Here is a 57671-nt window from a genome sequence, read left to right as displayed (position 1 = left end):
GATGCTTCGGTAGACTCCTTTTTCGAGAATATCGAGAAATTTGCCTTTTATGAGGATCTAAAGACCGCATTAGAGTCGGATGGCTTAGACATTGCAACGGCTACCAAGACGCAGATCGCGTCGTATTTTCTGACCGACAAGGGGCTGGGATATGGCGAACTTCCCAAAGGGCTCCTAAAATTCCATAATTATAATACCCGCTCACGTACTCCGCTGGAGGAACATCTGGTAGAGGGTGCCAAATATGCCAATGCCGGAGGCAATGTCCAGATTCATTTTACGGTATCGCCCGAACACCAGGATAAATTCGAAAAGCTGGTGGTTGAGGCACTCCCCAGCTACCAAACGACCTACGGAGTAAAGTACTTCGTATCTTTTTCGGAACAGAAAAGCGCAACGGATACTATTGCGGTGAACCCCGATAATAGCCCCTTCCGCGAAAAAGATGGGAACCTGCTCTTCCGCCCGGCTGGCCATGGAGCCCTGCTGGACAATCTGGCCCAACTTGATGCCGACATTATTTTTATAAAAAATATCGATAACGTAGTCCCTGATCACCTGAAAGAGGAAACTATTCGTTATAAAAAGGCCTTAGCAGGAATTGTTCTGGAGTATCAGAAAAAGATTTGGAGCTATATGGATAAGCTTCAAAACAATTTTAATGAGGAATTGCTGGAAGAACTGGATTCTTTCTTCAAGGATGAATTGAGTGTAAGCGCACCCGAAAACTTTGCGAGCATGACCTCCGAAGAGAAGAAAGCCTACTTCCTAGCTAAGTTGGACAGACCCCTGAGAGCCTGTGGCATGGTAAAGAATGAAGGAGAACCTGGAGGCGGCCCTTTCTGGGCGAAGAACGCAGATGGCTCTTCGTCATTGCAAATAGTAGAGTCGGCACAGGTGAATGTTGATGATGAGGAGCAAAATGAAATCTTTAAAAATGCTACCCATTTCAATCCGGTTGATCTGGTATGTGCCATTAAAAATCGACAGGGTGTCACCTATGAGCTTAAGAAGTTCAGAGATCCGTTGACAGGCTTCATTACCGCAAAGTCCAAAAATGGCCGTGAACTAAAGGCTCAGGAGCTACCGGGCCTATGGAACGGTGCGATGGCCGACTGGAACACCATATTCGTGGAGGTTCCGCTCATTACTTTTAATCCCGTCAAAACCGTGAATGATTTGCTCCGCGAGCAGCATCAATAGAGGTTATATAATAGAAAAAGGTCGATACCTCCTTCGGTACCGACCTTTTTTTTGACCTTAAATATGATGTCAGGGAATAGGTAAAACCTTGCTTTCCTTGAAAGTTGAAAGGATAACCATCGTTTGAGTACTGGCTACCTCTTCTATCTCATTTATCTTCTCCAGCATCAGGGTTTGATAGGTACTGATGTCTTTCGATATTACCCGTAACAGAAAGTCCCCGGTACCGGTGATATGGTGGCATTCAACTACTTCGGGAATGGCTTGAATCTTGTCCACAAAAGATTCGGTCACCGCTTTGCGATGGCCAACCAGGGATATTTGCACGAAAGTACTAACCCCTAGCCCTACGCGTTCGGGTTCCAGTTGCGCATGGTAACTCTTAATAATTCCAGACTGCTCCAGCTTCTTTACCCGCTCCAGAGTGGGTGCAGGTGACAAGCCTATTTCTTTAGAAAGCTGTGCATTGGTTATTTTTGCGTTCGTTTGAAGAATTTCCAGAACTTTCCTGTCGATCTGGTCAAGCTTTATAATATTGGACATTTTTCTATGACTAAGTTATTGTATAACCTTTTTTGATAAAGGCACTGCAAAGCTATTAGATTTTACCGAACATCCTTACAATTATATACTGGAAATTTTATAATATAACAAATTATCATAGGTGAAATCCAAATTTAGACCGCAAATGTTGGGCATCAGACCATGTAACTGGTGAATATCAAAATTAAACTGTATAAACTTCAATTTTCGAAAGGAAATCGGCATAGGTCTTTTCAATACCCTCCTTTAGTCCTATTTCGTGCTTCCATCCCAGGGAATGAAGCTTTTGAACATCCATCAGTTTCCGGGGCGTACCATCAGGCTTGTCTGTGTTCCAATGAATTGTGCCCGTATAGCCAATAATGTTGCTGATGAGCTCCGCTAATTCTTTAATGGAGACATCGGCACCTACACCTACATTCAGGAACCCCGGTTGACTATAATTTTGCATTAGGAAGTAACAGGCGGCGGCCAAGTCATCGGCATGCAAAAACTCCCGCAGCGGGGATCCTGTCCCCCAAAGCTCGACGGTAGGTTTTCCTTCCTGTTTGGCTTCATGAAACTTTCTGATCATAGCAGGCAGGACATGTGAATTTTCAAGATCATAATTGTCATTAGGTCCATACAAATTTGTAGGCATAACGGAAATAAAATCACATCCATATTGACTTCTATAAGCTTCACACATCTTTATTCCAGAGATTTTGGCAATGGCATATGGCTCATTGGTAGGCTCCAAAGTACCTGTAAGTAGTGCATCCTCATTCAATGGCTGCGGAGCTAACTTAGGATAGATGCAGGAAGAACCTAAAAATAACAACTTTTTGACACCATGAACGTAAGCGTGATGGATAACGTTGTTCTGTATCTGAAGATTCTCATAGAGAAAATCGGCCCTGTAAATGTTGTTGGCCATAATTCCACCGACCTTTGCTGCCGCCAGAAAGATATATTCCGGTTTTTCAACATCGAAAAATTCGCTAACCTGAGCTTGATTTCTAAGATCCAGCTCTGAAGAAGTTCTTAGCACGAAGTTGGTGAAACCTTCTTCCTGCAATTTCCTATGAATGGCAGACCCTACCATCCCACGATGGCCAGCAATGTATATTTTAGCGTTTTTTTCCAATGTTGTTTAAATTTGTACTGAAAATCAATAAATAAAGATTTAAGCCGTTACAAAGTTAGTAATCTTCGTAAGAAGAAAAACTCAATGCACATGCAAACCAAATATTGGATTCATTGTCTTTTACTATTTATTTCTGTAGTAGCTGTAAAGGCGCAAACAACTACAGCAAATGGCTCTAGTCCGTCTTGGTTGCCCAAAGAGCGTGTGAAAAGCGACAGCAGTCAGGCGAGACCCAAAACGGGCCTAGGAGCCCTTATGTCTAATTTTGACCCCACAGTAAGTGGCAGTGTTCCTGGTAAAGGTGCCCAATCTACTTCCCTATCGAGTCTCTTTGGCGAAACCTTGCCCGACCTAGGGCTCCGGGCCAAAGTATATAAAAGCCAGAAAGCCGAAAGGAAACGAAAAAAAGCACTTGCCAAGCTGGCTAAGGTAGAGTATGAAGGAATACCCATGGAGGCGGTCTCCATCAAATATGGAAGTGGCGATCGCGCAACGGTGGAAATGTTCCATGTCTTGAAAGAGTACAAGCCCTTGGACCCGTATGTCCGCATGGCCAATACCCGCTGGTACGACACCAAATCCAAACGCCTGAGCTCCTCCCTTATCAAGAATAAGGAGCGCTCCAGGCTATTGCACGGACCTTACAAAAAATTTTCCGGAGAAAATTTACTCGAAGAAGGTTACTATTTTATGGGTGTTCGGGACGGACGATGGGTAAAGTACGACTCTAAATATAATCTGATAGACAAATCGATTTGGGATAAAGGATTCCCAGCGGAGGCCCAGATCAGCTATTACGATTCTGCACATACACAGGTGAAGGAGGTTGTTCCGGTGATGTTTGGCCAAACGGAAGGTGAGTATCTAAAATTTTATAAAGAAGGCCAACTGATGGCCATCGGAAAGTATGAAAACGGCCAGAAAGTAGGTAGATGGATCGAATATTATCAGTTTCGCCGTCAGCGCAAACAAGAGATCCAGTATCCTAAAACCGCTTGGGATGAAGACTTTGAGCCTTTTGTTTTGCGGGAATGGGACGATAAAGGCAAGCTTACTTTCGATTCCTCAAAAGATCCCCGAGCTTCCGCAGAAATAGAAGAAGAAGAAGAATAAGCGCTCAAATTCAGTCATTATATTAATTTATCATACCCCTCATCATGCTTCAGTCTAAAACGACCAGGATAATTACCTCTTGGCCGCTTGCCATTATGGTTGCCGCAGTGCCCATTTTAATTTATATTCTGTTTTTTCGAGCACTGGCACTGAATGTCAATTATGTAGCGTTCGATGATATTCTTATTTTAGGTATTATTCCCAGCTTCGATGGGGCAAGTTGGGCGCAACGATGGGAGGCCCTGACTACGCTTTTTCCAGAACATCGTCTGGTATTTTCTAGAACTATTGTTCTTACCTTATACCATATATTCGGGAGGCTCGATCTTACCTGGCTGATGATCGTAGCCAATATCTGCTGGGCAGCTTGTGCAGTCTACTTTTATCAGGCTATTAGGAGCTTAAAGCTGTCCTTCTGGTATTTTGTTCCGGTTGCCTGGCTCTGGTTCAATATCCAATCTTTTGAAAATATTCTCTGGGGTGTAAGCTCACTCTGCAATTTTGGCGTTCTTTTCTTTGCATTAGGAAGTATTTATACGGCCGCATTCAAGCCCAAATGGTTGGTAATTACCCTTCTGCTGGCCATCTGTGCCACTTACAGCTATGGTAACGGCCTGATGGTGTTCCTGGTGATTGCGGTGTTGCAGATTCTTCGACGGGCCTATGTTCAGCTGGGCATTACCATCCTTAGTCTGGTGATTGTTTCGGCATTGTATTTTTCTGATTTTACCCCCATTACGCAGAATTTAGACGTCACCGACCCTCGGCAGATAGAGGAGGGCATTCTGGGACTCTTCGGATTTCTAGGGTCTATAGCCAGCATACAGGCCTACGGGCTCCCCCTCTCGTCTATGTACCTGGCCTCCATTACGGGACTGTTTATGGTCGTACTGATATTCCTGTTACTGTGGAGGCAGTTCCCAAAGTTTTGGCAGACCATTACGGAATATAAGGCATATGAGCGCCCGATTGTATTATTTGCTATTGGAATTCTCATTTTTGTGGCTATTACGGCCCTTGCACTTACCTACAAACGCATACCCACAGATACCTATTATGGTATGTTTAAGGGGCGGTATCGTATGTACAGCACCTTACTACTATTAGCGATCTATTTTCTTTTCCTAGGCGTACGCCCGCGGGGTCGAAACGTTACTATCAAATTCCTGATTCCCCTTTCTATCGTACTGAATCTGGCTATTCTGCACGGTAACTTCGCCTATGCCGTAGATAATCGCCGCGAAGCCATTACACAGGAGTTCAACGCCAGATATAATGCCGACTGGCATGGCCTGCGTATGTTTGAAATGCCCCAAAGTCATTACGAGAAGATCCGAGCCCTTTATCATTCCCAAGATCCACTGGCTGGAAGCTGGAACCCCAATCCCGCCATGGAAACGAAATTTCTAGGAGCCAACCCCTTTCCCATCCAGAGTATTTCCACCGAAGGAGAGTACCTCCGACTCTTTCTTAACCTTCATGGGTTCAGAGCAACCAAAGACTATAGTGATGGTGTCTATGCGATCATGTATTCAGCTGACCATGTATATGCTTCACCAGCAAGGCAGCCACCGGTACCTTTACGCACAACCATTCGCCGCGGCCTGTATTTTTCTGACGTCGCCAATATTGCATTTCACAAAGGAACTATTGCCCCCGGCTCTTACCAACTCTTACTCCTGGTGCGTCAGGGTGCACAAAATCATATATATCAAACCGGTCATGAATATATTCAACCCTGAGAGGTACTAGAATTTATTGTGAAGTTTGGTAAGAATGCGCTCCACTTCCTTACGGACTGTGGCCGTAGATGTAGGGTAATTATTATTCATGAAGCTAAAAACCAACCTTTTCCCCTTTTTGCTAATCAAATACCCACTTAAACAGTAATTATTACTCAAGGTTCCTGTTTTGGCAAATACAAAGGGTGGTTCTTCCTTATACTGCGCGCTTATGGTTCCGGTTTTTCCACCTGCAGGTAGTAGCTTGAAGAGACGCTCTTCGGGCATCTTAGCATATATTTTCTGCAAGAGCGCTACGATACTCCTCGGGGTAAATAAGTTGTACCGACTCAGTCCAGAACCATCGCGCCAGATCGGACGGTCGGGCAGGTCGGATAAATAGTGCTCAATAGCATGATCGATCCCGCCCTGGGTATTCAAAGGAAGGCCCTTTTGGGAGGCATAGAGCAACATGAGCTGTTCGGCAAGCATATTATCGCTTACCTGTAACATACGGTAGTAGAGGCTATCCGAGGGGATGCTATAGACGGTTTGTAGCTCAATGTTAATGGGCACATGGATTAGCTTAACCTCTTTCCCCAAAGTATCACTCAACATTCTAACCGTAAGGGAGTCACTGGTACGGACTGGAACATCTTGTATCAGTCCGGAAGGCACCCCTAGGTCACTATGATGGAAAATGTTGGCAAACTCGTCCCGCTCAATACCCGAGGCAGTGGTATCGGCCACCAGAAACGGCCTCCAGTAGGAGGGAAGTACCTGAGGTTTCCCTCCAGTGGAATGAGAAAACCTGGCAATATTTCCATATAGGGGCAGGGCCGAGCGCTCGGCTTGGTAGTAGTCACCGTAATCGCTCCAAGCCCAGCCTGGACCAAAGCGTTTTTCCTGAAAATTAACGGGTGTGAAGAATATAGGTTCTTTTCGGTTCTTCAAAAAATCGAAAACTGCGCTATGTGGCAGATCGGGGTGAAGCAAAGATGGGTCGCCAGTACCACGAATTATCAAAAGCTCGCCCCATTCCAGATATTCAAGACCTGGAATAGAATCGCCCAGGGCATTAAGGCCTGCATAGAAGCTAAAAAGCTTGGTATTGGAAGCAGGATTGAAATACCGATTACTCTGATAGCCTGCCAGTTCTTTGGCACCAGTGAGGTTGGCGATAGATAAACCGGTATGCTGTTGGCTAAAAACGGTAGATCGTTTAATTTCTTTATTGACAAAATGCGAAATCGAGCATCCTGAAATGGATACTGCTAGGCAAAATAATAAGAGCGTGCGCATGTAAGACAGTTAAGTATTCAAAATCAAAGATACTAGAAAACCTGAAAGAGGCCGGACGACCCATTATAAAAAAATGAACCCTACAAGTGATCAAAGGCATATGGGCTAAGCGAATACGGCAAAATAGTATTTATTTTGTTACTTTACCCGATTTGGACCCCTAGAGTACGCATGAAAAGCCCGGAGGAGATTTTAAAACAGTATTGGAATTACGACAGCTTTCGCCCTATCCAGAAAGATGCGGTGCTCTCTGCCGTGAACGGACAGGACACCTTGCTGCTACTCCCTACTGGTGGGGGCAAATCGATCTGCTTTCAGGTGCCGGTATTGATGATGGAGGGTGTGTGTATTGTTGTCACTCCCTTGATCGCCTTAATGAGAGATCAGGTAGAACAACTAAAAAGACGTGGTATACCTGCAGCCGCCATTCATTCGGGCATGAACAAACATGAAATTGACATCGCCCTCGACAACTGCGTACATGGCAGTACCCGCTTTCTATATGTTTCGCCCGAACGTTTGCGCACGGACATTATGATCGCGAGGGCAAAAAAAATGAAAATTAGTTTACTGGCTGTAGATGAGGCACATTGTATTTCAGCATGGGGGTACGACTTTCGTCCTTCTTACCTGAAAATTGCCGAGTTCCGTGAGCTCATCCCTGACACCCCGGTTATGGCCCTTACCGCTACCGCTACCGAAGAAGTAAGAGCCGATATTATTGATAAATTAAAAATGAAAACGGTTCGGGTTTATAAGCAATCCTTCGCAAGGGAAAACCTTTCCTATTCCGTTTTTAATGAAGACAGTAAGGAGCAAAAGTTGCTCCAAATTCTGCAAAGAGTGCCTGGCACAGCCATTATATATGTAAAAACCCGCAAACGAACCAAGGAGCTGGCGGACTGGCTCAACCGCAAGGGGGTAGGAGCGAGCTACTACCATGCCGGCCTCAGCCACAAAGACCGAAGCGAAAGACAATCGGCGTGGATTGGCAATAAAGTGCGGGTGGTGGTAGCTACCAATGCCTTTGGTATGGGCATTGACAAGCCGGATGTACGGAGTGTAATTCATTTTGATTTGCCCGAGAACCTGGAGGCCTACTACCAAGAGGCCGGTAGGGCAGGGCGGGATGGTCTGCGCGCGTATGCCGTAGCCCTGTATAACCCCATCGATCTGGAAGACCTGCTGGATACAGTGGAGCGGCAATACCCTCCCATAGACCTCCTCAGGCGGGTATACCAGGCTTTGGCCAACTATTATAAAATTCCTGTTGGGAGTGGGGAGCTCAGCATTCACGATTTCGACCTACAACATTTCTGCGGCATTTTCGGACTACCCGTCAGTGACACGCATTACAGCCTCAAATTACTCCAGGAAGAGGGATTTATACAGCTCAGCGAATCTTTTAACGAGCCTTCCAAGCTTATGTTTTTGGTAGATAATCGTCAATTATATGATTTTCAGATACGCTACCCTGAACTAGATTCGTTTATCAAAGTGATCCTTCGTTTATATGGCGGAGAGCTGTTTACAGAATATATGCGCATTAATGAAACGGAAATAGGCCAGCACTTTTATGCTCCCGTTCAAGAGGTGGCTAGTAAGCTACGGTTTTTGCAGGAGCGAGAGATCATCGATTTTCAGCCGCGCCGTGATAAGCCACAACTTACCTTTCTCACACAGCGCTTTGACGCCGAGACCATGCCACTACAAGTGGCGGAGATCAAAAAAAAGAGAGCACGTGACCGGTCGAAAGCCAGAGCCGTTTTAGCCTATGCCTCCAGCGACAACCGCTGTAGGACTTTGATGCTACTGGAATATTTCAATGAATTTGATGCCAGCGAATGTGGCGTTTGTGACAACTGTTTGAAGAAAAAAAAGGAGAAAGAACAGACATTCAGAGCATTGGGCCTGGAGATAGCTTCCGACTTGCGGCATAATGGCCCTCTTTCACCCAAGCAACTCAGCGAACGTTTCGGACATGTTGCTGAAAAGTATTTTCTGAGGGCTATAAAAATGATGCTTGAAGAAGAAAAAATAGCCTATAATAACCAGGGGAAATTGATTGTAAATAAATAATAGAAATTTTGAAATTCACACACCTCAGCGGCTGGCTGGCCAGCATTTTGATTAGCTTTCCACTACTAGGACAGGATATCCCTGGCCTTCAACAAAGTAATTATGGAGGATTGTATAGGGCTAGCTATAACCCGGCGGCCCTGGGAGGCTCACCCCAGAAATTCCAGATCAATATCCTGAGTCTGGGAGGGAGTATTACACGTCGATATTTTGACTTTATTGGCAAAAACTCCCTGTTAACCCCACTTTTAGTGCCCCATTCTACTAAAGAAATCTATGGTCGATCCCGCACCATGGGTTCTATAACATCAGGGGATCAGTTGTTCTTGGCTAGCGATATCCGCTGGCCATCGGTATTGTTAGCCCTGGATCGCTACCAGAGTATCGCAGTACAATTTCGCTCTCGGGGCTTCATTCAAGGTAGCCAGGTTCCGGCCGACATTCAAAATTTGTATAAGCGCCGGCTGGACACGGGCCTCGCACCTGCTTCATCGGGGAGCTGGGGGCCCATGGGTCTGGCTCAGCTTAGTTTTTCGGAAATCGACTTTTCATATGGTGTTCAGGTACTCGACCTGGATGCTCATAAGCTCCGCTTGGGGGCAACCGTCAAGCGTATCATTGGCGCACGCACTTCCTATGTAAGGGGCTCCATCGACCAATATGAGGTCCGGGAGCAGGCCGCAGCATCTGAGATCAGTACGCTGATCCTAAAGGATATCAATTATGAAAGCGGCTACAGCCAGGCCAGCAAAGGACTTCGCATCGGAGACCTTTTCGATAAGCAGCAATATGGTGCGGGTTGGGCCATGGATTTGGGCGTTACCTATGAGCTGGGTAACTACTGGATCAATGAGAAAGAATCATTCGACGACAGCCCTACCTATCTCATTCGCCTTTCGGCATCTGTTACTGACCTAGGGTCTGTTCGCTATAAAACGGCTAACAGCAGCGTAGTACGGGGAAATTTATCTGAAAAAAGCATCGGACAAAGTGAAATGGAGACCATCAGTGACCGGGGAGCCGAAGGCTTTATGGAGCTTTTCCCTTCCGACGACACCACGCCTTTTCAAGGAAGCATGCAGCTACCTCAGGCACTCCACCTGGAAGCAGATGTACAATTGGTTCAGGGATTTTTCTTGAATATGTCCAAAACAAGTCGCTTTAAACCCGCTGACGACGAGCTGTTAGATGTCTATCTGCCCAATAGCTTTACGATAGGTCCACGCTGGGAAAACGAAGATTCAAATGTGGCCTTCCCGGTGACCTTTATCGAAGGTAATAAAAAAGTGTCCATAGGAGCGGTAGCCCATTTCGGACCCATTTTTGTAGGCGTAAATAACATGGGCACGCTATTCAAAAAATCGCCCAATAGCGCAGGGATGGCCTATATTGGCTTATCGGTGTGGAAAATGAAGCGAAGAATGAAAAGTCGGCAAGATAAATAACGCTATTTCCGTCTAAACCAGCCCGCTATACGTCCAAACATACGTTTTTCGAAGGCCAGAAAAAAGGCATATTTGCCCCATATCCACCCCCAGGCAAGGAGGATAACCTGATAAAGGGGTAGAATGATTACAATATTGACCAACCAGCGGAGCCAGGTAGGCGTGGCTTCATGAAAGCCCAGAAGATCAAATAATGCCCTTTTTACATATAAAACCGAAAAACCCGTACAGGCGAATACCAGTAAAATGACCAGGACATCCCAGCCATTTTTCACTTCCCATCGCTCCTTGAGTTTTTCGATCATTATTTTATAAAATTATTCGTACAAGAACCCCATATTTTCAAGCTTAATTTCCTCATCATCAAGGGGCAGGAACTCCTCCCAGAAAGGATTGTCGGGAACACCGGCACGGCAAATCATAGGTTCCTTTTTGACAGGATGCTCGAAAAATAGCCTTCGGGCGTGCAGGTTGATACTGCCATCCGGATTGCCTTTATCGAAACCATATTTTACATCACCGCGAATAGGACACTTCATCGAGGCCAGTTGCACCCGTATCTGGTGTGGTCGTCCCGTAATGGGACTTACCTCCAGAAGATGATGCTTATTCACCTCTCCCAGCCAACGGTAGGATAGCTCTGCACGCTGCGACCCCGGTACTTCGTAATCGTATGCTGTAGTTACGTTTCTCTTTTCATCCTTAACGAGCCAATGAACCAACCGGCCCTTCTTGCTTGCAGGACGATTTTTCACTACTGCCCAATACGTTTTTTGAACATCTCTTTTGCGGAATATTTCATTCATACGTTCCAGGGCCTTGGATGTCCGGGCAAATACAACCAGCCCACTCACTGGGCGGTCGAGCCGATGCACGGTTCCCAGAAAAACGGCTCCAGGTTTATTATATTCTTCTTTGATATAATCTTTTACAAGGTCCAATAGACATTTATCCCCTGTCTTGTCCCCCTGAACCAGAATCCCCGGCTCCTTGTTGACGATAATCAGGTGGTTATCTTCGTAAACGATTCTAAATGGTCTCTTCGCCATATGCTTAATTTTTTAAGTTTTCGGTATAGTAAAACCGAAAACAGAGGTGATCAGTAAGATTCTTTCTCGTTGGGGAAGGACTTACTTTTAACGTCAGTGATATAATTGGAAATGGCGTCCGTCATGATGCTGTTCAGATCGGCATATTGACGGAGGAAACGGGGCTTAAAAGTCTTATTAATCCCTAGAAGGTCGTGAAGCACCAATATTTGCCCATCGCAGTGCTGCCCAGCGCCAATGCCTATGGTGGGAATCTGAATACTCTCGGTAACCTTCTGACTCAATTTGGAAGGAATTTTCTCTAGTACTACCGAGAAACATCCAATTTCCTGCAGCAAGGCGGCATCGTCGAGCAATTTTTGAGCCTCAGCATCTTCTTTGGCACGCACGGTATAGGTGCCAAATTTATAAATAGACTGGGGAGTAAGTCCCAAATGCCCCATAACAGGAACACCTGCGCTCAGGATACGCATAATAGATTCCTTTACTTCCAGCCCACCCTCTAACTTTACAGCATGGGCCCCCGACTCTTTCATAATACGAATGGCAGTGCTTAGCGCCTCCCGGGAATTACCCTGATATGATCCGAAGGGAAGGTCTACTACGACTAAGGCTCTTTTGACGGCCCTAACCACCGACTGGGCGTGGTAGATCATCTGATCTACAGTAATGGGAAGGGTAGTTTCGTGCCCGGCCATCACGTTGGAAGCCGAGTCGCCTACCAAAATGAGCTCTACACCGGCCGCATCCACAATCCCTGCCATGGAATAGTCGTAAGCGGTAAGGCAGGTGATTTTCTCACCTCGGGTCTTCATCTCCTGAATAATATGGGTGGTTACCCGCTTGATATCTGAGCTATGTACAGACATAATCGTATTTAATTTGCATGGATCGAAACGCCGGCAGCTAATACCGGCCATTCTTAACTGATATAAAGCCGGTCCCTTACCGAGGGGCCAGCCAACCCTCCGGATTCAGCCGGGAAGTATTTTTCCAAATTTGAAACTGCAGCTCCGAGGTTCCATCGCTGTCGGTAGCCACCCGGCCAATGGTATCCCGGGCCTTCACTTTTTGCCCTGGTCTGACCAACACACTATTCATTTTGGCATAAATCGTCATATAGTCCCCGTGTTGAATAGCAATAACGTCGCCCATACCCGGCATTTCCGTCACATCGAGTACCGTTCCGTCGTAAACAGAGCGCACGAGTTCTCCATTATTGGTCTGAATGTCAATTCCCAGGTTATCAACCATCACACCCTTCAGAACAGGATGCTCCCTCCGGCCAAAATGGCCTGAAACAAAGCCCTTTACAGGCCAGGGAAGCCGAGCCCTGGAGGCAGTGAAGGATGAAGCGAGCGTGGTCTCCGCTTCGCTTAGTCCACCACTAACAATTTCGGGCTCTTCCGCTTTGGGAGCCGCCACAATCACCGCTTCTCCCTTCTTTGTTCTTTCTGCATTTTCCTTCGCCAGTCGTTCTTTTTCAGCCTTAATACGGGCTTCACGAGCCTCTCTCTCCTTCCTTTCTTTCTCCAGACGCTCCTTGCGTTCCCGCTCCGCAATTCGGCGGATATTGGCTTCAAGCAAATTGGTAGCCCGTCTATTTTGTTCTATCTGCTTGCGAAGCTCCGATTCTTTCTGAGAAAGTTCCTTCACCACTTCATTCTGTTTGGCCTGCAAGCCCTCCAGCTTCTTGCTTTCACCAACCTGTACCGTAAGTACCTTTTGCTTCTGCTCTTTCTTGGCGGCTATCCTCACCTGCTCGGCGTGAAGCTTCTCTGTTAGTGCCTGCATTTCTTTCGCTTGGTCCTCTCTGGCCTCCGTATATTGTTTCAAATACTTATACCGCAAGGCAAACTGATGAAAAGACTGAGCCGAAAACAAGAATACCAGCTGATTCAGATAGCTGTTCCGTTTTGCAGCCTCATAAATCATATGACCATACTCTACCTTAAGCTTTTCCAGGTTTTTGGCGAGTTCCTGCTGTTCTTTTACAAGGACATTGAGTTCCTTATTCAAGATACCCACATCGTCCGACAAGAGATCGATCTGCTTCTTTTGGGCACTGATCTGCTGATTAATCGCCCTCAACTGGCCCAGATTCACATTCTTTTGCACTGAAGTTTCTTTCAGGATGCCCTGAATTTCCTTCATTTTGTTCTGATTCTCGCTTTTCTCACGTTCCAGTTGCTCACGACTCTTCTGAGCCTTCGCACCCATATGGGCTAAAAGGAAAAGGGTGATCATCATTACCAATCGACGTGCATACCGTGTATGAAGGGGCATATTTTTAATTTCTTGCTACCTATACCATTAATGGCAGGCAAAGTTAAACAGTCTTGTTCTTTTTGGCCCTATTCTAAGGCAGACAATGTTATGATTATCGCTTTGCCTTATAGCTGGCAGGGATACTAAAAGGAAATCCCGGGCTTTCGGAGGGCATCTCCACGCGCAAATGCTTAATCCCTATCTGCGTTTGGTAGAACTGGCCATCTTTGGGCGATCGGGCATCAAGCTGCAAGACACTCTCATAGGGAAACAGGTCCGTACCCACCTCCTTAAAATCCTGATAACGAACTGAAAATGTATTTTCACTCTTATTTTCTACCGCCAATAAGCGGGTCAATTTCCTATTACTCATGGCAATAAAGTTTTCCGAAAAAATACGATTTACGGCTTGGGTCAAGACATAAAAGTCGGCCTCAGTCCTGACCCGGGCTGCGGTGTCCAGGGGGAAGGGCAGATCGCCCACCAGAATAGATTGCAATAGACTGAAGTTCAGCTGAAATTGATATTGCTCACTTAACTGAGCATAACTTACCTTAAAATATTCCTTATGAAGCTTATCTAAAAAGAAAATAGAATCCTGGGACATCAGTCCCCGTGCCACCTCGAGCCCCACGCCGCTTACCGACATCCAGATTAGGGAATCCTTACTGACCCTAAGATTGACAGTCACATTCTCCAGATCCTGCTTGCGACTTTTAAAGGAGAATTTAGATTTGGTGGTCAGATACCGAAACTCCACTTCCTCAATTTGTAAGGAACTTTCTGCCAAGCTGACCCCTGCCTTCGCAGTGGAGTCAGAAGGTCTTAGTACCTGGGTGGAGTCGGTGGAAAGGTGAGAAAGCTTCTTATTATTTCTCTGACGATGGCAGGACGAGAGTCCAATCATACATAGGGCCAATAGCCAAAGGGATATATTATTGTTCATGCAATGAGCCAGTCGCTATTTTTTTGTCTAAAAGTTCGGTGGTTTCTCCCATCGACCGGGCCCGTTTCCACTGTGTAAGGGCACCGTCGCGTTCTCCTAATTTGAAAAGGACATCACCATAATGCTCCACGATGGTGCCACTCACCGAGGCACTATCCTTCAAGGCTCTTTCCAGATATTCCTTGGCGCGCTTATAGTCTTTCATGGTATAGAGCACCCAGGCATGGGTATCCAGATAGGTCGGATTGTCCTTATGCAATTTAACCAGACGCTCCGACATTTTCAGTGCCTGATCCAGTCGCTCACGCCGCAAAGAAAGAAAGTAACTATAGTTGTTCAGCACATGGTCGTTATCTGGATTGGCCTTTAATGACAATTCATAGGAGGCGTCCGACTTTTTATGTTCTCCTAGGCCGTTATAGGCGTCGCCTAGCTGCCCGTAAATATAGGGCACCATATCGTTACGTTCGCCCACCAATTTCAAACTCTCTTCCAGAGAGGAAATCGCCTGCCTATAGTTCTTTTTGATCAGATGGGCCATACCATTGGAATACCAGAACATCCCCTGATTGGGAAAAACCTCCAATGCTTTCTCTGAATGAGCCAAAAGGCTGTCGGGTTGGTTAAGCTCACCATCGAGCTGAAGCACGGCTCCCCAAATTTCATAAACGGAAGGGTCCAGTACTGATGCCCTTACATAAGCGTCCCGCGCCTCGGGTTTGCGCCCGTTGCGCATGAGCAGATCGGCATAAATCACCTGAACTTTCGACTCCCCCGGATGTGTGTCCATTAATTGTTTGGCTAGTGTGAGCGCATCGGCGTGTTCTTCGGCTGTTTTCAGCATCGACAGATAGCCAGATAATACCCTGATTTTAGGCTCCGCATCCAGGTTGGGATTGGCGAAAACGATTTTAAGCTCCTGATTACACTTCTCAATATTACCGTTCTTCCGGTATATATCCGCAAGCAAGACATGGGCCTGAGCCTCGTCGGGGTTTATCCGTATGGCCTCTTCTAAAGGCGCTATAGCTTCTACCACCCGGTCGTTGGCGATGAGCAACTCAGCCAGTTCGACCTGATAGCTTACCTCCCCGGGCTCCGACTCAATCAGACGCCGTGCCTCGGCAATGGCTTTATCCAGCTGATTTTGCCTTAAAAAAAGCTGTTGTTTCTGCCGTGTTATTTCTTCTGTGATACCAATGGCCTTCTCCAATACGTCGTAGGTGCGTATGGCCTTGTCGAACTCGTCGTTAAAAACATAAATCGCCGCCAACTCAATTCCATACTGTATGTTCTCGGGGCTCTTTTTCAACAAACCTTCGTAAATCTGCGCTGCCTCAGCATACTTTCTTCTTTTGGCATAAAGTTCTGCCAGCTGTTGGGCATAAAAATCATTATTTTTATTCAGCTCGTAAGCCTTTTTGGAGGCAGTAAAGGCTTCTTCTACCTGGTCTATTTTCATGAGCGCACGGGCTGTCAAATAGTAGCCGGCCGGATCCAGAGGGGCGGCTTGGACCAACTTCTCAAAAAGCGGTAATGCCTTAACGGGTTCCTCTTTCATCATAAACTTCATGCCTTCTGCCACCAGACCATCACGTTCTAAGGATTGGGCAGCGCCCTGATCCTGCTCCGTTTCGAGCTTCTTCTGCTTGCCACGACGCTGTGCATAGCTCTCCTGAGAAATACCGATAAACAGTATAAAAATTAACAGTACTGGTATTTTCAATGAGTCGATTCGCATATATTTCCGGGCCTCAGTGTCAGTATAATGGTGGAAAGATCAAAGTTACCAATTTTTTTAACGATACAAGGAAGCAAAAAATTTGAAAATGTGGCAAGTAACACCATTGCTTCATCGCCCTGCCCCTATAGTAACAAGGGAGATGGGGGCCTTCGTTCAGCAGGGGGATACATTTATCGGCCTTTGTCCTGCCCCCCATAGCGCACTTAAATAAATGCCATCGTCTGCACCAGGTACAAACTCAATCCAGAGATAAAGACCCAAAGCAACACCGCCTGCAATAGGGGACTCCACCCGATGCTTTTCCATACATTACGTCCCAACCCAGCACCAATCAGGAAAAGGGTCAGCTGCATGCCAATATGTGCCAAGCTGGTAGCATAAGGTGCCAGCACATCCCATGCCGGACAATAGGTATGCACCAGTACAGCCACCACAAAAAGACCGATAAAGTAGGGGATTCGCACCTCACGGAGTTTGCCACCGACACAAATTGCCGATATACACGCCACAGGGATGATCCACAAGGCACGAGCAAGCTTAACGGTAGTGGCGACCTCTAAGGCCTTGGGTCCGTAAATCCCCGCCGCCCCTACGACCGAACTGGTATCGTGGATAGCCAGCGCACACCATAGCCCAAACTGTTCCTGACTAAGCGCAAAGTAATGGCCCAGAAAAGGGAATATGATGAGTGCCAAAGCATTCAGGATAAAGACGCAACCCAACGCTAACGAGATCTGTTTTTCTTTGGCCCCTATCACGGGAGAGAGGGCCGCAATGGCGCTGCCGCCACAGATGGCAGTACCTCCAGAAATCAGGAACGACGTCTTGGTTTCGACCCTCAGCAAACGACCTAGCAATAGGCCAAACCCCAAAGTAAGGGCAATGGAGCCTACGGTTAGCAAGGCCCCAGAGGCCCCCGCCTCCACAGCACTGTGCAGATTCATCCCAAAACCTAACCCTACCACCGAGGCCTGCAAAAGCCAGCTTGTGACCCGGTGGTTAAGGTGAACATAGGGGTGACCCGACAGCTGAGCAATGCCCAATCCCAGCAACAGGGCTCCTACAGATCCTAAATAGGGTGTTGAACAAAGGCCAAGTGCTCCAATAAATATCCATTTTCTGCTTTTAGTACTGAGGCTTAATAATACCCCATCTGCCTTCCTCGTCCGGTATATATCCATGGCTTTACAATGCATTAGGCCACAAATATCACGATCCGATTTCCCCCTTTAAAATCATAAAACTTAATGGGGGATAACGTGAGGTTATGCGGTCGGCGGTCGGCAGTCGGCGGTCGGCTTAGGGCTTATGGAAACTTCGTCCTTGTGCTGCCGGACGGTCTGTCGCACGGGAAATGAAGCGCTAAGCTATAGGCGGTAAGCAATAAGCTTGGGGGCAATCAGCTTGCGGCCTTCGGCGGTCAGCTTGCAGCCGTCAAATTTTCCAGAAAACGATTTTCGAGCTGATTGCTACCGAATAATGGTTATAATATTCATCATACAAAATCGGTCATGATGAAGTCAAATAGTACAGTGCGTTTAAAGGTAAAATATTCATCTGAGGTTTTCCTAATAAGAGTCAAAGGAGGAACCAAATAATTGTATTTATTGATATTTAATAACAGGAAATCGCCGATAAATGTGGAACGAACAATGGTTGCATTTCAAAAACTTAGGATAGCGTCAAGGAGGTAAGACTTTCGACACCTAAAAAATAGTATAAATGGGCCTTGAAGGTCAGATAAAACGATCCATTCATGTTCGAATAAAAATCCCTCACCCCCCTCACTCCATCCGGTACTCCAAGCTGCCTACGCCGGCTCGGCCGTCGGGGGAGAGGCCCTGGACGTTGATATGAATGGAAGTGTGGGCATCGGTATGGTAATAGTGAAGGGTGACTTCTCCGGCTGCATCGGTGCTGAGCATCGGCACCCAATGGAGGGTGGAGCGGTAATCGGGCCGAGGAGATGGCGGCGCATCGGACGCATAACGGGGAGCGTAGAACTCCCTAGGGACGTCGTAACCGGCGATCTTGGTGACCAGAACTCCTGGTATGGCCTCCTGGCTATAGTCGTAATTAACATTGGCCCTTTTGGTGAGGATGGAGATTACTCCGCCGCCACCCCGAGACCCATAGATAGCCGCCGAAGCTCCTTTTAGCACGTCGATAGACTCTACATCAAATACATTGATATTGGCGATCATTTCCTTGTCCACCGGCATGCCGTCGAGGATAAACTGGGGCTCGTTACGATTGCCGCGGATATAGACCTGAGCATTAAACCCCGAACCTACCACCTGCACGCCCGCCACCCGTCCGGCCAGCAGATCGAGGATGCTTCGGGCACTTCCGGCCATCTGCTGCGTCACCTTTACAGTGGCATCGGCATGGCCATATAGCTTGCGGCTGTCCCGCTCTACTTCTTTTTTCCCTTTAATGGTAACGGCATCCAGGAGTCGTTCCCGATTGGCCCTGATCTTGCGTTCTATGTCCTGGTAGGCCTGGGCCTGCGCCAGAAACTCCTTTAACTTCCGAGATTCCACGGTGATGGGATAGTAAGGTACCCGTACCAATGAAACCTTAGGAAAAATGTTTTCTTCTAACTGAAATTCCAGACTTTGGTTCCCCTTTTTATTCATCCCCTGCAAACGCACCTGCAGAGAGTCGGAAAAGACGAGTCCTTGTACGGCAAAGCGCCCCTCCGGGTCCGTTTCTGTCGTCAAAAAACCACTAAGGCTATCCTGGTTGAAGACGACCGATAGTACTACCGGCTCTTTAATGGGCTTATTGCCCCGCCTGACGATCCCTTTTAGGGTAATGCCCTCTTCCATACCATAGTCCGGCTGGGGCAGGGAATCCTGGAGCACCTCATTCCACACAAAACGCCTCCAGCCTTGGGTGGCCATCAGATAGTCTACATAGATCCGCCTGTTGGTCAGTGTGCTGTCGAAATAAGATGCAGGCTGCTCTACAATCCCTTTCAAATCGGAAGTTAACAGCAGATTGCTCAGCAGGTGGTCGGCATAGGGTTGCTCGGACACCTGCCCAGCGTCGACAACAGAGGCTGAGAGCTGTGCCCGAACGGGGCGCCCTTCGGCATCGCTGACCTTCACTTTAATGGACATTGGCCCTCTTGGCCCGGATATGGACTGGCCGGCACTGACGACAACCGACAGCTGGCGATTGTGGTTTATAAATGCCAGGCGCTCACAAACGGGTCTTCGGCTGGCGTCGAAGAGCGTCAGATGTAATATGCCATCGGGGAGTTCTGCGGTAGGCAAACTCATGATAAGCCCCTTGTCGGACACAACTCCCCGGGCGGTGCAGGCCGGGACTCCTTGTGCATGCCCTACCAGATACACCTCCCTGGAAGGACTATCGCTGGCCGTGGGGCTGGCAAACTTTCCATGAATGTATACCCTGATTTTGTCGGAATAGGTGATGTTGTCGGTTACCATATTAAAACCCTCGGAGGCGATAGCCGGAAACGAAAACTGGCGATAGCTACCAGATGGGGACTTGGCGATCACCTTGTATCCTGTATTGGCCAATGGCGTGAAAGCCAGGCGGCCCATGCCCAGATGCTCGCTGAAGAAACTTTGCAGGGTGTCGCCCTTTTCGCTCAGCACAAAACCGGAAACATCCACAGAATGCCCATCTGCACCCACTGCCTTAAAGGACAGCCGGCTGGAGACACCGGCGATCAACTGTCCACCCTCAGGAAAAAACTGAAGGTCAAAAGCCTCAGATTCCACTTTCTCCGGCACACTGCTGCCGTCACGGAAGAGGTATATCTGCTGCTGGAAAAAATACCCAGAGTCAAAGTTTTCCATCCAATGGGTATAAGCCCGAAGGAGATAGGGACCTTCTTCCAGATCCTGCCCCAAGCTGATCTCTCCCTGCCCCAGTCCTGCTTCAAGCTGAACCCGTTTTAATATCTTCTGTTGCCCATTGCGGCTGTCTACCAAATCTACATATAGAAGTTTGTTGAGGGTGTCAGGCAAGTGGGTGGCCCCATAAACGGAATAAGCCTTAAACCACAGGGTATCTCCAGCAGCATAATAGGGTTTGTCGGTGTGTAGGTACACTTTGGAAGGAGGATACTGCTGTCGATAGCGTTGTAATTTGTCTAGAATCCAAGTGGAGAATTCGTCATCTGCTGTAGTGGACAGTAGGATCATTAAAAGTCCGAATGCTCCTAATACTCTGGTGTGTAAGCGCATAAATCGTAAACGTAGTAAGTTACCGCAAGTTAGTTTTTTGGTTTAAAATTCAAAACTTTATCTAACGTAGGCGTCGCATCAGGTAATGAACACCGGATAGGCCAAATTTTATAGAGCCGCCTGGATGACCTGCCAGCTTGCGGTATTGTCAGCAAGCAAACTTCCTGTGCTCAGGCACCTATAACTATACATCATTTTATCGACTGAAAATCAACCCATTAAGCAACCATCATAATCCACTAGGCTGGATTTGCTGAAACCTTGGTATCTCAAAAAGGATGTTACTCTCTGATTTTTATCTTTACTTCATAGTATGGAGCAAGTTCTCAAAAAACACATTCAAAAAAGTATCACCCTGTCTGACGAGGATTTTGATAGGCTCATGGGGCACTTCCACATTCAGACTTTCAATAAAGGAGAAAGCATTTTTATTGCTACTCAACCCGTAGAAAATGCCTATTATGTCGTTTCTGGACTATTGAAATTGGTGTATACCGATCAGGATGCTGCAGCGCATATTGTGTCTTTCGCCATGGAGGACTGGTGGGAGAGTGACTTTCACGCCTTTTTCATGAAAACCAAAGCAACCATGTCCCTGGTATGCCTAGAAAATACGACGGTCTTTGCCCTTTCCCTGGACGATTACTGGCAGATTTGCGATATGTTTCCCCAAATGGAAAGGTTTCTACTTCATAAATCCAATATGGGCTTTATAGGAGCCCAACAGCGGGTATTGTCTTTGCTAAGTACCAACGCCAAAGAGCGCTACGAACGGCTGATCGCCCAATATCCTGCGCTCCTTCAAAGGGTTTCGAAGACCCAGATTGCTGCTTACCTAGGGGTCTCACGAGAGACTTTAAGCAGGCTATAGCGCACCGCTCCCGCAACGATAGTAAATGACCTGTCCTTAAAATAGTGACAATTGTCACGGGTATAACTTCCCCCGATGAGGCACCTTTGTGGCATCTGTTACGGTCCAAAGCCGGATACCATAATGAAGCAAATAAATTAAAATGGAAAAGAGAGCAATCAACCCCTGGGAATGGCAAAACCAACGCAGCTATGTGCAGGCAGTAGAGGTAAAACAGGCAGAGGCCACCCTGTATGTTTCGGGACAAACGGCCATCAATGCAGAGGGCCAATCTAGTGGGGCCGACATGAAAACGCAGCTTCAAGAGGCCATAAATAACCTTGAAACAGTCATTACAGAGGCCGGATACCAATGCAGCAATATCGTTCGTCTGAATATTTATACGACTTCTACAGAGGAATTCTTTGGCTGCTTTGATATGCTTCAAGCGTGGCTTAGCCTTCATGGTATCCAACAAGCCAGCACCGTTCTAGAAGTAGCAGGACTCTTCGAAACCTTAAATGTAGAGCTAGAGGCGGTAGTAGTGAGGTGATTTTGGGGCCTCAGTCGGCGGCCAACTGCGGGCGGCCAGTCGCGGGCGGCCAGTCGCGGACGGCTAGCCTGTAAAACGCTGAGTCCATAGCATGGGATAATCTGATTATAGAATCAAACCAGCAATTCATGCCACTGAACGATGAACGGATAGGCCAATAATTTCATCACTTCTTGGTTAAATGCAACCAGCCAAAAATGGGCAAATCATGCAAAACCAATTGGTCAATGTCGTCTGAAGATAATATAATAATGGAGAACAGCTCCTACGTTCGGCACCGTTTTCTGTTCTGCTATCAACGGGACAACGTCCACTTCAGACTTTAGGAAGGAACCGTATGGGAGTAGAATGAGATACGATCTCTGAATTTATCAATTCTATTGAAGATAAGCCCAAAAACAATAGTTTTAATACTTTTATAAAACTGCCGTTTGCCCCTTCTGAAGGGTTTTAGCAAAAATTGAAAACGCATTATGCCAGAACAGGTACTACAAATAGAAAAATTTACAGATCGATACCGGGAAGGAATTCTTCAGGTCTGGGAAGAATCGGTACTGGCGACACATAATTTCCTAAAGACTGCCGATTTTCACGCCATAAAAGAGTTTCACCATGATTTTAACTTTCAAGACTTAGATGTGTACTGCCTGGTCCAGGATGACTGCGTACTTGGCTTTATAGGAGTGGCAGAACGGAAAATAGAAATGCTTTTTCTACGCCCAGATTATATAGGGCAAGGCCTGGGAAGTAAACTCCTAAACTTCGCCCTTTATGAACTAAAAGCCGACAAGGTGGATGTAAACGAGCAAAATAGCAACGCCGTGGCATTCTATCAGCACCACGGCTTTCGGCCCTATGAACGTACTGAAAAGGACGATCAAGGGCTGGATTATCCTCTGCTGCGCATGAAGTTGTAACAGGCCAAAACGGTATTGAATGGTCTCACCCCGTAGCCAATGATCTATCTGAAATAGAATCAACCTTTGAAAAATGGCTGACAGCCGATTGCCGACCGCCACTTTAACGCCCTACCTCAAGCATTCCATCTCTTTACCAGCAAATAAATGGGGTAGCTCAGCACCAGAAATAAGAGGGCAAACTGGCTACTGGACAGATCCTGCACCACGGCGCTGATCAGAAACCCAATCGACAGCAGCAACATGCCGATGGGTAGGGCAGGGTAGGCCGGCACCTTCCAGGGTCGGGGGAGGTTCGGCTCTCGTTTGCGGAGAGCCAGCAGGGAAGCAAAGCCGGAGGCATAGCTCAAAACAAAGAAAAAGGTAGCGATATCAGAGAGTTTTTCACAGGTATCTTTTCCGATCAGGATGAGGGTGATCACGACCAAGGAGGTGATATTGAGGGCAAAGGAAGGGGTTCCACCCTTGTTGACGCGCTGCCCGGCAGGAAAAAAGAGTCCGTCGCGGCTCATGGAGTAAAGCACCCGCGGGTTAAACATCAGTTGGGCATTTACTATGCCCAGGATGGAGATGAGCAGGAACATGGTGACTATTTTTCCTGAGCCTTCCCCAAATATCAGTGCTACAGCATCGGCAGCAGCAAGCTTGGAAGAGGCTAAAACCTCCATGGGAAGAATATACAGGATGGCAGCGTTACAAAGGAGGTAGATAATGATGATCAGCAACACTCCTCCTATCATAGAGCGGGGCAGATTGCGGGTAGGATCGCGGTCTTCCTCGGTAAAGTAAGCGGCGGTATGCCAGCCGTCGTAAGTATAAAAGATGGCCTGCAGGGAAAATACTACGGGTGCCAGCCAGCTGCCCGTAGCTACGATGCGGCTGGTCGTCTGCCCGATCTCACTCACCGTTATTTCTTTGCCATATACGAAACATATCCCCACAAAAAGCAGGAGACCCACACCCTTTAGTACACTCATGATATTTTGGAAACTACTGGCCAGGGAAAGGCCGACCTGATGCAAGGCGGTGAGGGTAGCCAAGAGGACAATCGCCACATAAGGCTCGAAGCCCAGTAGGGAAGGGAGCAGCAGGGAAAGGTATTCACTCATGGTATAAACCCCAAAGCCTAGGGCAGAGCAAGTTCCCAGCCAGCTATTGATGCCCACCACAAAACCGGCATAAGGGCCGAAAGCCCGCTGGGCATAGACGTACCAAGCCCCCGCCCGGGGAACCGAAGTTCCTAGCTCAATGGTACATAACGTGCCCAACAGGGCATATATGCTCACTGCCACCCACAAACCCATGATCAGCCAGGGGTCGCCCAGTTGCTCGGCGATGGGGCCAGGCTTTCGTAGAATGCCCGTACCGATGGTTCCACCAATGGTTACGGCAATGCCAAAGCCTACACCGAGTATCTTCAATAATTCATTTTTAGGCTGAGTAGTCTGCATGATAGGAGTCAGGAGTGCGAATTTTGTCGTAAAATAAGGTATTGCACCCAATAAAACCCTTAATATTCCTTTGAAAATGTCGGCCGTACCTATCGAAGGCCGGAAAGTTTACTTTAAAGCATTATTCCTTCCTCTGATTCCTGGTATTTCAGGCCAGATGGGGCGTTCGTTTGAAAGCATTAATTGAGATCGGCATTAAATTGAGAGTTAGCAGGAAAATTTAGATTCTAGATTTACAAAACCCCCTCCTGTATTTAATACCAAAAAAGCAGAGACTCTTGGAGCCTCTGCTTTTTCAAAATTTTTATTGCTATACCTACAAGACGGCCTCAGCAAGTACGAGTACCGTGTTGTTAAGCACCTCTACTACGCCACCATCGATGACATAAGTCTGCTTAGCAGCACCGGTATCTACTACCACTGAACCTCTTCCGAGCGTGCTCACCAGGGGAGCGTGGCGGTTTAATACCTGAAACTGTCCTTCGGTACCCGGTAGTATCACGGAAGTTGCCTCTCCGTTATACACCTTTTTGTCGGGTGTAATGATATCTAAATGCATATCCTTTGCGGTATGTTTCACGACTCGAGCTGCAGCGTATTGCTACCGCTCAAACCGTTAGGTTATTACATAATTACTTATTGGCTTCAGCAAGCATTTTCTCTCCTTTTGCCTGGGCATCATCGATAGTACCTACCAAGTTGAAAGCCATCTCAGGAAGGTGGTCATACTTACCATCCATGATCAGGTTAAATCCTTTGATGGTATCATTGATGTCTACAAGCGTACCTTTAAGACCGGTAAACTGTTCGGCCACAAAGAAAGGCTGAGACAAGAAACGCTCTACGCGACGAGCACGGGATACAACCAGCTTATCTTCGTCGGAAAGTTCTTCCATACCCAGGATGGCGATGATATCCTGCAATTCTTTATAACGTTGCAAAATGTTTTTTACACGTTGTGCACAGTTATAATGTTCTGCACCCAGTGTTTCTGCATTCAAGATACGTGAGGCCGAGTCTAGAGGATCCACAGCTGGATAAATACCTTTCTCAGATACCTTACGGCTCAATACCGTGGTAGCATCTAAGTGGGTAAAGGTAGTAGCAGGTGCTGGATCCGTCAAGTCATCAGCAGGTACATATACGGCCTGTACAGAAGTAATCGATCCACGCTTGGTAGAGGTAATACGCTCCTGCATCTGACCCATTTCCGTAGCCAAGGTTGGCTGGTAACCTACCGCAGAAGGCATACGTCCCAAAAGGGCCGATACCTCAGATCCTGCCTGGGTAAAACGGAAGATATTATCGATAAAGAATAGAATGTCGCGACCTTGTCCTTCGCCATCACCATCACGGAAGTATTCAGCAACCGTAAGTCCTGAAAGCGCTACACGTGCACGTGCTCCAGGAGGCTCGTTCATCTGACCGAACACGAAAGTAGCCTGAGAGTCTTTCAAAGCTTCGTAGTCTACCTTAGAGATATCCCATCCACCTTCTTCCATGCTATGCTTGAAGTCGTCACCATACTTGATGATACCCGCTTCAATCATTTCGCGCATCAGGTCATTTCCTTCCCGAGTACGCTCACCTACTCCGGCAAATACCGAAAGACCGGCATAAGCTTTAGCGATATTATTGATTAGCTCTTGGATCAATACGGTTTTACCCACACCAGCACCACCGAACAAACCAATTTTACCTCCCTTTACATAAGGAGCCAAAAGGTCAATTACTTTGATACCCGTAAAGAGTACCTCTGTAGCGGTAGCCAAATGCTCGAACTTAGGAGCTGCCCGGTGAATGGACATTCCGTTGGTCGTGTCAATAGGGGTAAGACCGTCAATAGCCTCACCAATCACATTGAACAAACGGCCTTTGATGGCTTCGCCTGTTGGCATTTTGATTGGAGATCCCAATGGGGTAACTTTCATACCGCGTTGCATACCTTCGGTACTATCCATCGCTATGGTACGAACTCTGTCTTCTCCCAAGTGTTGTTGACACTCAAGGACTACACGTTGACCGTTAGACTTGATGACCTCCAACGCATCAAGGATTGCAGGTATACTCCCTGCCTCCTCAAATGATACGTCTACAACTGGGCCAATTACCTGCGTAATTTTTCCTATGTTTGTCGCGTTTGCCATTATATGTTTGTGAATATTTTCAATGAGGTTATTTTCAGACCGCAAAAGTAGGAGATAATTTGTTCAGTACCAATAGCGTCGACCATGAAATATTGGATATTTTTGAGAAATATTACCGATTTGGACCTCTTTTTATATTCAAATTAAAATTTTCTCCTCAAAATTTAATTTTTCCGGGTATTCATATTCTACCTGTTTCCCCGGTTTCCCAGGCTATTGGTGAGCGGTGACACCTGCCAACTGCCCCCTGAATTGCCATCTTTTCGCAAGCCCGTTTTACTTGCCAGCCGCCCGAAGGGTACAGCTAACGGCGAATATTCCTTAGAATTTTTCAAGAATCGTATATTTGTCGGCCCACTAAGCCGTTTAGCTTAGACCTTACTGCAATAATTAATATGAAGGATATATTTTTCTGGAAGTTTTGGTCGTCCTCAGAGCGACGACTCACGGTTTCTGTTCTCGCACTCATCGCGCTAGCCCTGCTGTTCTTAATCTGGAAAAGCCTGGATCCCCTGGGGAACACCATCGCATGGAATGTGCTTAGCGAAGTAAGTGAAACCCCAGCGCTGGTAGATTTACTACAACTCAGGCAATGGCAATATGGCGTGTCAATTCCTACCCAGCTCGTCGCCGAACAGTTTGTGGCCTCGGTCATGGAGCCCGACCAGCAGGGTATCTACCTCTTTATTACCCTGGCCATCACAGGTTTTTCACTCATCCTGGGAGCTCTGACTACGCTCCCGCGATTCTGGTACCTGGCGTCTATGATGATAATTATTCTGCTTATTGCCAGCACCCGACTGGAAATGCTCTATGCGTTTGGGGCCGCCAACAAGACCTTTTTCCTGATCACACTTGTACTGTATGGAGGTCTGAGCTACTACTTGCACGCCTTCCGCACCGACGCCGGCATTGCTATGCGGGTAGGGGCCATGCTGCTGGCCTCCATCGTCCTAGCATCAATCGTAGGCCTTAGCTCCCCGTTAAGCTTTGTAGCCTTCACTTTCGTTAGTTATTCCATGCCATTATGGATCATATGCAGCGTACTTTTTATGTTGATGATCTCTACGGAGCTAATCGCTGCAATGGTATGGGTAAGCACAGCCGGCAGTAAAGGAGGCAAAGGTTTGCTCAACTTTCTTCTGATAACCTTACTATATCTTTTATATCTCCTGTTGTTTTATTTAAAGAACACCCGGCAGATCGACTGGAACCTGACGCTCATACACCCGGGATACTTACTCACCGCAGCCTCCTTATTAGGTATCTGGGGCTTTCGGCTACGGGCGGCGGCTACAGAAGGTGTTCTTGCATTTCGCTCATTAGGATTTTGGCTTTATTCCGGACTAATGATCATAACTTTAGCCTTTGTAGCCCTGGCCTTTGACAGCGCCAACGATCCGGTACTAGAGGCCCTCGAAGACATTGCGGTACAGGGACAATTAGCCATGGGGCTGGTATTTCTTTTATATATCCTGCTAAACTTTTACGGTTTATTCCGGCAGGGACTGGCCGTTCACAAGGTCCTCTACAAACCCATGCGTTTTAGCCTTACCAAGGCTCGCCTATTCGGCATCGTAGGCCTGGTGATTCTAATTTCTATGCAGCGCCTTCTTCCATTTCACCAGTCTATAGCTGGGTACTTCAATGGTCTGGGCGACCTTCATAGTTATACCCAAGAATTCCCTCTGGCCGAACAGTATTATCAAAAAGCATTACAGGAAGAATTCCAGAACCATAAATCCAATTATGGGCTGGCTTCACTGGCGCTGAAGCAGGGAGACCGGAATGCCTCAGCCTACTATTTCCGCCAGGCATTACTCAAAAACCCATCACCTCAGGCTTATATAGGGCTCTCTACGGTTTTGATCTATGAAAATCTTTTTTTCGACGCTCTCTACAGCCTCAAAGAGGGAGTCAGCCGGTTTCCACAAAGCGGGGAGCTCCTCAATAATCTCGGCATGCTCTATGCCAAAACCAATGTAGCGGATTCGGCCTATTATTTTCTGGAAAAATCGCTGACTACAGCAAAAAAGGAGGAGGTGCCTGCCTCCAATTTATTATATTTATTGGGTAAATATGGGGAGGCGGCCATGCTGGACTCCCTGCAAGCTACTCAGAAAGAGTACCCTTATCTGTCCTGGCAAGCCAACTGGTTCGCCTTACAAAATCTAAGACAGCGATTTACACCGCATTCTTTTAAGGCCTCTGCCATTCCTTCGGACTCCCTGTTAAGCGCGGCCTCTTTCGCCTATCTGATCAACTATGCGCAGAATCAAGCCCGTCACGATAGTATGCCGATAAAGATATACCCCAGGCTAGCTTTTCATAATCCGGTGTTGGCTCAAGACCTGAGCTTCGCTGCCCTATATCCCCAGTTCTATCAGGGATCCAAACTTCAGGCCTTGGAGACCCTGCGTGCCTGGTCCGCAGAGGAAGGTGAAAAGCAACAGCTGTATAAAAAAGTGTACGGTCATTGGCTCTTACAACTGGGATTGTATGCTCCCGCATTGGAGCAGCTATCCTATGTCGAAGGCCTGGAAGGCTCACTGGGATTAGCTATCGTACAGGCCCTGCAAGGCAATGAAGTTGTGGCTAGTATGATGTTAGACAATTTAAACAAGGAAAATCCCCAGGCCTCTCTGGACCCTTTGCGCCAGACCCTACTCCAACAAAACCTTAGAATTAAGAGTCCGGCGGACTCCCTTCTAAAAGTAGCCCAGAAGGCTCCCAGCGCCCTTCACTTCGACCATGCCTTACGAGCCAACCCCTTCGATGAGAATGCCGTGACGCAAGCCGCCTCTTGGTATCGGTCTAAAGGTCAGGTATCGAAAGCCTACCAAATTGTTATTGACGCCCTGCGCTTCAATGCCTATGCACCAGGTATCTGGGAGCAATATGCCCTCTTAAGCCTCGATCAGGGTTTGCTTGCCCAGGCTAGGGAGGCCGAAGAAAAGGTAAGGCAATATGCGGAGCCCGCCGTATATCAGGCTTTTGCAGCCCGCTATCAGTCTGAGCGAGCTCTTATCGAAAAACAAAGAGCCTCATTTCAGTAAATCACTATTTTAGCGTTTGAATGTGCGTAAGAACTATGGACGTTACCTGGAAGACCAATATCTGGAAAAATGAATACCGCCTCTTTCGAGGGAAGCTCATTGTAGGGCTATTAAAAAGGAATACCTGGAATAATGATGCCTACGGGGAGTTCAACGGATCTCTTCTCCGCTTCAAATCTTTAGGATTCTGGAAGGCCAAAACTCAGATTCGGGACATCGAAGACCAACGCACACTGGGTCATATTACCTATAATTTATGGAAAGGAACGGCCATTATCGAATATGAGGCGCAGGAATATCTTTGTACGTTCAGCCATTGGAAACATAATAACTGGTCGGTTCGGGCTGGAGCTGAGTCAGCTGAATACCGGATGAATTTCTGGCATTCTAAGGGGGAAATCCAGATAGAATATTTGCCGGATGCGCTTGTCCTGGCAGGACTCTACGCACAGAGCTATTATGGTGTACTGAGCATGGCCTAGGCTCCTTTTTCACCGTGACAGGAGCTTACTGAGGCATAAGTATCACGGACTTTTGATCAACTATTGGTAATTCGTAAATATTAGACAGCCATTTCCCTATGAAAATTATTGAAACCACCGATATAGCGAGACGTTACGTAATGGGTAGCGAGGTGATCCAAGCCTTAAAGTCGGTATCGATAGGGGTAAACAAAGGTGAGTATGTTGCTTTTATGGGCCCTTCGGGATCGGGAAAGTCCACTTTGATGAATATCATTGGTTGCCTGGATACGCCCAGCAGCGGACGCTATATCCTTAATAACAAGGATGTGAGTGATATGACGGAAGGGGAGCTGGCCGAAATACGGAATAAAGAGATTGGATTCGTGTTTCAGACATTTAACTTACTACCCCGTATGTCTTCCTTAGACAATGTAGCGTTACCCTTGATTTATGCAGGTCTCAGTAAAGCCGACCGCACAGAGAAAGCCATGCTTTCATTGAAAAACGTAGGACTAGAAAATAGGGCAGGCCACCGCCCTAATGAGCTCTCAGGGGGGCAGCGGCAAAGGGTAGCCATTGCCAGGGCATTGGTTAACGATCCCAGTATCCTGCTTGCCGATGAACCTACCGGAAACCTGGACACAAAAACTTCCTACGAAATCATGGACCTATTCGATCAACTTTATAGCAAGGGAAATACCATTGTGATGGTTACCCATGAGGAGGATATCGCTCATTACGCCCATCGAATCGTACGGCTTCGTGACGGGCTGGTGGAGTCGGATACGGTAAACCCCAATCCTACCAAAGTAAAACATCTTATCAACTAAACATCCCTATTCCAGCCACATACTAAATTATAGGGCCAGGAAACACAAACATAGCATTCATAGGACTATCTTTGTAGCTACAAAGTGGAATATAATAATCTGAAGAGACATCAATCCGAATCAATTACCCGCTATTGGTAGTTTTTTCGGAATTTTTGTATCAAAATACGCTTATGAAAATCAAATTCGAAGACATTATACTTTTTGAAAACGAGGACTTTTTACTCGTAAACAAACCTCCGCATCTGGCTACCCTCGACGAGCGTACTGCCGATAGGGGGGGAAGCTTATTACGCCTGGCCAAGGAACATAATTCCGAGCTACAGGCCGCCCATAGGCTCGACAAGGAAACCTCTGGCGTGTTGGCCTTTGCCAAGAATCCCGCGGCCTACCGTCATCTGTCCATGCAATTTGAACATAGAGAGGTAACCAAGCGGTATCATGCCGTAGTAGGAGGAATTCACGATTTAGACAGCATATCGGTATATTTACCCATCTTACCCCTGAAAAATGGAACGGTAGTAAAAATCGACAAAGCCGAAGGAAAGATTGCCGAAACCATTTTCAACACCATAAAGGTCTACAGAGGTTATTCGCTGATAGAGTGCATCCCTATAACGGGTCGAATGCACCAGATACGCATCCACCTTTCCTGCCTAAAGGCGCCCATCGTGTGCGACCCTCAGTATGGAGGAGAACCTATTTATTTATCCTCCATTAAAAAGAAATTTAACCTGAAAAAGGATACCGAAGAGCAACCCTTAATTCAAAGAGTAGCCCTGCATGCCCACGCCTTAAGTTTTAAACTGATGAATGGCGAGCCCGTGCGTGTGGAAGCTCCCTATCCTAAGGATTTTGAAGTTTTGGTAAAGCAGTTAAATAAATTTGGTGCGTAATATTTATCCAACCATTCAATGAAAATTCTGTTCTTCCTTCTGACTTGTTTCTCCCTGCTATCCTGGTCTGCTTTAGGGCAGTCCCAGCGTAAGTTTGACCAACTCCATCTGCGCAACCAGTCGACCATGGAAGTGAAAATTATTGAGATAGATGCTACCACGGTAAAGTATAAGAAAAGCAAAGATCTGGAAGGTCCTCTTTTTACGATTTCGAAATCGGAACTTACCGCCATTACCTATGGCAATGGAGACACTGAAACCTTTCAAATCTCAGAACCTGTGCAGGAATACTTTCGCCCTGAGACAGCTGATCCGAAGCCTGTGGAAAAATTCAGTGACCCAGCATCCTCCAACCCACCTAGTCCTCGACCCAGGAATGGTTTCGAAACAAATCTGCTGAAGGTGAATAACGAGCGTTTACAAACCTTTTATCATTATCATAGAAAAGAATCCAAAAAGGGCATTCGTAGAGCCGTTATTGGCATTTCCTTGGGCCTATTAACCACGGCAATTGGTACCGGTCTGATTGTAAATACCGCCAGCTATGGCCCTGGGATATATAGCAATCAAAATGAAGTAAGGGGTGCCTGGCTAATGATAGGGGGCTTTGCCTTAGGCGCTACTGCGGGCATCACAGGGTTTATTAAGGCAGCATCGAACAAGAACAAGGCCAAAAGCATCCAAAAAGAGCTAAACCGACGAAATCTTCCGGTTCAGTTTGGTTTCGCTCCGTCCTATGATCCTCGACTGAAGAGCGGGAACCTTACATTGGTGGCCAGTTTTTAAAGTTCCTTTTTCGATCATCAGACAGGAAGTTATTTCGCAATGATTTACACAATCACCATTAGTTTCAGATAAAACATTTAGGTAAATTTATAGTATCCCATTGCTATTTTTTTATCCTAAATTTTATCTGCATGAAATTTCTAACATTTCTGTTGGTAATGCACCTAGGAATTTTCAGTATCACCTTAGGTCAGCGGCAAGCCCGCCCCAGCAATCAGAGCGAGCGGATCACGGATATAGCAGGCCATTCCGAGCTGCAGGGTGATTTTGATAGCCTGCTATTGGACAATTCGACGCAGGAACTTCAACTAAAATACCTTTTTCACAAAAAAAAATCCCGAGAGCATCTTATATCTGCAATAATAGGATCTACCCTGGGCCTGGCAGCAACCAGTGTCGGCACCGCCATAGCCATCAGTAATATTCCCATCATGGGGCCTGGTAACGGACGAAGCGATATGGGTATAGTACTGATGATTTCAGGATTTATTCTGGGTGCCGCCACAGGTATTCCAGGCTTTATTCAAGGGAAAACCAATGCGAACAAAGCCCGAAGCATAAAGAACGAGCTGGATCGTAGAAAGGCCCCACTGGAAGTGAAGTTGTCTCCCAGTGTTTCCCCAAGTCTCCAGACAGGCCAGATCAGGCTGACAGTTCATTTTTAAAACCGGAATGCTACGCCTAATTTCAGCCAGGAAATATTATGACCCGCCTCCGCAAAAAGTCCAAACCCTGGAGTAAACAGGTACTTTGCTCCTGCATATAAACCCACCGTGGGCCCTCCTCCATCTCCAACAAAATGTTTGGGATGCCGATCGGGCCAGCGGTCATAATGACTGGCGGAGAGAATACCTAATGCTGCTCCTCCATATAAATCTAATCTTTTGTCACGCACAAAATGCTTCCCATAATGATAGGAAGCTCTGAGGGCCGTTGGAAAACTGGTTCTATAAGCATCTCCCGGGCCATAGCGATAACTGTACACATCCGTTTGAACCCCTGCAGAAAAATAATTTCCGAAGGCATATTCAAAAGAAGCATGAAAAGGAGCAGAATTTTCATAATTTCCTACACCCAGACCTATATTTAGCAGTTTATCGCCTTTTTGGAACTGAGCGAAGGCTTGCTGTCTCGCCGCGGCTAGTAATACAGCAATAAAAATTAGTGGATAGGTTATGTTTTTCATGGTAGATAATAATTGTGTTTCTCAAGCAATATGCCTTGACTGAAATAGAATTATTATCTTCACTTCAAAATGTGTGCCAGGGTATTGTAAATCCGTTATATACAAAAAAAGCCGACCCTAAGGCCGGCTTTTGCTCAATAATAAAGCAATTATTATCTCTTATAGTTTGAATGTTACACCTACTTTTGCAGGAATCACACTAGTGGTACCCCCTGCGAGTTCTAGAAACACCCCAAGGGCAGGTTTGAAATAATACCTAGCTCCAGCGAAGGCTCCAAAAACAACATTACCTCCAGTGTAATATTTGTTTCCATCGATGCTGAAGCCCAAGGTTGGGCCAGCATATAAATCTAGATTATCCATGGGTAAGAAATGCTTACCGTAGTGGTAGGAGCCTCTTGCAGCTATGGGAAGGGCCACATAACTTTTATCGCCAACACCAATATACCCATAATTATAAAACTTCAGGTCAGCTTGGGCACCAACGCTAATAAAATCGTGGATTCCATATTCTATGGACCCTCCAACAGCAAAACCACTGCTGTAAAATCCATAACCTCCACCACCTATTCCCAAATTCACTAATTTATCTCCCTTTTCAAACTGAGCTACTGCCTTATTGGATGAAAGACCCAATACGCTAGCCACCATTAAAACCAATAGAAAATTTTTCATCGTAATAGACTGTTTTGTTAAATACTAAACACAAAATAAGTTCTTTATTTCAGGCATTCAAAATAGTCTAGGCTATAAGTTATTGAACGGAGCGTTAGGGTTAACAAACGGCCCGTTTGAGCAATTCTACAGCCATCATGGCCCTTTTATTTCTTTAATTTTTCTTTGAAAACTTTCCTGAATTTATCCAATTTTGGGGCAATTACAAAGGCACAATACCCTTGATCTGGATTATTTTCAAAATAATTTTGGTGATAATCCTCTGCTACATAGAAAGTAGGAGCTTTCTGAACCTGTGTAACGATGGGTTTGTCATAGGCCCCGGAGGAATTAAGCTCCTTAATTGCTTTTTCGGCCAGCTTCTTCTGCTCATCTGAAGTATAAAAAATCACAGATCGATATTGTGGCCCGACATCATTCCCCTGCCTGTTTAGAGAGGTAGGATCATGGCTGCGGAAAAATGCCTCCAGCAAATCGCCATAGGAAATGGTATTGGGGTCAAAATATATCCGGGCGCACTCAGCGTGCCCGCTAAGGCCAGTGGTCACCTCTTCATAAGTAGGATTTGCCTTGGATCCACCGGCATAGCCGGACTCCGCTTTCAGTACTCCATCCAAGGTTTCAAAGACGGCTTCAGTGCACCAGAAACACCCTGTCCCAAAAATGGCCACTTCGGCATTCGATAAATCGGCCAGATCTTCGGCCCGAACCGATTCTGTTGCCTTGTCCTTCTTTTGCTTGCCCGATTGTGCACAGGAGAAGGCTGTAACGCTTAAAAGTAAAACAAAAGTAAATATCAATAATTTTGAAGTATGTATCATTGGGTTGTTGGTTTCAGTCATGCCTGTTTAACGTGTTTCACATCCAGAAAGTTTATTCCGGTAATTGTAGATTATTTACGAAATTTGACAGAAAATCGATTCATCGTATTTGGCAGCATGGCTAAGACCTTTTACATTTTTATATGACCTACCTCCATTTTAAGGCTCTACATATCATTTTCGTAGTAAGCTGGTTTGCCGGCCTTTTCTATATGCCAAGGCTATTTGTTTACCATACCGATGCCCAAGACAAGAGTGAAATAGAACGAAATGTCCTTTCTCAAGAATATCTTCGTACCGAGAAACTATTATGGAACGCTATAATGACACCTGCCAGCTGGCTTACGGTCATCTTTGGAGGCGCCATGATTTATATTAATCCCGATTTGCTCCAACAAGGATGGATGCACCTTAAGCTTGGGTTTGTGGCTGGGCTTCTCGCATATCATTTCTATACGCGCAAAATATTATTGGAGATCCGCTCGGGAATTTTCCGATTCTCCTCCCTCCAGCTTCGATTGTTCAATGAGGTAGCCACCGTCTTCCTATTTGCTATCGTGTTCTTAGTCGTGTTAAAGAACACCATAGATTGGATATGGGGCGTTATCGGACTCATTATTTTTGCTATTACAATCATGTCCGCCGTTAGAATCGTTAAAAAACTAAGGGAAAAGAAAGCTAGATAAATAATTACAACTATTTCTAGAGCGGAAACTGTATATAAAAAATTATATATAAGCTCTCTAAGTCCAATATCTTTAGTATTTTTTTCAAAAAGTAATAGCCGAATTCAAAATACTTCTAGTTTAGCCTTATCTTAGGTTCAACGTTTAGCTACATCGCATCCCAATGAAGTCCCTACCAGTTCCTAAAAATGAATCCGAGCGTGTAAAAGCACTTAGAAGTTACCAAATCCTGGACACACACGCAGAGAAAGAATTTGATAGACTTACCGAATTAGCATCCATAATCTGTGAGGTACCTATCTCACTGGTAACGCTCATTGACGCCAACCGGCAATGGATAAAGTCATCATATAATATGGATATTAAGGAAACGGCCCGAGAAAGTTCCTTCTGCCAGTATACGATCATGGAAGACGGACTTCTGGAAGTTCCAGATGCTACTCAAGATCCTCGTTTTGCAGACAATTCAGCCGTTACAGCCGAGGGGGGCGTACGCTATTATGCCGGTTATCCACTAATAGACCCCCAGGGACATGCCCTGGGCAGTTTTTGTATTGTGGATATGAAGCCACATAAGCTAACGGCCACTCAAGAAAAAGCCCTGTATTTATTGTCCAAACAGGCTATGGCCCTGATCATCGATCACGGTAAACGAGAGGAGTTACGGCATTTTGAGCAGCTCTTCAAATTATCCGACGACATGATCTGTCTGACGGGGGCAGATGGATATTTCAGAAAAATAAATGATGCTTTTCTGACTGTATTGGGTTATGACCAGGGGTTCCTGCTTAAAACATCCTTGTTTGAGCTGATCCATCCTGAGGATGTCGCCCTTACCTACCAGCAATTATCCACAATAACCAAATCAGCAGAAAAGGAAACACCAGGACCAGCGCATTTTGTACATCGGTTCAAAAATAAGGCTGGTCAATACCGCTATTTGCAATGGACGGCATCCCACGATCCCGTAAGTGGGCATATGTTCGCCATAGGGCGCGACATTACTGAACAGCGCCTTCAGGAAGAAAAACTCAAAGAGAGCGAAGAAAAATTCAGGACATTTTTCCAAAACTCTCAGGGCTTTATGTGTACCCACGATCTATATGGCAGGATATTGTCGGTAAACAAGGCCGGGGCTGAGCTATTGGGCTATACCGTAGAGGAAGTTATGAAAATGAGCCTCTACGATCTGATTCCAGCCCGTCATCAGTCGGCCATTCACACCTATATGGATGAGATATGGCGCCAGGGAAAAGCCAATGGGCTGATGTCTACCCGCCACAAAAACGGGGGTACCAGAATATGGAACTACCATAACATCATGCTTACCGACCCAGATGGGGTTCAGTATGTAATAGGTAATTCAATAGATGTTACAGAAAGCCAGATACTTTCCAAAAAATTACAAATCGCTCAACAACAGTTATTACAAACGGGAAAAATGGCCCGCGTTGGGGGATGGGAAGTAGATGTGATTAAAAATGTGGTTACCTGGTCCGAAATGACAAAGGAAATTCATGAAACCTCACCCGATTTCGAACCCGATATCGAATCAGGGCTTTCATTTTATAAGAATGGCGAAAGTCTGGAAAAGATACAAAACCTGGTAAACAGGGCCATTCAATACGGCGAGAACTTCGATACGGAGCTGGAAATGGTAACTGCTAAAGGCCGTGAGATCTGGGTTCGAAGCATTGGTTACGCTGAATTTGAAGATGGCGTATGTAAACGTTTGTATGGGACTTTCCAGGATATTGATACGAAAAAAAGAACAGATTTAGAGATCATAAATTCCCGCAAATTTCTTAATGACCTGCTTGATGCGGCTTCCGGGGTAAGCATTATTGCCACCGATCTGAACGGCGTCATTACTGTATTCAATCGCGGAGCAGAACGTCTATTGGGATATCAGGCTTCAGAAATGATAGGGCAGCACACACCCGTACAAATTCATCTTCCAGAAGAAATAACAGAGCACGCATCCCTATTAAACGAAGAATCGGACGAGGAGATTGAAGGTTTCAGAACTTTCGTTTACAGGGCCGAGAAAAATGGATCGGAAGAGCGGGAATGGAGCTACCGCACTAAGTCGGGCCAAATCATCCCAGTGATGCTGATGGTGACTTCCATACGAGACTATCAGCAAAAAATAATTGGCTATTTGGGTATAGCGTCCGATCTTTCGGCACGAAAAAAAGCAGAGGAGGCTCTTAACCAGGAGCGCTCCAGACTCTCAGCTTTCGTACAGAATGCTCCGGCGGCCGTGGCCATGGTCGATACCAATCTTCGGTATCTGGCGGTTAGCCAACGCTGGCTTGAAGAATATAAAATCCAAAATCAATATATAATCGGTAAGTCGCATTACGAAATTTTCCCCAATCTGTCGGACGAGTGGAAAGCGTATCACCAGCGCGCTCTAAAAGGAGAGGTAATTAAAAATGAAGAAGACCGCTGGCGGCCTGAAGGATGGAACCACGATCAGTATTTGAAATGGGAGATACACCCCTGGTACCTTTCCGACCAATCGGTGGGTGGAATTATGATGTTCACTCAGGACATCACCGAATCGGCCTTACAAAAAGAAGAATTGCGTCAGGCAAAAAAGCTGTCAGAAGAGGCTAGCATCGCCAAATCAGAATTTCTAGCCAATATGAGTCATGAAATTCGTACACCTCTGAATGGGGTCATCGGTTTTACGGATTTGGTACTTAAAACCCAGATGACAGAGGTCCAAAACCAGTATCTTACCATTATTAATCAGTCCGCCAATTCCTTATTAGGTATTATCAACGACATTCTAGACTTCTCCAAAATTGAAGCTGGAAAGCTAGAACTGGATATTGCCAAAAATGATATTTTCGATATCACTGGCGACTCTGCCGATATTATCTCCTATCCTATTCAGAGCAAGGGGCTAGAACTGCTCCTGAATATCCCTACTGGCTTGCCCCGATTTGTCTGGGTAGATGAAATACGCCTTAAGCAGGTTCTGATAAACTTATTGAGTAACGCAGCCAAATTTACCCCATCGGGAGAGATAGAGCTAAAAATCGAAGTGCTAGACTATAATCCCGCGAAGAGCAATGCCTTACGCTGTCGCTTTTCTGTACGCGATACAGGTATAGGCATTAAAGAAGAAAAACAGGCGAAAATTTTTGAAGCCTTTTCTCAGGAGGACAGCTCCACAACGAAAAAGTATGGGGGAACTGGCCTGGGTCTAGCCATCTCAAACCAACTCCTGAAAATGATGGGCAGCAAATTGGAGCTTGTCAGTCAGCAAGGAAAGGGAAGCACCTTCTTCTTTGATATAACCCTGGCATCCGAGCCCGGTGATCCCATCCGCTGGGAACATTATGAGTCTATAGAAAGGGTGATGATCGTAGACGACAACAGCAATAACCGTACCATATTAAAGCAGATGTTGAAGCTGCTGAATATTGAATCTGAAGAGTTTGAAAATGGATTAGCCGCCCTAGAAAAGCTAAAGTCTGACTCAAATTTCAACGCCGTGCTGATGGATTATCATATGCCGGAAATAGACGGACTCGAAACCATTTTTCGGATCAGGCAGGTGCTAGGGCTCGACGCTGAGCAGCTACCTATTGTGCTGCTGAGTAGTTCAGCAGAAGATGCCACGGTTCTGAAGCGCTCGGACGAATTGCAGGTCAACTATAGGTTGATGAAACCCGTAAAGATCGATCAGGTGACCCAGTGCCTCTCCAGGCTTATCCGGAAAGACACCAACGAAACTTTGACTCCTCCCCCTATCGAAAGCAATATTCGTACGGAACAGGTCAGAGTAATGCTCGCCGAAGATCATGAGGTCAATATGTTTTTGGCTAAAACGATTATCAAAAAACTGCTTCCCAATGCTGAAATTGTAGAGGCTGTGAATGGTTTGGAGGCTTTAGAAAAGTGCCGTATCCAGCTTCCGGATATCATATTTATGGATGTACAAATGCCCAAGATGAATGGATATGAAGCCACCGTTGCTATACGACAGCTACAAGGCGCGGCTGGGATACCTATTATTGCTCTAACAGCGGCAAATGTAAAAGGTGAAAGAGATAAAAGTCTGGCGGCCGGCATGACCGACTTCATCTCCAAACCCTTTGTAGAAGGAGACATTTGGAACCTACTCAATCGCTTAATTCTTAAATCACAACCCACTGAAGTGAAGATAAAAACTGAAAATCCCCCGCTTAATCATTCCAATATTGTGGACATCCACAAACTTAAGACTTATTATATGGATGATAACGACTTTATCAGGGAGCTTCTCCAGCTGTCAAAAGAAGCCCTTATAAAAGCGCAGCAGGAGCTTGTTCAGCTTAGCAGAAACAAAGATCTTCCTGGTCTGAATGCTGTAGGTCACCGGCTCAAAGGAGCTGCTGCTTCCGTGTTCTTTATTCAAATTACAGATATTGCCAAGAAAATAGAGTATCTGGAGGCCTTTAAGGAAGAAGAGGTAAAAGATCTCCTAGCTATGCTTGAGGTAGAAATTAACAGGGTGCTGCCACTTATAGATGGTTGGTAGGGTCAATTTTAACCATAAGGCCAGGCACAATTCCTTGCCTGGGCCCAGCTGGGAATGAATACCCACGAAAAAAGCCTTGGAGATGACTCTAAGGCTTTTTTCATGTATTAACAATGTTAGGCAGGGCTATACAGTTTGTTCGACTGCAACCAGCTCATGCTTCATCAGATATTCGGCAATCTGTACCGTATTGGTAGCGGCACCTTTTCTAAGATTGTCTGCTACGATCCATAGATTAAGCGTTTTGGGCTGAGATTCGTCCCGGCGTATACGCCCTACGAAGGTTTCGTCCTTCCCATGAGCCGTTAGCGGCATAGGATAAACAAGGTTCTGAGGATCATCCTGCAGGATCACTCCATCGGCTCCAGCCAGAATGTTTCGTACTTCTTCCAGATCAAATTCATTTTCAAACTCGATGTTAACGGCTTCTGAATGGCCTCCAATCGTAGGAATACGAACCGCAGTAGCAGAAACTGCAATGCTTTCGTCACCCATAATTTTTTTGGTCTCATTGGTCATCTTCATTTCTTCCTTCGTGTATCCGTTATCCAGAAACACATCGATATGAGGTAAGACGTTAAGGTCGATCTGATGGGGGTAAACCTTGGGCTTGCTATGGTCTCCGGCACGCTCAGAAAAAAGTTGATCCACAGCAGCTTTCCCAGTTCCCGTAACCGATTGGTAAGTAGAAACTACTACCCGTTTAATTTTATATTTTTCATGCAATGGGTTCAACACCACCACCATCTGAATGGTAGAACAGTTGGGATTCGCAATGATTTTATCTTCTTTGGTCAATGTTTTGGCATTAATCTCAGGAACTACCAGTTTTTTAGTAGGATCCATACGCCAGGCAGAGGAATTGTCGATAACGGTGATGCCCGCCTCAGCAAACCGAGGGGCTAGCTCCAAAGAAGTGCCTCCACCCGCCGAGAAAATGGCGATTTCAGGTTTGGCAATAATAGCATCTTCAAAGCCGATTACCTTTATCTGCTTACCCTTGAATGTGATTTCCTTACCTACAGATCTTTCAGAAGCAACGGCCAATAGTTCCGTCACCGGGAAATTACGCTCTTCGAGCACTTTGAGGATTTCGCTGCCAACCAAGCCGGTTGCACCTACTACTGCGATTTTCATTCTTGCACCAGGATTAAAATGAATTATTAAACGAAACGGTCACCATTTCTCCCCAGCCAATGCGGTGGGAATCAAGCAAAAGTGCCGCAAATTTACTAGGAATTTAGATACTATGGGTCCTTTTTTTAACTTATTGGACTAAATACACCCATTTCATCCCTTACAACTTAAGCTGTAAAGGCCGTAAATTCAATTTCTACCAAATATTCGGGAGAGACCAGCTTGCATACCTCGTAAATTCCTGTGGTTGGTTTTATCTCTCCAAAATAAGCTCCATGTGCACGGGCAATGTCGTCAAACTTAGAAATATCAGTGGTAAAAATTCGGGTACGAATCACTTCGTCGAGGCTAGATCCTGCCTCCTTCAACACCTCCGCGATCCGACTAATGATATTATCGGTTTGCGCGTAAGCATCTGTGGCTAGGACCTTTTCACCATCTACGATAGCTACCGTACCGGCCACTTCTACGATGTTGCCCACACGAACGGCACGGCAGTATCCCATTTTATCCTCCCATGGGGATCCTGAAAGAATGTTTTTTCTTGACATATTGTATTTATAAATTATAGATGGTTTCTACACACTGTTGCCGATCACTTTCCTCCCTAAAGTAATCATGCTCTCTTCCCTTCGGCAACGGCCAGAGCCAGCTTGATCTGACCATAATCATATTGTTCGTTAAGGAGCTCAAAGATTGGCTTCAAGGGTTCATCTTTTCTAATACTTAACTCCTCAGCCGCCTGCGTGATTTTTTGGTATGCTTGCTGGTCAATAAGTGCCTCAAGATCCACGTCATGCCCATCGTCTTTTAGTTTGATCAGATGTGAGAGAATCGTCACGGGGTTAAGACCCCGTTTCTCAGCAATTACTTTTACCGAATAGCCTTGCTGATAGAGCTCCCAGGTTTCTACATAAGTCAGTCCTTTGGCTATACGTGTCCCCGGTTCGGTATTTTCCTTTGCAAATCTTACGATCTCCTCGATAAAGGCAGCCCCATAACGACGAAACTTCTCGGCTCCTACCCCCGCCACTGTTTTCATTTGAGCCTCCGACAATGGACGTTTCTGTGCCATTTCGGATAAGGTGGCATCTGAGAATACTACATAGGGAGGAACAGAAAGCCTATCAGCCAGTTGCTTACGTAAACCACGTAATTTTTCAAACAAGGCGTCTTTGATAATTTCCTGCTTGGGCTTCACATCCGAAACCCCCGTATCTTCCTTCGCCTTCCGCTCAGAAATAGGTATATATCGTACGAGCTCCACTTTCCGCTCCCCACGAAGGACTTCTTTACTGAAATGATTCAGTTTGAAGGAATGGGCCTCATCATAGGCGATATCCATCACTCCGGAATTTAACATCTGCCCTATATATTCTGCCCATTCTTCACCCTTCAGGTCATGTCCCACACCGAAGGTACGAAGCGAATCATATCCATTCTGTATCACTTGCCGGTTGCGGCTACCTCTCAGAATATCGATCACCATCCCCATCGCAATCTTCTGGTCGGTACGGGTAATGGCCGACAGGGCTTTCTGGGCAATAATGGTTCCATCGAAACGAGTCCTGGGGTTACGGCACACATCACAGTTACCACAATCCTGGTCTACCGCTTCATTGAAATAACTGAGCAATATACGACGCCGGCATATATCGGCCTCAGCATATTGTTTCATCCGATCGAGCTTGGCATGCAACACTTCCTTTTGCACTTCCTGCTGATCGGAATTATTAATCATTTCCTGCCGGGTAATTATATCCATATAGCTATAAAAGAGGGCAGTATCTGCCGGCTCACCATCTCTCCCGGCTCTCCCTATCTCCTGATAAAAGCTTTCCACATTCGAAGGGAGATTATAATGGATTACCCACCTTACATTGGACTTGTCGATGCCCATACCGAAGGCCACGGTAGCGACAATTACCTGTATGTCGTCCCGGAGAAACTGTTCCTGCACAGAGGAACGTAGCTCAGAACGGAGCCCCGCATGATAGTAGGCTGCCTTTATGCCCTCTTTATTCAGACTTGCCGTTACCGTCTCTGTGGCCTTACGACTTAGGCAATAAATTATGCCAGGCTGTCGCTCATGTTTGGCAATAAACCGCTTGATCTGTTCAATGCGCTTTCTGCCCGGCAAAACGGTAAGATTAAGATTGGGCCGATCGAAACTGCTTACAAAGGTCTCGGCCCCCTCAATTCCCAGTTGTTTTAAGATGTCCCGACGGGTAACCCGATCGGCAGTAGCCGTAAGCGCAATGATGGGTACGCCTGGAAACTGTTGTTTAATCAGGTTTAGTTGACGGTATTCAGGCCGAAAATCGTGCCCCCAACTTGAAATACAGTGCGACTCATCGACAGCGAAGAGCGAAACATTCAGTTCCCTAAAGAAGGAAAGGGTGTTCCCGGAAAATAACTTCTCGGGTGCAATATACAATAGCTTAAGCTCTCCTAGCTTAGCCTGCCACATAATCTGGTCCTGCTCCTGAACCGAGAGACTAGAATTCAGATAGGCAGCGGCCACGCCATTGCCCTTTAAGGCCTCAACCTGATCCTTCATCAGGGCAATTAATGGTGAAATCACCACCGTCAATCCCGGTTTTAATAGGGCGGGAACTTGGAAGCAAATTGACTTACCTCCCCCCGTAGGCATGAGTACCAGACAGTCTTCCCCCGCCATTACCTTATCAATAATGGCAGCCTGATTGGGACGAAAACTTTCGTAGCCAAAATACTTCTTAAGAATATCTTCTTTTGTTGATGCCATTTCTAATTTACCGATCATAATGGACAATTAACCTTGCCCTTTCACAAAACCATTCCTTTAGGAAACAATTGACCAGAGTAGGGCCTGAAGCCGAACACCCTTTGGCGTGTTATTTCAAAATTTATGCAAAGATAAGATTTCAAAACTGATAGAGCACCTGCAGCTTTAGGTCACTTCGGGTATTACCCTGTATTTCGCTCAGCCCAGATCCTATCGTTTCCAGACGTTTATAACGGGTTTGAGACCATCGTAACCATAATTTCAATTCTTTGGTAACATTATATTTCATCAGAACATAATGCCTGGTTCCCACATCGTAATAGGCAGGAATGGAAAAGGCATAGAGTACATCTTTCTCATAAACGTACTGACGACTGTCATAATCGTCTGTATTGAAAATGGCCACCCGTCCACTGATTTCTCCACGTCCAAACTTCCAGGTGGCGTCCTGTACCAAGGTAAATCCATGACTTCGGCTATATCCCACATAATTCTGCGTCCCATATTGGAACCTGGTTCTGAACAGGTATTTCATAGGCTTTTCAATTTGAAAATTCACTAAGGCCGCACGCCGCATCGATAATATAATAGGAGGGATAGTCTCTGGACTATTTGGCAGATTTCGCTCCTTATGCTTCTCTTGATAGAGGCTATAGATTGACACCCTTTTATTAGGTTTATATAGGGTATGAAAATAGAATGTATGTCCATCTGATGGGCTATTGATCAGATATTTAAGCCAGGGAAATGTAAAATGATCGTAATAGGCACTCACCTGCCAATGGCGATTCGGACTGAATCTAAGGCCCCAGTAGGCACCTCTTTCATTGATAGCCCTGCTAGACTCACTTAACGGACGTCCGTAGAACGTATGAAAGTTCTGGCCATAATAGCGCAAAAGCAGGCTGAAGTCAATGGTTTTGCCCATACCGGCAATAATTCCTGCAACTGCCCCCATTCCACCGCTTTGAGACCGGGCTCCTTCTCCAAAAAAATGGAGATTCTGCCATAGATAATTAGCATGAAGACCTACGACGAAATTATCTTTTCCCGAAAATTCAAATCGGTTATAGGGAACATTCCTTTTCTGAATGGCGAGGCTATAATGTGTGTAAAGAGAAGTTAACCCCACTTGCCCTGCCCTAAAACGATGAAGTAGATGCATTCCCATGTTCCGCTCCGGAATAATTCCCTGCTTCTGCCTTTCCGCTGGGGTACGGTGGTAGCCGGAACTGACCAGTGAGGTAATCAGAATCTGACTGCTATCGGCCAGACTCGTACCAAGGCTGGCATCGCGGCGCGTGGAAGAGACAAATAATGTTGCCTCTGTGTTTTTACCAAACATAAAGGTCGAGGCTGCTCCTCTAAAATAATTGGCCTCCATGGCCGAAGTGTAGGGCCTTACCCCCAGACTACTGCGGTAGGTGCTTCGTATTACTTCCGACCCCATTCCGAGAGAAAATCCCGCTGCCAGCACCAGCCCTTGTCCGGCTTGCACCTGGTAGTCGCCCACCACTATATTTTTTAAAAATCCTCTATTCATGAGCTGGGCATGAAAGGAGGAGTAATCCATACCAAACATATGTTTTTGCGGATTCCAAGTCCACGGCCTCTCTCCTGCATCCTTGTCGAGGGTAAATCCGATACTGTAGGATCCGGCCCTTGACTTTCGGTAACGTAGATAGCCATTCCATGCTGGCCCCTCATATCTTGCACTGGACCGGGAGCTGCTATCCGGAGGGCCAAAACCTTTTTGACTCTCCAAAATCCGGGAGGTTCTTACCATAAGGAAATGCTGAGTCGGATTGCGAAACGACTCTCGGAGTGAGGCCGTCACCATTTGTACCATCACAAATGGAACAAGATTTTGAATAGTTTCCATATCGAAGCCTGGTACTGCCTGTAGCTCGTAAACAGACAACAAAGTCCCTACCTGACTTCTATATGTTAAAAACGAAAGAATCTGAGTATCGCTCAACAACATAATAGCAGCTAGCTCATCTGCTGTAGCCCGATTCAGATCCAGAGGATTGGTGTATAGCAATAGGAGGGCCTCAAATAGATCGGTTTGATCGGAAGCCTCAGACTCCAGGGGCAGACGCTGCTGTACAAATTCAGCAAGATTGATTTCGGGACGCGGTGGCTCTTGGGCATAGGTCCTCATGACCAGAAGGGTACTACCCAACAGGAGAATGGTGATAAGGCAGCACGAAGTGCTTCGTAGACAGGATTCCATACGCTACCAGAGGTAAGCGTGGGTCAATTAAAAGGCTTTAAGGCTTAAATCCAGACTTCTGGCTTGGTGGATGATTGCTCCGCTCGAGATTCCATCCACACCTGTAAGAGCTACTTCCCGTATCGTAGATTCTGTGATATTACCCGAGGCTTCAGTTTCGAACCTACCGTCTATCCGTCTTACCGCCTCTGCCAAGTCGAAAAGCGAAAAATTATCCAGCATAATGGTATTCACCCTCCCATTTTGCAATACTTCATCGACTTCCTTTAGATTCCGAGTTTCAATCTCTATGCTAAGATTTTTCCCTGTTTTCTCAAGATAATCGTTTGTACTGTTAATCGCTGCAGTAATACCACCTGCATAGTCGATGTGATTGTCTTTTAACATGATCATATCATATAGGCCCATACGGTGGTTGTTGGCTCCCCCAATCTGAGCAGCCATCTTTTCGAACAGCCTGAAATTGGGTGTCGTCTTCCGCGTATCGAGCAACTTTACAGGCAGGTCGGCAATCAATGCTGCCATCATGCTGGTATAGGTCGCGATGCCGCTCATCCGTTGCATCGTATTTAGCACCAACCTTTCGGCCATTAAAATCAGCTGGGAACTCCCGGCCACCGTCAATACAATATCGCCTTTTTTTACTGAAAAACCATCCTGTATCCTTACATCAATTTCCAAGGGTTGAAAGCCATATTGCCGTGCAGTTTCTTCGAATATCTTTAAGGCCACGGCAACACCAGCGATCACCCCTTCCTGCTTCACCAGAAGATGCGCCTGATTAGTGCCTGACTGAGGTACGCAGGAAAGTGTCGAATGATCGCCTTCGCCTATGTCTTCTAGCAGGGCAAGCCGAATAAGGTCTTCAATCTGATGGGGATTGGTGGGTATGAGGGTGGTCATAGCTAGTTTCTTAAGTGTAAAGGATCAATATGTTTGCTGACGATAAGCGATATTATAGCGTACAGCAAAACTAAATAAATGAGATTTATTGGCGTAGGTAGGGTCGGGAGATTTCACCTTGCGATATACCAGGCGTCCATCCAAAAATAAGTTATGTGCCAGAGAATAGCTCAGGCGCAAATCGGCCAGGGTAGTTTTAGCACTTACTCCTTGTCCTATTCTATTTCCAGTCTCGAAATATCGTAAATCGTAATTTTTCATCAGGTCGCCTCCATAGCTTCGCTCCGACCCAGGCAAATCCCTTCCCTGATCTACCCACATAAGTGTACCATAAGCCGACAACCGAGGATTGAACTTATAGCGGGCAATCCCCAAGAATTCACGGAAATTAGCTCCTAGAGGGTGTGCCAGAGATTGTCCATAATGAGTGTAATTCCGTCCCCCATCTTTATGGGAATAGGTATAGGGCCTGGCCAGATTATATTCGGCCTGGAGGTCCAGGTTAGGAATTTCGAAGGCATCGATGTATTTACTCCCCAACTGAAAGCTATATTTATTCGTCCAGGATTTGCTGCCATTGAACATATATTTTGTCAGGAATTCGTCTAACACGAATTGGCTGTACACCGACATTTTATTCCCAATCAGCCAACGAAAGTCTAGCCCTAGGAGCGCATTGTCTTCACTACCAATATAAGATTCTACATATCGATAAAAAATAATTGGATTCAGATAATTAAAGTCATAGCCACCGCCTAAAGAGTCCCGGCTAAAAATTTCAGCTTCAAACACACCCACATTCATTCTGTCGGTTATATTAAAGCTCAGATGATGGATGGCTGCAAACTTCTTGCTCCTCAGCCCATCGCGACCCGTATTGGATTGATCATTGATCATACTGGTCCATAAATTGGTATAATGAAATCTGCCAAAACGGGTATCCAGGCGAAGAAAAAGATAAGGACTGCTGTTGTCTGAAAGGATCATCGACCGATATCCACTGCCAAAGGATTGGTAGTCGTTTCCGAATTTGACATTAATACTTTTTAGGGGCTTAAAGGTGATATATCCCCGGGCAGAAAGAAAGTCTACTCCGCCATTTTTCGTGCTTTTGGCCAGTCCCTCGCCAGGAAAACTATATTTCGGTGAAAAATCTTTAACATACTCAGGAAAACGCCCCTGGTTATCGGCGACAAAGGTGTAGAACCCTAGTTTCTCATTGATCATGCCCCGCATTTCTACCCCCCGTCCAGAGAAGAATATGGCTTTATTAGGGCTTGCATTATCATCAATCCCTATAAAATTATTGGTTACAAAATTGAAATGAAGATCCCAATCCTTTCCATGATGACTATACAAATCGGCGGCATGTTTCCAAAAGCGTGGATTCTCCGAATTCCGAGCGCGTTTCTGGTAGTACCCCAGGCGAGCCAGGCGATTGTAGTATAAAGAATCGGTGGCCGCAAAATTTTTGGTCCATTCCCAGCTATCCTCGCGAAGGTAGTCGATTGCTTCCCAATCACGTGCAGTAAGACTGGTCGTCCCTTCCTTCAAAATAGAATCGGTGAGCGCCACAACGGCCTTTCTTTCTAGAGGCTTGATATTATAATTAAATCCTTCGCTTAATTTCCCACGCTTAATTTCCAATCGCTCAATCAGATGCTGATAGTCATCATTCATTGGTATAAATGCACTCTGAGCGATGGAAGCGAAGGAAAATAGTATATTAAATAGGAATATAAAATACCCGATAATTCTTTGATACATAGGATGTATAAAATAATTCTATACGCATGCCCGGTTTCATACAGAAGCGTGTTTCACAAAAGTTTCAAATTACGTGAATGAATTTGTATTATCTTGCATACTAGAGACTAAAAACTTCCAAAGTTATGTATTTACTTTCGCAGCAGCCTTCTATTGCCGACCATTACCTTTCCGAATTACGCGATATTCATGTCCAAAAGGATCGCATGCGTTTTCGCAGAAATATTGAAAGAATAGGGGAGCTGCTTGCCTACGAAATCTCCAAAACGCTTAGCTATAGACACCAGACCGTTGAATCCCCCCTTGGGATGTCTGACTCTAGAAAGCTGCTAAAACCCGTGGTACTAGGAACAATTCTTCGGGCAGGTCTGCCTTTACACCAAGGATTTTTAAATGTTTTCGACCAGGCTGATAATGCTTTTATAGGAGCCTATCGGGGTCATAATCTTCTTGATGACGAGTTTGAAGTCGAAATGGACTATATTACCAGTCCCGACCTCACAGGCAAAACCCTGATTCTGATGGATCCCATGCTAGCTACCGGTCGTTCTATGGAAAAGGCCTACCATGCCTTACTCCGGTTTGGAATGCCTGCTCAGACGCATATTGCCGCGGTATTGGGAAGCGAAGAGGGAGTAAAATACCTTAGAGAGCGCATCCCCCAATGCCATCTGTGGCTAGGCACCGTCGACAAGGGATTAAATGAGCAGTATTATATCGTTCCAGGTCTTGGAGACGCTGGCGATTTGTCTTTCGGAGAAAAGTAAACTACCCGACCTAACAAAAGTATAGGTCGGGTAGCGGCCTATACTAACGGCTAAACAATTCGTCGAAGGTGACAGACACATAATACATGGAGCCCACCGATGGATTGGCCCATCCGGTAGTATACAGCTTTCCAGTAAGGTTGGTGCCACCCACTTTAATGATGGATCGGATCGGGATGATTTTTTTGCTGATTTGTGCATCCAGGGTAGAATATCCCGGTATCACCGTATGGTCGCCTACTGTAGCTGCTATGCTCGCAAAGGTGGAGTGCCATACCATTTCGGTTTGCTGCCGGAAGGTTACTCCAAACCCCCAACCACTGCGGTTGATGTCGCGGTTAGAAAACCCTAAGTTATAGCGGTACTTGGGCGAATTAAAGAATGAAACAAAAGAAGGGTCGTTCTTTTTCAATTCCGCACCGTTATTCAGTTGGTTCATCGTAACATTAGCACTGAAAGTATAGCCTTTTCCCAATACATAGTCGGCACCAATGCCCCAACCCGAATTCTTGACCACCTGAGATGCGTTGACAGGAAAGCTATATGCCTGTCGCTTGGAGGGATCGGCCAGATCCGTGATGGGACCATTGGGATTTATCTTCTGTAGTACGACCTGCACCCCGTCGAAAGTCAGAAATCGGTTATAGTAATAAAATGCATCAACATATACCTTGCCACCTAAAACAGCCTTATAGCCTACCTCATAGGTTTCTACACGTTCAGGCTCCCATTCTTTGAATTGGTAGGGGGCAAGATTTCCACTGGCCAGATTTTGCGCAGTAACATCCGTTTGGGCATACACTGGATTGGACTCCATAGCATATTTATCCCGGAACAGCGGCAATCCTCCTACCAGACGAACGTTGGGCGTTTTTAGATTGATATATTGATTTTGTGTGGTGGGAATACGGAAGCCACGCTGAAAGGAAGCCCGAAAGTTATGGTCTTTGGCAACCGTTAGCACCCCAGAAATACGTGGGCTAAATTGACCCTTAAAATTTTCATTTTTATCGTATCTCAAAGAGGCTGTCAATTTAAAAACGTCCTTAAAAGTCTTGGATCCCTGAGCATAAGCACCCCATTCATTGATGTTAAATTCCTTCCCTTCCGGCGTTCCATCCTGAGTTTCGAAGAGGGTCCCCTCCGAATTGAGATCGTATTGCCGGTAGTTGGCTCCTACCACCAGCTCCACTACCTGGGGACTGATCTGTTTATTAAAATTATACATAAACTCCCCATGTAGAAGATTAGACTTATCCAGAAACTTCGCCCCATTAGGAATCGGCTTCTTTTTAATATCATCTATAGAAGATTGGAATAGCGTACCGCCTGGCAGGTAGGCCGCGTTGGCTGCAGCAACAGAGGGATCGATAGCCGCCTGAAGCCAAGACTTGCTATTGGCACTGGCAAAGGTGTTGGCCGCCTGGTAGGCCGCTGCCAGAGCAGCAGGCTGTGACAGCCCTTGCCCCAAGCCGGCAGTAAAACTTTGCAAGAAAGCGCCGGCATAATTATTTAAAGAGGTATTTACAAAACCAGGTAAGACTCCAGGCAGTGCCTGGCCTATACTCACCAGATATCGTTGGCTCAACAGGTCACCCAAAACACCCAGGGCATGAGCATCTCCCGAATTTTCTCGGGTCGTGTAGGCTCGCACAAAGAAGTTGCTTCCCCGTACCTCTGCCTTATATTGCCCTATAGAAAAATTCTGAATATTATAGCGATCAGCAGCCGTATATACCGCCGACCCTCTTCCCCAATTAGCCTGAACAATGGCTTCAATATCGTCGTTTATTCTATAATGTACAGAAGCATTTAACTTCAAGCTTTTCGCTGGGTAGTTGGTAAGTTGATTTTCGGCATATCCTGGGGCAGGTATGTATAGACTATTGGGTACGATCTGATTAAAGATATTTCGGCTTACGGCGATTTGCTGTTCCATCGAACTTCCTCCGAGAAGCTGAGGCAAGGTGGCCCCTGTTGCCGTCACAGGGGTAGTCATGATGGCACCTAGAACCGCCGAAGTGCCGTTTTGCCCATCCCCGGGCAGGCCATTTCCGTATAGCGATGCATAAGCACCAGCCCCAAAATTAGCTCCTACATTTCCATCTCCCAGGTAATTCACACCATTATACAAGGGATTATTCATGACATTCCCATCGTTATTCTGCAATGTTGTACCATTGGTATAGCTCTGGTCGCGATAGTCGTTAGCCTGCCAGTCTTTGGCCGTCAGGTAGGAAGCATTCAATTTAAAGGCAATTTTATTATTAAAAGCCTTCGCATATCGAACCCCCACGTCATAAAAAGGAGTGTTGACTTTAGTGCGGTTCTCCGCATGCATGATTCCTGTTTTACCATATGCACTCAGGCCCTGATAGGTAAACGGCGATTTGCTGTTCATAAGAATGATACCATTGATGGCATTCGGACCATACAGTGCCGATGCGGCCCCAGGCAGGACCTCCACGCTCTCCACGTCGAGCTCCGGAATACCGGCCACATTTCCTACCGGGAAATTCAATCCCGGTGCCTGATTGTCCATACCGTCGATGAGCTGCACCACCCGGGTGTTACCGTTAGCCCCGAATCCCCTGGTACTCACCGACCTGAAGGTAAGAGACTGAGTACTCATTTCTATTCCTTTTAGATTTTGTAATGCATCATAAAAGGACGCTTGTGGGGTTTCCCGGATGGTTCGTATATCAATCTTCTCGATGGAAACGGGCGACTGCATAACACTCTCTTCTACGCGGGAAGCCGACACGACCAGCTCCCTGCCCAGAACCACCTGCTCCTCCATCGAAATGTTAACATTGGTTTGTCCTGGAGATATTTCCTGCTCCTGGGTGGCGTAACCCACCGAAGAAATAACCAGAGTATAGGGAGGTGCTGTCGTAGTACTAAAACTGAATTTACCCTCCTGATCGGTGATGGTCCCGATCACCTTACCTTTGACCTGTAAGCTCACCCCTACCAAGGGGCTGTTGGTTGCCGCATCTGTAACCGTTCCAGAGAGGGAAAATTGGGCCTGAACGGCTAAGCCACTGATTATGAACAGTAGCGACATCCAGGCCGATTTGCTAATCGAAAGATGTTTCATAGTAAATGTTTAGCTTGATGATTCGATAACAATGTACAGTATTTTGAGAATTTATTATTATATTAATTCAAAAAAATCTTTATTTGATGCCAAATCAACAGTCTATAAAAAGACAACCAAAAGTTACTTCATACTTTTTCGAAAAATATCGATCAATACTAAACATTACTCAACACTCAATTAGAGGTTGCTGACATAAAATTGACGTTTTACTTAAAATTGTTCAATTTTGACGAAAAGAAACATAGTTTATGCATAGCTTTAGGGTTTCAAACGCGCTATAACTATAACAACGATTCAATAATGCAGAACACCTTTGTAATCATCATGGCAGGAGGAGTAGGCTCCCGTTTTTGGCCCTTCAGCCGAACCTCTTTTCCAAAGCAATTCCATGATGTACTGGGCACGGGCCGCACCTTATTGCAACAGACTGCCGACCGATTTGAGGGTGTATGCCCCCAGGAGAATATATATATCGTTACCAGTCAGGAGTATAAGGGATTGATCACAGAGCAATTGCCCTTCCTTTCGGAGGAGCAGATATTGCTAGAGCCCCATCGTCGCAACACGGCACCCTGCATAGCATACGCTTGTTACAAAATCGCCAGAAAGAATCCTGAGGCAAACATTGTAGTAGCACCTGCCGATCATATCATCCTTAAAGAGGAGACCTTTAAGGACACCATCCGCGTGGCTTTGGGGGCTACCCGTTCTCAGGATATTCTGATCACCCTGGGCATCCAGCCTACCCGTCCCGACACAGGTTATGGCTACATCCAGTATATCCCGGACAAGCTCACCGTAAAAAAGGTCAAATCATTTACCGAAAAGCCACAACATGATCTGGCTGTACAATTTTTGGAAAGCGGAGATTTCGTATGGAATGCCGGTATTTTCGTATGGAATGTAGCTAGCTTTAAAAAGGCGCTGAAGACTTATCAGCCAGAAATAGCAGAAATATTTGAGGAGGGCACCCCTCATTACTATCAACCGTCGGAGGCCAAGTTTATAGGCAAGGCTTATCAGCACTGTGGTAGCATCTCGATAGACAACGGTATCATGGAGAAGGCCGATAACGTTCATGTAGTACTTAGCAGTTTCGGCTGGTCGGACCTGGGAACCTGGAAGTCCTTATATGAACTGTCGGAAAAAGATGAGCGCCAGAACGTCATAGATGGTCAAACGCTACTGTACAATACAACGAATTCCATAATCAAAACGCCAAAAGACAAGTTGGTCGTCGTCAATGGACTGGATGGATTTATTGTGGCGGAGTACGATGGAGTGTTGTTGATTTGCAAAAAGGATGACGAGCAAAAGGTAAAGGAGTTCGTCAATGAAGCCAAGCATTTGAATAGCAAGTTCGTTTAGCCAGGGGGTTGGAGAAGGTTCAGCTCTTCAACAAAAAAACAAACAGGCCATAGTCTTAAAGGCTATTGGCCTGTAGATCCGTCCCTACGATTTCATAAAACCGAACTTCTGCTTTTACTTTATCAAGAATTTTCTGGGATCGCTCCGGTCGAGCATCAGTAATAAACACCTGGCCTAGAAAGCCATCATCGATGAGCTCTATAAGCTGTTGAATTCGCCGATCATCGAGTTTGTCGAATATATCGTCCAGCAGCAGGATGGGGGTTAGGCCTTTTTCCTGCTTTAAAAGCTCAAATTGTGCCAGCTTTAATGCGATCAGATAAGATTTTTGCTGACCTTGTGATCCAAATTTCTTCAGGCTCACTCGATCTATTTCGAAGACATATTCGTCTTTATGAACCCCTTTAAGTGTTCGATGTGCATGGAGATCCCGAGAGGCATTTTTCCGAAATTCGGTAGGAAAATCTGCGCTGGCGACTTCGCTTTCGTAGGTAATATCCACCAATTCTTTACCGCTACTGAGGTACTTATAATATTTGCGAAACAAGGGAAGAAAACGATCCATAAAGTGTTTCCTATGTTGAAAAATCCGCTGAGCATATAGGACCATAGGCTCGTTATAAGTTTCTAATAAATCCTGATCTAGGTAATTTCTCTCTCCAAAAAGCTTTAACAAGGCATTTCTTTGCTGAAGAATTTTATTGTACTGCAAAAAATCCTGCAAATAATCGCCGGCTGCCTGAGACAGCACCCCATCGAAGAAGCGTCTTCGTTCCTCGCTACCATCGCGGATCAGGTCGGTGTCGTTGGGCGCAATTAATACCAAGGGAAATGCACCGATATGGTCGCTAAGCCTGTCATAGTTTTTTTTGTCGGCCATAAAAAGCTTCCGTTGCCCCTTTTGGTAGCTACAGGTAATCTGAGTGGCCCTTTCCTGGGCCTGAAACACCCCATCGATTAGGAAAAAATCGGCCTGATGTTGGACAGACAGGGCGTCTTGGCTCTGGAAGGCGCTTTTGGTAAGACTAAGAAAATATATTGCATCGAGTAAGTTCGTTTTACCGCTCCCATTCTCTCCAATGATGCAATTTACCTGTGGTCCGAAGGTAAAAACACGCTCTTCATAACTCTTAAAGTAAGTAAGATGGAGTTTTTCTAGCCACATGAGCTTCATTGTTATTTAGTTTATGCTTATTTTCGCAAATCAATTGCGTGAGTACCGCAACAAACAGACTCTGTTCAACCATTAACTTAAAGACAAAGTTCTGTCTTTATAAACGAGAACCAAATAGATGGCTACCGTTACTGAAAAAAAGAAAGCAGCAGCACCCAAAAAATTACAGCATTCGGCCGAGCGTTATATGTTCTGGTTTGAGAATATGCTCCTACAAAGACGCTTCGAAGAAAAGTCTGGACAACTTTATGGCCAGCAAAAGATTCGCGGGTTTTGTCATTTGTATATCGGTCAGGAAGCCTGTTCCTCTGGTGCGGTAACCGCCCTGACCAAGGGAGATAAGTACATCACTGCCTACCGCGACCACGGTATTCCTTTGGCCTTAGGCACGAGCCCCAACGCCATTATGGCGGAGCTTTTTGGCAAGAAAACGGGTACAACCAAAGGAAAAGGTGGCTCCATGCACATTTTCGACAAGGAAGTGGGCTTCGTAGGTGGTCATGGAATTGTAGGTGCTCAGATCCCCCTAGGAGCTGGAATCGCCTTTGCAGAGAAGTACAAGAAAACCGGTAAGGTTTGTATTTGTTACTTCGGTGATGGTGCCATTCGTCAGGGGGCATTTCATGAGGCCCTGAATATGGCCATGACCTGGAAACTTCCTGTGATTTTCGTAGTGGAGAATAATGGATATGCCATGGGTACTTCCGTAGCGCGTTCTTCCAACGTTACCGAGCTTTATACGCTTGGGGAAGGCTATGATATCCCCTCTGAACCGGTTGATGGAATGAGCGTTGAGGCCATCCACGAAGCGGTTTCCCGTGCAGCAGAGCGCGCACGCAAGGGAGATGGACCTACATTCCTTGAATTCAGAACCTATCGCTACAGGGGGCATTCGATGTCGGACCCTCAGAAATACCGGTCCAAAGAAGAAGTCGAGGAATACAAACACCGCGATCCGATAGAGCAGATTCGTGCCGTTATTTTAGAAAACAAGATTGCTACAGCCGAAGAGCTTGATGCAATTGACAAGAAGATAAAAGGAATTGTTGCCGATTCGGTACAATTTGCAGAAGAGTCGGAATTTCCCGATGCCTCGGAAGCCTATACAGATGTATATGTGGAAGACGACTATCCATTTGTAATGGACTAAATCTTTCACTTGATCAAGATAACCCGCCGCACTTAAGCGGCGGGTTTTTTAAGTAAATACGATAAGTGAAAGACCTATCCATCTTTTTCAATAATTTATTCGTAGATAGATTTCTTATTAACCCTCAAGGTAAACACCCAGAGGCCAGTTTCGGGCTGCCCCTCAGAGAGGTTCATTTTTTAGTACTATTATAACCGTATGCCTTTAGATCAGGATTTAGACAATACCGAAGACGATTCAGGAGAAGAAATGTCCTTTCTGAGTCATCTGGAAGAATTGAGATGGCACGTTATCAGAGCTGCAGGCTCCATTCTCGTGTTTGCTATCATCGCTTTCGCTTATATAGAAGAATTGTATCACTATGTCATTATTGCCCCATCACGGCCTGAGTTTTGGACTTATCGCATGCTCTGCCTGCTGGCTGACAAGGTGAAATATGACGAACTTTGTATTAAGGCACTCAACTTTGAGCTCCAGGCGATAGGAGTGGGCGACCAGTTCACGATGAGTATGACCTCATCGGTAATTGCCGGTTTAGTTTTTGCTTTCCCTTATGCTTTCTGGGAAATATGGCGTTTTATCAAGCCTGGCCTTAAGCCCTCCGAGAGGAGGTCGGCCCGGGGTGCCGTTTTTTATGTTACTTTCCTATTCTTTTCAGGAGTACTATTTGGCTATTATATCG

Annotated in this window: 45 protein-coding genes (2 of these 45 only partly in view); 20 read left to right on the top strand and 25 right to left on the bottom strand. The window is 46.0% G+C overall.

Features of this window, described 5'->3' with window-relative positions:
* Positions 1-1203, top strand: partial view of a DUF4301 family protein gene (locus X939_RS0121025; protein ID WP_025765249.1) — the 3' portion only. Its footprint begins 294 nt before the window's first position; 1203 of the gene's 1497 nt are visible here — the last part of the coding sequence; the start codon falls outside the window, past its left edge; its stop codon occupies positions 1201-1203.
* 69 nt (positions 1204-1272) lie between these two features.
* On the opposite strand, the gene X939_RS0121020 is transcribed toward X939_RS0121025, so the two are convergent.
* Together X939_RS0121020 and fcl are read right to left on the bottom strand one after the other, a co-directional pair.
* On the bottom strand, positions 1273-1746 hold the full coding sequence (locus X939_RS0121020; RefSeq protein ID WP_025765248.1) for an Lrp/AsnC family transcriptional regulator: 474 nt from the start codon (positions 1744-1746) through the stop codon (positions 1273-1275).
* 184 nt (positions 1747-1930) lie between these two features.
* Positions 1931-2872: a GDP-L-fucose synthase gene (gene fcl, locus X939_RS0121015; protein ID WP_025765247.1), complete on the bottom strand. Its 942-nt coding sequence runs from the start codon at positions 2870-2872 to the stop codon at positions 1931-1933.
* A 90-nt stretch (positions 2873-2962) separates the two neighbouring features.
* On the opposite strand from fcl, the gene X939_RS0121010 reads away from it, so the two are divergent.
* Both X939_RS0121010 and X939_RS0121005 read left to right on the top strand, forming a co-directional pair.
* The gene (locus tag X939_RS0121010) at positions 2963-3985 is read left to right on the top strand and encodes a toxin-antitoxin system YwqK family antitoxin (protein ID WP_025765246.1); all 1023 of its coding nucleotides are present in this window, start codon (positions 2963-2965) and stop codon (positions 3983-3985) included.
* Positions 3986-4029: 44 nt separating this feature from the next.
* Complete coding sequence (locus X939_RS0121005) at positions 4030-5727, top strand: hypothetical protein (RefSeq protein ID WP_025765245.1); 1698 nt, start codon at positions 4030-4032, stop codon at positions 5725-5727.
* Between the two features lie 6 nt (positions 5728-5733).
* On the opposite strand, the gene X939_RS0121000 is transcribed toward X939_RS0121005, so the two are convergent.
* Entirely contained in the window at positions 5734-7008 is a 1275-nt protein-coding gene (locus tag X939_RS0121000; protein WP_025765244.1) for a D-alanyl-D-alanine carboxypeptidase/D-alanyl-D-alanine-endopeptidase, read from the bottom strand.
* A 171-nt stretch (positions 7009-7179) separates the two neighbouring features.
* On the opposite strand from X939_RS0121000, the gene X939_RS0120995 reads away from it, so the two are divergent.
* Both X939_RS0120995 and X939_RS0120990 read left to right on the top strand, forming a co-directional pair.
* Positions 7180-9087, top strand: a complete 1908-nt coding sequence (locus X939_RS0120995) for a RecQ family ATP-dependent DNA helicase (RefSeq protein WP_025765243.1) — start codon at positions 7180-7182, stop codon at positions 9085-9087.
* An 8-nt stretch (positions 9088-9095) separates the two neighbouring features.
* Positions 9096-10532: a DUF5723 family protein gene (locus tag X939_RS0120990; protein WP_025765242.1), complete on the top strand. Its 1437-nt coding sequence runs from the start codon at positions 9096-9098 to the stop codon at positions 10530-10532.
* Positions 10533-10534: 2 nt separating this feature from the next.
* On the opposite strand, the gene X939_RS0120985 is transcribed toward X939_RS0120990, so the two are convergent.
* The 8 genes from X939_RS0120985 to X939_RS0120945 all read right to left on the bottom strand — a co-directional run bounded on the left by X939_RS0120985 (position 10535) and on the right by X939_RS0120945 (position 20762).
* Positions 10535-10837: a DUF6787 family protein gene (locus tag X939_RS0120985; RefSeq protein ID WP_025765241.1), complete on the bottom strand. Its 303-nt coding sequence runs from the start codon at positions 10835-10837 to the stop codon at positions 10535-10537.
* A gap of 12 nt (positions 10838-10849) precedes the next feature.
* Positions 10850-11581 (bottom strand): RluA family pseudouridine synthase, encoded by a 732-nt coding sequence (locus X939_RS0120980; RefSeq protein ID WP_025765240.1) that lies wholly within the window; start codon positions 11579-11581, stop codon positions 10850-10852.
* 50 nt (positions 11582-11631) lie between these two features.
* On the bottom strand, positions 11632-12450 hold the full coding sequence (gene panB, locus X939_RS0120975) for a 3-methyl-2-oxobutanoate hydroxymethyltransferase (RefSeq protein WP_025765239.1): 819 nt from the start codon (positions 12448-12450) through the stop codon (positions 11632-11634).
* Positions 12451-12526: 76 nt separating this feature from the next.
* Positions 12527-13867 (bottom strand): peptidoglycan DD-metalloendopeptidase family protein, encoded by a 1341-nt coding sequence (locus X939_RS0120970; protein WP_025765238.1) that lies wholly within the window; start codon positions 13865-13867, stop codon positions 12527-12529.
* A gap of 94 nt (positions 13868-13961) precedes the next feature.
* On the bottom strand, positions 13962-14795 hold the full coding sequence (gene lolB1 / locus X939_RS0120965; protein WP_025765237.1) for a lipoprotein insertase outer membrane protein LolB1: 834 nt from the start codon (positions 14793-14795) through the stop codon (positions 13962-13964).
* Positions 14785-16536: a tetratricopeptide repeat protein gene (locus X939_RS0120960; RefSeq protein ID WP_025765236.1), complete on the bottom strand. Its 1752-nt coding sequence runs from the start codon at positions 16534-16536 to the stop codon at positions 14785-14787. Before X939_RS0120960 ends, lolB1 begins: the two co-directional genes overlap by 11 nt.
* 206 nt (positions 16537-16742) lie before the next feature.
* Positions 16743-17720 carry a YeiH family protein gene (locus tag X939_RS0120950; protein WP_025765235.1) on the bottom strand — a complete coding sequence of 326 codons (978 nt, stop codon included), beginning with the start codon at positions 17718-17720 and terminating at the stop codon, positions 16743-16745.
* A gap of 603 nt (positions 17721-18323) precedes the next feature.
* Positions 18324-20762, bottom strand: a complete 2439-nt coding sequence (locus X939_RS0120945) for a TonB-dependent receptor plug domain-containing protein (protein WP_025765234.1) — start codon at positions 20760-20762, stop codon at positions 18324-18326.
* Positions 20763-21075: 313 nt separating this feature from the next.
* On the opposite strand from X939_RS0120945, the gene X939_RS0120940 reads away from it, so the two are divergent.
* From X939_RS0120940 to X939_RS0120930, 3 genes are all read left to right on the top strand, one after another.
* The gene (locus X939_RS0120940; protein ID WP_025765233.1) at positions 21076-21633 is read left to right on the top strand and encodes a Crp/Fnr family transcriptional regulator; all 558 of its coding nucleotides are present in this window, start codon (positions 21076-21078) and stop codon (positions 21631-21633) included.
* 142 nt (positions 21634-21775) lie between these two features.
* Complete coding sequence (locus X939_RS0120935; RefSeq protein ID WP_025765232.1) at positions 21776-22165, top strand: RidA family protein; 390 nt, start codon at positions 21776-21778, stop codon at positions 22163-22165.
* A 473-nt stretch (positions 22166-22638) separates the two neighbouring features.
* On the top strand, positions 22639-23082 hold the full coding sequence (locus tag X939_RS0120930) for a GNAT family N-acetyltransferase (protein WP_025765231.1): 444 nt from the start codon (positions 22639-22641) through the stop codon (positions 23080-23082).
* Positions 23083-23198: 116 nt separating this feature from the next.
* Here the strand turns inward: X939_RS0120930 and X939_RS0120925 are convergent, their stop codons facing one another.
* The 3 genes from X939_RS0120925 to atpD all read right to left on the bottom strand — a co-directional run bounded on the left by X939_RS0120925 (position 23199) and on the right by atpD (position 26680).
* A complete protein-coding gene (locus X939_RS0120925; protein WP_025765230.1) occupies positions 23199-24533 on the bottom strand; it encodes an APC family permease in 1335 nt (444 codons plus the stop codon).
* Positions 24534-24849: 316 nt separating this feature from the next.
* Positions 24850-25092: an ATP synthase F1 subunit epsilon gene (atpC, locus tag X939_RS0120915; protein ID WP_025765229.1), complete on the bottom strand. Its 243-nt coding sequence runs from the start codon at positions 25090-25092 to the stop codon at positions 24850-24852.
* Between the two features lie 73 nt (positions 25093-25165).
* Complete coding sequence (atpD, locus tag X939_RS0120910) at positions 25166-26680, bottom strand: F0F1 ATP synthase subunit beta (RefSeq protein WP_025765228.1); 1515 nt, start codon at positions 26678-26680, stop codon at positions 25166-25168.
* Positions 26681-27075: 395 nt separating this feature from the next.
* On the opposite strand from atpD, the gene X939_RS0120900 reads away from it, so the two are divergent.
* The 6 genes from X939_RS0120900 (at position 27076) to X939_RS0120875 (ending at position 33377) form a co-directional block, all read left to right on the top strand.
* Positions 27076-29736: a tetratricopeptide repeat protein gene (locus X939_RS0120900; RefSeq protein WP_025765227.1), complete on the top strand. Its 2661-nt coding sequence runs from the start codon at positions 27076-27078 to the stop codon at positions 29734-29736.
* A 20-nt stretch (positions 29737-29756) separates the two neighbouring features.
* Positions 29757-30218, top strand: coding sequence for a hypothetical protein (locus X939_RS0120895; protein WP_131694829.1), 462 nt, complete (start codon positions 29757-29759; stop codon positions 30216-30218).
* Between the two features lie 98 nt (positions 30219-30316).
* Positions 30317-31030: an ABC transporter ATP-binding protein gene (locus X939_RS0120890; protein WP_025765225.1), complete on the top strand. Its 714-nt coding sequence runs from the start codon at positions 30317-30319 to the stop codon at positions 31028-31030.
* A gap of 173 nt (positions 31031-31203) precedes the next feature.
* The gene (locus X939_RS0120885) at positions 31204-31926 is read left to right on the top strand and encodes an RluA family pseudouridine synthase (RefSeq protein ID WP_025765224.1); all 723 of its coding nucleotides are present in this window, start codon (positions 31204-31206) and stop codon (positions 31924-31926) included.
* 18 nt (positions 31927-31944) lie between these two features.
* A complete protein-coding gene (locus X939_RS0120880) occupies positions 31945-32712 on the top strand; it encodes a hypothetical protein (RefSeq protein WP_025765223.1) in 768 nt (255 codons plus the stop codon).
* 131 nt (positions 32713-32843) lie between these two features.
* Positions 32844-33377: a hypothetical protein gene (locus X939_RS0120875; protein ID WP_025765222.1), complete on the top strand. Its 534-nt coding sequence runs from the start codon at positions 32844-32846 to the stop codon at positions 33375-33377.
* Here the strand turns inward: X939_RS0120875 and X939_RS0120870 are convergent.
* From X939_RS0120870 to msrA, 3 genes are all read right to left on the bottom strand, one after another.
* On the bottom strand, positions 33374-33898 hold the full coding sequence (locus tag X939_RS0120870; protein WP_025765221.1) for a hypothetical protein: 525 nt from the start codon (positions 33896-33898) through the stop codon (positions 33374-33376). The genes X939_RS0120875 and X939_RS0120870 overlap by 4 nt on opposite strands.
* A 159-nt stretch (positions 33899-34057) precedes the next feature.
* Positions 34058-34573: a hypothetical protein gene (locus tag X939_RS0120865; protein ID WP_025765220.1), complete on the bottom strand. Its 516-nt coding sequence runs from the start codon at positions 34571-34573 to the stop codon at positions 34058-34060.
* Positions 34574-34719: 146 nt separating this feature from the next.
* Complete coding sequence (gene msrA, locus X939_RS22740; protein ID WP_084299598.1) at positions 34720-35394, bottom strand: peptide-methionine (S)-S-oxide reductase MsrA; 675 nt, start codon at positions 35392-35394, stop codon at positions 34720-34722.
* Between the two features lie 143 nt (positions 35395-35537).
* On the opposite strand from msrA, the gene X939_RS0120855 reads away from it, so the two are divergent.
* Positions 35538-36080, top strand: coding sequence for a CopD family protein (locus X939_RS0120855; protein WP_025765218.1), 543 nt, complete (start codon positions 35538-35540; stop codon positions 36078-36080).
* A 163-nt stretch (positions 36081-36243) separates the two neighbouring features.
* Positions 36244-40617, top strand: a complete 4374-nt coding sequence (locus X939_RS0120850; RefSeq protein WP_025765217.1) for a PAS domain S-box protein — start codon at positions 36244-36246, stop codon at positions 40615-40617.
* A gap of 126 nt (positions 40618-40743) precedes the next feature.
* Here the strand turns inward: X939_RS0120850 and X939_RS0120845 are convergent, their stop codons facing one another.
* The 6 genes from X939_RS0120845 to X939_RS0120820 form a co-directional block, all read right to left on the bottom strand.
* Complete coding sequence (locus X939_RS0120845) at positions 40744-41754, bottom strand: aspartate-semialdehyde dehydrogenase (RefSeq protein ID WP_025765216.1); 1011 nt, start codon at positions 41752-41754, stop codon at positions 40744-40746.
* 167 nt (positions 41755-41921) lie between these two features.
* Positions 41922-42305 (bottom strand): RidA family protein, encoded by a 384-nt coding sequence (locus X939_RS0120840; protein WP_025765215.1) that lies wholly within the window; start codon positions 42303-42305, stop codon positions 41922-41924.
* Between the two features lie 65 nt (positions 42306-42370).
* Complete coding sequence (recQ, locus tag X939_RS0120835) at positions 42371-44539, bottom strand: DNA helicase RecQ (protein ID WP_229236124.1); 2169 nt, start codon at positions 44537-44539, stop codon at positions 42371-42373.
* 121 nt (positions 44540-44660) lie between these two features.
* On the bottom strand, positions 44661-46757 hold the full coding sequence (locus tag X939_RS0120830; RefSeq protein ID WP_084299596.1) for a ComEA family DNA-binding protein: 2097 nt from the start codon (positions 46755-46757) through the stop codon (positions 44661-44663).
* 27 nt (positions 46758-46784) lie between these two features.
* The gene (nadC, locus tag X939_RS0120825) at positions 46785-47660 is read right to left on the bottom strand and encodes a carboxylating nicotinate-nucleotide diphosphorylase (protein WP_044200242.1); all 876 of its coding nucleotides are present in this window, start codon (positions 47658-47660) and stop codon (positions 46785-46787) included.
* A 24-nt stretch (positions 47661-47684) separates the two neighbouring features.
* Positions 47685-49427: a capsule assembly Wzi family protein gene (locus tag X939_RS0120820; protein WP_025765211.1), complete on the bottom strand. Its 1743-nt coding sequence runs from the start codon at positions 49425-49427 to the stop codon at positions 47685-47687.
* A gap of 125 nt (positions 49428-49552) precedes the next feature.
* On the opposite strand from X939_RS0120820, the gene upp reads away from it, so the two are divergent.
* The gene (gene upp / locus X939_RS0120815; RefSeq protein WP_025765210.1) at positions 49553-50194 is read left to right on the top strand and encodes a uracil phosphoribosyltransferase; all 642 of its coding nucleotides are present in this window, start codon (positions 49553-49555) and stop codon (positions 50192-50194) included.
* Between the two features lie 43 nt (positions 50195-50237).
* Here the strand turns inward: upp and X939_RS0120810 are convergent, their stop codons facing one another.
* On the bottom strand, positions 50238-53294 hold the full coding sequence (locus X939_RS0120810; RefSeq protein WP_025765209.1) for a TonB-dependent receptor domain-containing protein: 3057 nt from the start codon (positions 53292-53294) through the stop codon (positions 50238-50240).
* 303 nt (positions 53295-53597) lie between these two features.
* Between X939_RS0120810 and X939_RS0120805 the strand changes: the two genes are divergently transcribed.
* Positions 53598-54665 (top strand): mannose-1-phosphate guanylyltransferase, encoded by a 1068-nt coding sequence (locus X939_RS0120805; RefSeq protein ID WP_025765208.1) that lies wholly within the window; start codon positions 53598-53600, stop codon positions 54663-54665.
* Positions 54666-54720: 55 nt separating this feature from the next.
* Here X939_RS0120805 and recF read toward each other — a convergent pair whose 3' ends face one another.
* Entirely contained in the window at positions 54721-55830 is a 1110-nt protein-coding gene (gene recF / locus X939_RS0120800) for a DNA replication/repair protein RecF (RefSeq protein WP_025765207.1), read from the bottom strand.
* Between the two features lie 127 nt (positions 55831-55957).
* Between recF and pdhA the strand changes: the two genes are divergently transcribed.
* Both pdhA and tatC read left to right on the top strand, forming a co-directional pair.
* Entirely contained in the window at positions 55958-56989 is a 1032-nt protein-coding gene (gene pdhA / locus X939_RS0120795) for a pyruvate dehydrogenase (acetyl-transferring) E1 component subunit alpha (protein ID WP_025765206.1), read from the top strand.
* Between the two features lie 198 nt (positions 56990-57187).
* A protein-coding gene (tatC, locus tag X939_RS0120790) for a twin-arginine translocase subunit TatC (RefSeq protein WP_025765205.1) crosses the window boundary here: on the top strand, positions 57188-57671 show its 5' portion. It continues 380 nt past the right edge of the window; 484 of the gene's 864 nt are visible here — the first part of the coding sequence; the start codon lies at positions 57188-57190; the stop codon falls past the right edge of the window.

This window comes from Dyadobacter tibetensis Y620-1 (genome assembly GCF_000566685.1).
Classification (GTDB): domain Bacteria; phylum Bacteroidota; class Bacteroidia; order Cytophagales; family Spirosomataceae; genus Dyadobacter; species Dyadobacter tibetensis.
Note: the sequence above shows the minus strand (reverse complement) of the source record. Positions and strands in the feature narration are given on the sequence as shown.

What these genes read in the sequence shown, in the direction of transcription:
- X939_RS0120810 (WP_025765209.1), bottom strand. Translation starts at nt 53,294, where the DNA reads ATGAAACATCTTTCGATTAGCAAATCGGCCTGGATGTCGCTACTGTTC.
- X939_RS0120830 (WP_084299596.1), bottom strand. Translation starts at nt 46,757, where the DNA reads ATGGAATCCTGTCTACGAAGCACTTCGTGCTGCCTTATCACCATTCTC.
- X939_RS0120930 (WP_025765231.1), top strand. Translation starts at nt 22,639, where the DNA reads ATGCCAGAACAGGTACTACAAATAGAAAAATTTACAGATCGATACCGG.
- X939_RS0120870 (WP_025765221.1), bottom strand. Translation starts at nt 33,898, where the DNA reads ATGAAAAACATAACCTATCCACTAATTTTTATTGCTGTATTACTAGCC.
- X939_RS0121020 (WP_025765248.1), bottom strand. Translation starts at nt 1,746, where the DNA reads ATGTCCAATATTATAAAGCTTGACCAGATCGACAGGAAAGTTCTGGAA.
- X939_RS0120950 (WP_025765235.1), bottom strand. Translation starts at nt 17,720, where the DNA reads ATGGATATATACCGGACGAGGAAGGCAGATGGGGTATTATTAAGCCTC.
- pdhA (WP_025765206.1), top strand. Translation starts at nt 55,958, where the DNA reads ATGGCTACCGTTACTGAAAAAAAGAAAGCAGCAGCACCCAAAAAATTA.
- X939_RS0121010 (WP_025765246.1), top strand. Translation starts at nt 2,963, where the DNA reads ATGCAAACCAAATATTGGATTCATTGTCTTTTACTATTTATTTCTGTA.
- X939_RS0120840 (WP_025765215.1), bottom strand. Translation starts at nt 42,305, where the DNA reads ATGTCAAGAAAAAACATTCTTTCAGGATCCCCATGGGAGGATAAAATG.
- X939_RS0120865 (WP_025765220.1), bottom strand. Translation starts at nt 34,573, where the DNA reads ATGAAAAATTTTCTATTGGTTTTAATGGTGGCTAGCGTATTGGGTCTT.
- X939_RS0120970 (WP_025765238.1), bottom strand. Translation starts at nt 13,867, where the DNA reads ATGCCCCTTCATACACGGTATGCACGTCGATTGGTAATGATGATCACC.
- nadC (WP_044200242.1), bottom strand. Translation starts at nt 47,660, where the DNA reads ATGACCACCCTCATACCCACCAATCCCCATCAGATTGAAGACCTTATT.
- X939_RS0120805 (WP_025765208.1), top strand. Translation starts at nt 53,598, where the DNA reads ATGCAGAACACCTTTGTAATCATCATGGCAGGAGGAGTAGGCTCCCGT.
- atpD (WP_025765228.1), bottom strand. Translation starts at nt 26,680, where the DNA reads ATGGCAAACGCGACAAACATAGGAAAAATTACGCAGGTAATTGGCCCA.
- X939_RS0120925 (WP_025765230.1), bottom strand. Translation starts at nt 24,533, where the DNA reads ATGCAGACTACTCAGCCTAAAAATGAATTATTGAAGATACTCGGTGTA.
- X939_RS0120890 (WP_025765225.1), top strand. Translation starts at nt 30,317, where the DNA reads ATGAAAATTATTGAAACCACCGATATAGCGAGACGTTACGTAATGGGT.
- X939_RS0120960 (WP_025765236.1), bottom strand. Translation starts at nt 16,536, where the DNA reads ATGCGAATCGACTCATTGAAAATACCAGTACTGTTAATTTTTATACTG.
- X939_RS0120895 (WP_131694829.1), top strand. Translation starts at nt 29,757, where the DNA reads ATGTGCGTAAGAACTATGGACGTTACCTGGAAGACCAATATCTGGAAA.
- recQ (WP_229236124.1), bottom strand. Translation starts at nt 44,539, where the DNA reads ATGATCGGTAAATTAGAAATGGCATCAACAAAAGAAGATATTCTTAAG.
- recF (WP_025765207.1), bottom strand. Translation starts at nt 55,830, where the DNA reads ATGTGGCTAGAAAAACTCCATCTTACTTACTTTAAGAGTTATGAAGAG.
- X939_RS0120855 (WP_025765218.1), top strand. Translation starts at nt 35,538, where the DNA reads ATGACCTACCTCCATTTTAAGGCTCTACATATCATTTTCGTAGTAAGC.
- upp (WP_025765210.1), top strand. Translation starts at nt 49,553, where the DNA reads ATGTATTTACTTTCGCAGCAGCCTTCTATTGCCGACCATTACCTTTCC.
- lolB1 (WP_025765237.1), bottom strand. Translation starts at nt 14,795, where the DNA reads ATGAACAATAATATATCCCTTTGGCTATTGGCCCTATGTATGATTGGA.
- X939_RS0120875 (WP_025765222.1), top strand. Translation starts at nt 32,844, where the DNA reads ATGAAATTTCTAACATTTCTGTTGGTAATGCACCTAGGAATTTTCAGT.
- X939_RS0120985 (WP_025765241.1), bottom strand. Translation starts at nt 10,837, where the DNA reads ATGATCGAAAAACTCAAGGAGCGATGGGAAGTGAAAAATGGCTGGGAT.
- X939_RS0120995 (WP_025765243.1), top strand. Translation starts at nt 7,180, where the DNA reads ATGAAAAGCCCGGAGGAGATTTTAAAACAGTATTGGAATTACGACAGC.
- X939_RS0120945 (WP_025765234.1), bottom strand. Translation starts at nt 20,762, where the DNA reads ATGCGCTTACACACCAGAGTATTAGGAGCATTCGGACTTTTAATGATC.
- X939_RS0120845 (WP_025765216.1), bottom strand. Translation starts at nt 41,754, where the DNA reads ATGAAAATCGCAGTAGTAGGTGCAACCGGCTTGGTTGGCAGCGAAATC.
- atpC (WP_025765229.1), bottom strand. Translation starts at nt 25,092, where the DNA reads ATGCATTTAGATATCATTACACCCGACAAAAAGGTGTATAACGGAGAG.
- X939_RS0121000 (WP_025765244.1), bottom strand. Translation starts at nt 7,008, where the DNA reads ATGCGCACGCTCTTATTATTTTGCCTAGCAGTATCCATTTCAGGATGC.
- X939_RS0120850 (WP_025765217.1), top strand. Translation starts at nt 36,244, where the DNA reads ATGAAGTCCCTACCAGTTCCTAAAAATGAATCCGAGCGTGTAAAAGCA.
- panB (WP_025765239.1), bottom strand. Translation starts at nt 12,450, where the DNA reads ATGTCTGTACATAGCTCAGATATCAAGCGGGTAACCACCCATATTATT.
- msrA (WP_084299598.1), bottom strand. Translation starts at nt 35,394, where the DNA reads ATGATACATACTTCAAAATTATTGATATTTACTTTTGTTTTACTTTTA.
- X939_RS0120935 (WP_025765232.1), top strand. Translation starts at nt 21,776, where the DNA reads ATGGAAAAGAGAGCAATCAACCCCTGGGAATGGCAAAACCAACGCAGC.
- X939_RS0120820 (WP_025765211.1), bottom strand. Translation starts at nt 49,427, where the DNA reads ATGTATCAAAGAATTATCGGGTATTTTATATTCCTATTTAATATACTA.
- X939_RS0120940 (WP_025765233.1), top strand. Translation starts at nt 21,076, where the DNA reads ATGGAGCAAGTTCTCAAAAAACACATTCAAAAAAGTATCACCCTGTCT.
- X939_RS0120880 (WP_025765223.1), top strand. Translation starts at nt 31,945, where the DNA reads ATGAAAATTCTGTTCTTCCTTCTGACTTGTTTCTCCCTGCTATCCTGG.
- X939_RS0120980 (WP_025765240.1), bottom strand. Translation starts at nt 11,581, where the DNA reads ATGGCGAAGAGACCATTTAGAATCGTTTACGAAGATAACCACCTGATT.
- X939_RS0120885 (WP_025765224.1), top strand. Translation starts at nt 31,204, where the DNA reads ATGAAAATCAAATTCGAAGACATTATACTTTTTGAAAACGAGGACTTT.
- X939_RS0120900 (WP_025765227.1), top strand. Translation starts at nt 27,076, where the DNA reads ATGAAGGATATATTTTTCTGGAAGTTTTGGTCGTCCTCAGAGCGACGA.
- X939_RS0121005 (WP_025765245.1), top strand. Translation starts at nt 4,030, where the DNA reads ATGCTTCAGTCTAAAACGACCAGGATAATTACCTCTTGGCCGCTTGCC.